Annotated in this window: 53 protein-coding genes (2 of these 53 only partly in view); 26 read left to right on the forward strand and 27 right to left on the reverse strand. The window is 62.1% G+C overall.

Going from position 1 to position 56,208, the window contains the following annotated elements; genetic code table 11:
• The 4 genes in view from pcp to GTP69_RS17350 are tightly spaced (at most 47 nt apart) and all read right to left on the reverse strand, a layout consistent with a single transcriptional unit that may run on beyond the window.
• Positions 1–466 carry the 5' portion of a pyroglutamyl-peptidase I gene (gene pcp, locus GTP69_RS17335; RefSeq protein WP_161056035.1) on the reverse strand. 185 nt of this gene lie to the left of the window's left edge, so the window shows 466 of its 651 coding nt (coding positions 1–466); its start codon is at positions 464–466; its stop codon lies beyond the left edge, outside the window.
• Between the two features lie 41 nt (positions 467–507).
• Entirely contained in the window at positions 508–1,464 is a 957-nt protein-coding gene (locus tag GTP69_RS17340) for a DUF979 domain-containing protein (protein ID WP_161056036.1), read from the reverse strand.
• The gene (locus tag GTP69_RS17345; protein ID WP_161056037.1) at positions 1,461–2,150 is read right to left on the reverse strand and encodes a DUF969 domain-containing protein; all 690 of its coding nucleotides are present in this window, start codon (positions 2,148–2,150) and stop codon (positions 1,461–1,463) included. Before GTP69_RS17345 ends, GTP69_RS17340 begins: the two co-directional genes overlap by 4 nt.
• Positions 2,151–2,197: 47 nt before the next feature.
• Positions 2,198–4,519 carry a TonB-dependent receptor gene (locus GTP69_RS17350; protein WP_161056038.1) on the reverse strand — a complete coding sequence of 774 codons (2,322 nt, stop codon included), beginning with the start codon at positions 4,517–4,519 and terminating at the stop codon, positions 2,198–2,200.
• Positions 4,520–4,992: 473 nt separating this feature from the next.
• Between GTP69_RS17350 and GTP69_RS17355 the strand changes: the two genes are divergently transcribed.
• The 4 genes from GTP69_RS17355 (at position 4,993) to GTP69_RS17370 (ending at position 9,643) form a co-directional block, all read left to right on the forward strand.
• The gene (locus GTP69_RS17355) at positions 4,993–5,988 is read left to right on the forward strand and encodes a BMP family lipoprotein (protein ID WP_161056039.1); all 996 of its coding nucleotides are present in this window, start codon (positions 4,993–4,995) and stop codon (positions 5,986–5,988) included.
• 76 nt (positions 5,989–6,064) lie between these two features.
• Positions 6,065–7,594 carry an ABC transporter ATP-binding protein gene (locus GTP69_RS17360; RefSeq protein WP_161056040.1) on the forward strand — a complete coding sequence of 510 codons (1,530 nt, stop codon included), beginning with the start codon at positions 6,065–6,067 and terminating at the stop codon, positions 7,592–7,594.
• The gene (locus tag GTP69_RS17365) at positions 7,591–8,664 is read left to right on the forward strand and encodes an ABC transporter permease (protein ID WP_202424463.1); all 1,074 of its coding nucleotides are present in this window, start codon (positions 7,591–7,593) and stop codon (positions 8,662–8,664) included. The genes GTP69_RS17360 and GTP69_RS17365 overlap by 4 nt, the downstream gene beginning before the upstream one ends.
• Positions 8,665–8,671: 7 nt before the next feature.
• Positions 8,672–9,643 (forward strand): ABC transporter permease, encoded by a 972-nt coding sequence (locus tag GTP69_RS17370; RefSeq protein ID WP_161056041.1) that lies wholly within the window; start codon positions 8,672–8,674, stop codon positions 9,641–9,643.
• Positions 9,644–9,659: 16 nt separating this feature from the next.
• Here the strand turns inward: GTP69_RS17370 and GTP69_RS17375 are convergent, their stop codons facing one another.
• Positions 9,660–10,571, reverse strand: coding sequence for a LysR family transcriptional regulator (locus GTP69_RS17375; RefSeq protein ID WP_161056131.1), 912 nt, complete (start codon positions 10,569–10,571; stop codon positions 9,660–9,662).
• Between the two features lie 94 nt (positions 10,572–10,665).
• Between GTP69_RS17375 and GTP69_RS17380 the strand changes: the two genes are divergently transcribed.
• Positions 10,666–11,622, forward strand: a complete 957-nt coding sequence (locus tag GTP69_RS17380; protein ID WP_161056042.1) for an MBL fold metallo-hydrolase — start codon at positions 10,666–10,668, stop codon at positions 11,620–11,622.
• A gap of 3 nt (positions 11,623–11,625) precedes the next feature.
• Positions 11,626–12,984 (forward strand): M20/M25/M40 family metallo-hydrolase, encoded by a 1,359-nt coding sequence (locus GTP69_RS17385; protein WP_161056043.1) that lies wholly within the window; start codon positions 11,626–11,628, stop codon positions 12,982–12,984.
• Here GTP69_RS17385 and GTP69_RS17390 read toward each other — a convergent pair.
• Entirely contained in the window at positions 12,975–13,556 is a 582-nt protein-coding gene (locus GTP69_RS17390) for an NUDIX domain-containing protein (RefSeq protein WP_161056044.1), read from the reverse strand. The genes GTP69_RS17385 and GTP69_RS17390 overlap by 10 nt on opposite strands.
• A gap of 69 nt (positions 13,557–13,625) precedes the next feature.
• Between GTP69_RS17390 and GTP69_RS17395 the strand changes: the two genes are divergently transcribed.
• Positions 13,626–14,381 (forward strand): DeoR/GlpR family DNA-binding transcription regulator, encoded by a 756-nt coding sequence (locus GTP69_RS17395; protein ID WP_161056132.1) that lies wholly within the window; start codon positions 13,626–13,628, stop codon positions 14,379–14,381.
• Here GTP69_RS17395 and GTP69_RS17400 read toward each other — a convergent pair.
• The 3 genes from GTP69_RS17400 to GTP69_RS31850 are packed head-to-tail and all read right to left on the reverse strand — an operon-like array spanning position 14,371 to position 15,296.
• Positions 14,371–14,712, reverse strand: coding sequence for a c-type cytochrome (locus tag GTP69_RS17400; protein WP_161056133.1), 342 nt, complete (start codon positions 14,710–14,712; stop codon positions 14,371–14,373). The genes GTP69_RS17395 and GTP69_RS17400 overlap by 11 nt on opposite strands.
• 33 nt (positions 14,713–14,745) lie before the next feature.
• Complete coding sequence (locus tag GTP69_RS17405) at positions 14,746–14,991, reverse strand: hypothetical protein (protein WP_161056045.1); 246 nt, start codon at positions 14,989–14,991, stop codon at positions 14,746–14,748.
• The gene (locus GTP69_RS31850; protein WP_161056046.1) at positions 14,988–15,296 is read right to left on the reverse strand and encodes a type II toxin-antitoxin system HigB family toxin; all 309 of its coding nucleotides are present in this window, start codon (positions 15,294–15,296) and stop codon (positions 14,988–14,990) included. The genes GTP69_RS17405 and GTP69_RS31850 overlap by 4 nt, the downstream gene beginning before the upstream one ends.
• A 47-nt stretch (positions 15,297–15,343) precedes the next feature.
• On the opposite strand from GTP69_RS31850, the gene GTP69_RS17415 reads away from it, so the two are divergent.
• On the forward strand, positions 15,344–16,249 hold the full coding sequence (locus tag GTP69_RS17415; RefSeq protein WP_371867991.1) for a transporter substrate-binding domain-containing protein: 906 nt from the start codon (positions 15,344–15,346) through the stop codon (positions 16,247–16,249).
• A gap of 1 nt (position 16,250) precedes the next feature.
• Here the strand turns inward: GTP69_RS17415 and GTP69_RS17420 are convergent, their stop codons facing one another.
• The 10 genes from GTP69_RS17420 to puuE all read right to left on the reverse strand — a co-directional run bounded on the left by GTP69_RS17420 (position 16,251) and on the right by puuE (position 31,855).
• A complete protein-coding gene (locus GTP69_RS17420) occupies positions 16,251–17,324 on the reverse strand; it encodes a S1/P1 nuclease (protein WP_161056047.1) in 1,074 nt (357 codons plus the stop codon).
• Positions 17,321–18,544 carry a phospholipase D-like domain-containing protein gene (locus GTP69_RS17425; RefSeq protein WP_161056135.1) on the reverse strand — a complete coding sequence of 408 codons (1,224 nt, stop codon included), beginning with the start codon at positions 18,542–18,544 and terminating at the stop codon, positions 17,321–17,323. Before GTP69_RS17425 ends, GTP69_RS17420 begins: the two co-directional genes overlap by 4 nt.
• On the reverse strand, positions 18,544–20,241 hold the full coding sequence (locus tag GTP69_RS17430) for a bifunctional metallophosphatase/5'-nucleotidase (protein ID WP_161056048.1): 1,698 nt from the start codon (positions 20,239–20,241) through the stop codon (positions 18,544–18,546). Before GTP69_RS17430 ends, GTP69_RS17425 begins: the two co-directional genes overlap by 1 nt.
• Before the next feature lie 132 nt (positions 20,242–20,373).
• Positions 20,374–22,767 (reverse strand): TonB-dependent receptor, encoded by a 2,394-nt coding sequence (locus GTP69_RS17435; protein ID WP_161056049.1) that lies wholly within the window; start codon positions 22,765–22,767, stop codon positions 20,374–20,376.
• A gap of 446 nt (positions 22,768–23,213) precedes the next feature.
• The gene (locus GTP69_RS17440) at positions 23,214–24,650 is read right to left on the reverse strand and encodes an amidohydrolase family protein (RefSeq protein ID WP_161056050.1); all 1,437 of its coding nucleotides are present in this window, start codon (positions 24,648–24,650) and stop codon (positions 23,214–23,216) included.
• Positions 24,651–24,662: 12 nt separating this feature from the next.
• A complete protein-coding gene (guaD, locus tag GTP69_RS17445) occupies positions 24,663–25,979 on the reverse strand; it encodes a guanine deaminase (RefSeq protein WP_161056051.1) in 1,317 nt (438 codons plus the stop codon).
• A 30-nt stretch (positions 25,980–26,009) separates the two neighbouring features.
• Positions 26,010–27,080 (reverse strand): xanthine dehydrogenase accessory protein XdhC, encoded by a 1,071-nt coding sequence (gene xdhC / locus GTP69_RS17450; RefSeq protein ID WP_161056052.1) that lies wholly within the window; start codon positions 27,078–27,080, stop codon positions 26,010–26,012.
• Positions 27,080–29,413 carry a xanthine dehydrogenase molybdopterin binding subunit gene (gene xdhB / locus GTP69_RS17455; protein WP_161056053.1) on the reverse strand — a complete coding sequence of 778 codons (2,334 nt, stop codon included), beginning with the start codon at positions 29,411–29,413 and terminating at the stop codon, positions 27,080–27,082. The genes xdhC and xdhB overlap by 1 nt, the downstream gene beginning before the upstream one ends.
• 11 nt (positions 29,414–29,424) lie before the next feature.
• Positions 29,425–30,894, reverse strand: a complete 1,470-nt coding sequence (xdhA, locus tag GTP69_RS17460) for a xanthine dehydrogenase small subunit (RefSeq protein WP_161056054.1) — start codon at positions 30,892–30,894, stop codon at positions 29,425–29,427.
• A gap of 7 nt (positions 30,895–30,901) precedes the next feature.
• A complete protein-coding gene (gene puuE / locus GTP69_RS17465) occupies positions 30,902–31,855 on the reverse strand; it encodes an allantoinase PuuE (RefSeq protein ID WP_161056055.1) in 954 nt (317 codons plus the stop codon).
• A gap of 110 nt (positions 31,856–31,965) precedes the next feature.
• Between puuE and uraH the strand changes: the two genes are divergently transcribed.
• Positions 31,966–32,319, forward strand: coding sequence for a hydroxyisourate hydrolase (uraH, locus tag GTP69_RS17470; RefSeq protein WP_161056056.1), 354 nt, complete (start codon positions 31,966–31,968; stop codon positions 32,317–32,319).
• On the opposite strand, the gene GTP69_RS17475 is transcribed toward uraH, so the two are convergent.
• The gene (locus tag GTP69_RS17475; protein ID WP_161056057.1) at positions 32,320–34,272 is read right to left on the reverse strand and encodes an alpha/beta hydrolase family protein; all 1,953 of its coding nucleotides are present in this window, start codon (positions 34,270–34,272) and stop codon (positions 32,320–32,322) included.
• A 105-nt stretch (positions 34,273–34,377) separates the two neighbouring features.
• Here GTP69_RS17475 and GTP69_RS17480 point away from each other — a divergent pair, with 105 nt between their 5' ends.
• The gene (locus GTP69_RS17480; RefSeq protein WP_161056058.1) at positions 34,378–35,871 is read left to right on the forward strand and encodes a tetratricopeptide repeat protein; all 1,494 of its coding nucleotides are present in this window, start codon (positions 34,378–34,380) and stop codon (positions 35,869–35,871) included.
• The gene (locus tag GTP69_RS17485) at positions 35,862–36,494 is read left to right on the forward strand and encodes a VOC family protein (RefSeq protein WP_161056059.1); all 633 of its coding nucleotides are present in this window, start codon (positions 35,862–35,864) and stop codon (positions 36,492–36,494) included. Before GTP69_RS17480 ends, GTP69_RS17485 begins: the two co-directional genes overlap by 10 nt.
• On the opposite strand, the gene GTP69_RS17490 is transcribed toward GTP69_RS17485, so the two are convergent.
• Positions 36,488–37,819 carry a chloride channel protein gene (locus GTP69_RS17490; protein ID WP_161056060.1) on the reverse strand — a complete coding sequence of 444 codons (1,332 nt, stop codon included), beginning with the start codon at positions 37,817–37,819 and terminating at the stop codon, positions 36,488–36,490. The genes GTP69_RS17485 and GTP69_RS17490 overlap by 7 nt on opposite strands.
• A gap of 95 nt (positions 37,820–37,914) precedes the next feature.
• Between GTP69_RS17490 and GTP69_RS17495 the strand changes: the two genes are divergently transcribed.
• Positions 37,915–38,394: a MarR family winged helix-turn-helix transcriptional regulator gene (locus tag GTP69_RS17495; RefSeq protein WP_161056061.1), complete on the forward strand. Its 480-nt coding sequence runs from the start codon at positions 37,915–37,917 to the stop codon at positions 38,392–38,394.
• Positions 38,395–38,396: 2 nt separating this feature from the next.
• On the opposite strand, the gene GTP69_RS17500 is transcribed toward GTP69_RS17495, so the two are convergent.
• Positions 38,397–39,038, reverse strand: a complete 642-nt coding sequence (locus tag GTP69_RS17500; RefSeq protein WP_161056062.1) for an NrsF family protein — start codon at positions 39,036–39,038, stop codon at positions 38,397–38,399.
• A complete protein-coding gene (locus tag GTP69_RS17505) occupies positions 39,035–39,619 on the reverse strand; it encodes a sigma-70 family RNA polymerase sigma factor (RefSeq protein WP_161056063.1) in 585 nt (194 codons plus the stop codon). Before GTP69_RS17505 ends, GTP69_RS17500 begins: the two co-directional genes overlap by 4 nt.
• A gap of 114 nt (positions 39,620–39,733) precedes the next feature.
• Between GTP69_RS17505 and GTP69_RS17510 the strand changes: the two genes are divergently transcribed.
• From GTP69_RS17510 to GTP69_RS17540, 7 genes are all read left to right on the forward strand, one after another.
• The gene (locus GTP69_RS17510; RefSeq protein ID WP_161056064.1) at positions 39,734–40,336 is read left to right on the forward strand and encodes a cytochrome b/b6 domain-containing protein; all 603 of its coding nucleotides are present in this window, start codon (positions 39,734–39,736) and stop codon (positions 40,334–40,336) included.
• Positions 40,337–40,409: 73 nt separating this feature from the next.
• Positions 40,410–41,141 (forward strand): molybdopterin-dependent oxidoreductase, encoded by a 732-nt coding sequence (locus tag GTP69_RS17515; protein WP_371867995.1) that lies wholly within the window; start codon positions 40,410–40,412, stop codon positions 41,139–41,141.
• Positions 41,142–41,195: 54 nt separating this feature from the next.
• Entirely contained in the window at positions 41,196–41,426 is a 231-nt protein-coding gene (locus GTP69_RS17520; RefSeq protein ID WP_161056066.1) for a pentapeptide MXKDX repeat protein, read from the forward strand.
• 44 nt (positions 41,427–41,470) lie between these two features.
• Positions 41,471–41,812, forward strand: a complete 342-nt coding sequence (locus GTP69_RS17525; protein WP_161056067.1) for a FlxA-like family protein — start codon at positions 41,471–41,473, stop codon at positions 41,810–41,812.
• A gap of 129 nt (positions 41,813–41,941) precedes the next feature.
• Positions 41,942–43,222 carry an HlyC/CorC family transporter gene (locus GTP69_RS17530; protein WP_161056068.1) on the forward strand — a complete coding sequence of 427 codons (1,281 nt, stop codon included), beginning with the start codon at positions 41,942–41,944 and terminating at the stop codon, positions 43,220–43,222.
• Between the two features lie 131 nt (positions 43,223–43,353).
• Positions 43,354–45,084 (forward strand): type IV-A pilus assembly ATPase PilB, encoded by a 1,731-nt coding sequence (gene pilB, locus GTP69_RS17535; RefSeq protein WP_161056069.1) that lies wholly within the window; start codon positions 43,354–43,356, stop codon positions 45,082–45,084.
• A gap of 12 nt (positions 45,085–45,096) precedes the next feature.
• Entirely contained in the window at positions 45,097–46,320 is a 1,224-nt protein-coding gene (locus tag GTP69_RS17540) for a type II secretion system F family protein (protein WP_161056070.1), read from the forward strand.
• Here GTP69_RS17540 and GTP69_RS17545 read toward each other — a convergent pair.
• Positions 46,303–47,082 (reverse strand): sensor histidine kinase, encoded by a 780-nt coding sequence (locus GTP69_RS17545; protein WP_161056071.1) that lies wholly within the window; start codon positions 47,080–47,082, stop codon positions 46,303–46,305. The genes GTP69_RS17540 and GTP69_RS17545 overlap by 18 nt on opposite strands.
• 155 nt (positions 47,083–47,237) lie before the next feature.
• Here GTP69_RS17545 and GTP69_RS17550 point away from each other — a divergent pair, with 155 nt between their 5' ends.
• The 4 genes from GTP69_RS17550 (at position 47,238) to GTP69_RS17565 (ending at position 49,757) form a co-directional block, all read left to right on the forward strand.
• Positions 47,238–48,110 (forward strand): prepilin peptidase, encoded by an 873-nt coding sequence (locus tag GTP69_RS17550; protein WP_161056072.1) that lies wholly within the window; start codon positions 47,238–47,240, stop codon positions 48,108–48,110.
• Positions 48,107–48,715 (forward strand): dephospho-CoA kinase, encoded by a 609-nt coding sequence (gene coaE, locus GTP69_RS17555; RefSeq protein ID WP_161056073.1) that lies wholly within the window; start codon positions 48,107–48,109, stop codon positions 48,713–48,715. Before GTP69_RS17550 ends, coaE begins: the two co-directional genes overlap by 4 nt.
• 101 nt (positions 48,716–48,816) lie before the next feature.
• A complete protein-coding gene (gene zapD / locus GTP69_RS17560) occupies positions 48,817–49,572 on the forward strand; it encodes a cell division protein ZapD (RefSeq protein ID WP_161056074.1) in 756 nt (251 codons plus the stop codon).
• An 11-nt stretch (positions 49,573–49,583) separates the two neighbouring features.
• Entirely contained in the window at positions 49,584–49,757 is a 174-nt protein-coding gene (locus tag GTP69_RS17565; protein ID WP_161056075.1) for a DNA gyrase inhibitor YacG, read from the forward strand.
• On the opposite strand, the gene GTP69_RS17570 is transcribed toward GTP69_RS17565, so the two are convergent.
• The 3 genes from GTP69_RS17570 to argJ are packed head-to-tail and all read right to left on the reverse strand — an operon-like array spanning position 49,742 to position 52,246.
• Entirely contained in the window at positions 49,742–50,140 is a 399-nt protein-coding gene (locus GTP69_RS17570) for an NUDIX domain-containing protein (protein ID WP_161056076.1), read from the reverse strand. The genes GTP69_RS17565 and GTP69_RS17570 overlap by 16 nt on opposite strands.
• The gene (locus tag GTP69_RS17575; protein WP_161056077.1) at positions 50,137–51,006 is read right to left on the reverse strand and encodes an ATP-binding protein; all 870 of its coding nucleotides are present in this window, start codon (positions 51,004–51,006) and stop codon (positions 50,137–50,139) included. Before GTP69_RS17575 ends, GTP69_RS17570 begins: the two co-directional genes overlap by 4 nt.
• A 1-nt stretch (position 51,007) precedes the next feature.
• A complete protein-coding gene (argJ, locus tag GTP69_RS17580; RefSeq protein ID WP_161056078.1) occupies positions 51,008–52,246 on the reverse strand; it encodes a bifunctional glutamate N-acetyltransferase/amino-acid acetyltransferase ArgJ in 1,239 nt (412 codons plus the stop codon).
• A 330-nt stretch (positions 52,247–52,576) separates the two neighbouring features.
• On the opposite strand from argJ, the gene GTP69_RS17585 reads away from it, so the two are divergent.
• The 3 genes from GTP69_RS17585 to GTP69_RS17595 all read left to right on the forward strand — a co-directional run.
• Positions 52,577–53,794, forward strand: a complete 1,218-nt coding sequence (locus GTP69_RS17585) for a porin (protein WP_161056079.1) — start codon at positions 52,577–52,579, stop codon at positions 53,792–53,794.
• A gap of 16 nt (positions 53,795–53,810) precedes the next feature.
• Complete coding sequence (locus tag GTP69_RS17590) at positions 53,811–54,218, forward strand: type 2 periplasmic-binding domain-containing protein (protein ID WP_161056080.1); 408 nt, start codon at positions 53,811–53,813, stop codon at positions 54,216–54,218.
• Positions 54,219–54,329: 111 nt separating this feature from the next.
• Positions 54,330–56,208: the 5' portion of an ATP-binding protein gene (locus tag GTP69_RS17595; protein WP_229261025.1), read on the forward strand. The gene runs 80 nt beyond the window's last position; the window shows 1,879 of its 1,959 coding nt (coding positions 1–1,879); its start codon is at positions 54,330–54,332; the stop codon falls past the right edge of the window.

The following is a 56,208-nucleotide window of genomic DNA, read 5'->3' on the forward strand; positions in this document are numbered from 1 at the left end:
GCGCCTGGTGCATCAGCCCATAGAACACGTGGTTGCACACAAAGGTGCCGGCCGATTGCGATACCGATGCCGGCAGGCCCGCTTCGCGCAGTTCGTGCACGATGGCCTTGATCGGCAAGGTGGAGAAGTAAGCCGCCGGACCGCCATTGACAATCGGCTGGTCGATCAGCTGCCGCTGCTGGTTGTCCGCATATGGCGCATCATCGATATTGATGGCAATGCGCTCCACCGAGATATCCACCCGCCCGCCGGCCTGCCCCACCGAGATCACGATACTCGGCTGCAGTTCTTCCACCGCCTGGTGCACCGTCTTCAGCGCGCGACCAAAGACGCATGGCAGTTGCCGCGCATGGACCACAAACTCGCCCTCGTGCCAGCCATCCAGCTGCCGCACGGCTTCCCACGACGGGTTAATGGTCTCCTTGTTAAATGGCTCGAAGCCAGTTAACAATATTATCTTTTTCATCTTGACTACTCCGGGATTCTGCTATCTAACCCGGAAGACTCTCACAGATTCATGAAAAAATAAAGCAGTGCTACATTCACTAACAATAGTGGCAACGCCGTCGGCACCTGCATTTTGACCACGGCGTTTTTATCCGGTAGCTCCAGCAGCGCAGCGGGAACGATGTTGAAGTTGGCCGCCATCGGCGTCATCAAGGTGCCGCAGTAGGCGCTGAACATGCCGATCGCCGCCATCACCGCCGGATTGGCGTGATACACGCCGACCAGCACCGGAATCCCCACGCCGCCCGCAATCACCGGAAACGCTGCAAAGCCATTGCCCATGATGATGGTGAACAGCGCCATGCCGATGCAGTACACCGCCACCGCCACCAGCCGCACGTCCATATTGATATACGACGTGACCACATGCGCCACCGCCTTGCCCATGCCGGCGTCGGTGAACAGCAGGCCAAGCACCGCCAGCATATGCGGCAGCACCACCGCCCATCCCAGGTGATCGATCAGCCGGCGCGATTCGCGCATCGCCTGCAATGGCGTGGAGCGCGTCAGCCAGCAGGCCGTGGCCACCGCGAACAGCGAGCCGCAACCGAGGCTGACCAGCGTGATGTTCTTCGGATCGAGCAGGAACAGGCCGTCCCATTTCACGTCCTTGAACAGCGTCGAGCCGATCACGGTGGTGAGGGGAATCAGCAGCGCCGGTATCAGCAGCTTGTGGCCGAGACGCTGCGCGCTGCCGCGCCGCTCGTCCGCCGTGCGTTCGCCGTAGCGGCCCAGCGTGACGCCGCCGAAACCGGCGATCAGCGCCATCGCCACCATCATCAGTCCCGCCGCCACCGGCGGCAGCTGTTCGCCGGCCAGGTAGATCACCGCGTACAAGGCCCAGAACAAGGCGCTGCTGTAACGCCGCGGATTATGCCGGTCGCGCAGCGCCATCCAGGCCACCATCAGCAGCATCGCACCCAGCACATAGTAGAAGTATTCGACCTTGAGTATCATGCCGCGCTCCGTGCCAGATACCGGTCCAGCCGGTACAGCCGCCACGAATGGATGATAAAGGCGCAGATGGCGGTCGGGATGCCCCACAGCGCCATGTGCAGCGGATCGACTTCCAGCCCTTCGCCGCGCAGGATGGTCTGCATCAGCACAATCGCACCGAAAGCGACGAAGATATCCTCGCCGAAGAACAGGCCGACGTTGTCGGTGGCGGCGGCCATGGCGCGGATGCGGTAGCGCATCTCCATCGTCACATTCGGATAACGCACCTCGGCGGCGCCTTCCGCCATCGGCGCGATCAGCGGTCGCACCATATTGGGGTGGCCGCCGATGCTGGTCAGGCCGAAGGCGGCCGCCAGTTCGCGGATCGCCAGGTACACAATCAGCAGCCGGCCGGTGGTGGCGGACTTGATGCGCGCGATCGACGCCTGCGCATGCTCCTTCAATCCGTGCCGCTCCAGCAGGCCGATGGCGGCGATCGGCAGCAGCAAAATCATCGGCAGGTTGCGCGTCTTGACGAAGGCCGTGCCCAATGTCGCCAGCAATTGCTCGACCGGCATGGCGGCGGTCAAGCCGGTGACAAAGCAGGCGGCGATCACCACCAGCACCGGATGCGCGCGCAGCACGAAGCCGGCGATGATGACGGCCACGCCCAGCAGCGGCCACAAATTAACGACAGTCTGATTCAAACCTGGCTCCCAAAGAAAAATCCCCGCACGGAGCGGGGATTCTAACCTTAGAAGTTCATCTTGAACGTGGCGCCGTAGGTTCGCGGCTCGTTCAGCATCCCGGTCAGGTTGTCGAACTCGATCGCGCTCAGCAGTACGATCTTGTTGGTGATGTTGCGGCCGAAGGCAGCCACTTCATACTTGCCATCGCCCCACTTGTAGCCCACGCGCAGGCCACCTTCGGTCAGCGGCTTGGCGGTGTACTCGGTGGCGGTGTACAGGAAGAAGTTGTACTTGCTGCGGTAGGTCCAGTCGGTCAGCGCATACAGTTCGCCATTCGCCACTTCGGTGCTGTACTTCAGCGTGAAGTTGGCCTGGTGACGCGGCGCGCGCGGCAGGTCGTTACCGTCGATCAGCGAGTAGCCAGGGAAGCCAGGCGCTGGCGCATTGGTCGGGGTGCAACCCATGCCGGCATTGTTGGCGACGTTACCGCAATACTGCACGCGCACGTTCTTGTCCTTGATCTCGGTATCGTTGAAGCTGTAACCGGCCGAGCCGCTGAAGCCGTAGCCCAGGTTGGCTTGCAGATCCAGTTCGATACCCTGACCGGTGACTTTGTCGGCGTTGATCAGGCGGTTCATGTTGACGGTGCCGCTACCGGCGGTCAGCTGCTTGTCTTTCACGCGGTACTGGAACACGGCAGCGCTCAGACGGGCGCGGCGGTCGAACAGGTCCTGCTTGATACCGGCTTCAAACGACAGCGCTTTCTCGGCGCCGGCCTGGGTCGGCACGTCGGTCAGCGCGCTCAGGCGGCCCTGCATCGACGGTGCGCGGTAGCCGGTGGCGGCGCGCGCGAACAGGTTGGTGTTCTTGTCCAGCTCATAGGTGCCGCTCAGATCCCAGCTGACGTTGTGGGTCTTGCTGCTCAGCGTGTGCGGCACGGTCACCAGGGTGTTGCTGGCGTCGAAGTCGGTACGCGAAGCGAAGAAGTCTTTCTTGTCGTCGGTGTAACGCAGGCCGCCACGCAGTTTCAGCTTGTCGGACACGGCGTAGTTCAGCGAGCCGAAGGCGGCCCACGATTTCGATTTCTGGAACTGGCGTGCGTACGCCGGGCTTTGCGGATTACCTGGCGACAGCGAGTCGAAGGCGATACTGTCGATCTGGATCGATTCGTTGAAGTAGAACAGGCCGCCGATCCATTGCAGCGGGCCTTTGTAGTTCGACTCGGCGCGCAGCTCTTGGGTGAACTGCTTGTGGTTAGGCAGCAAGTCAGCCGTCTCGACCGGGAATGGAATGCGGCCCGGACCATACGGCGGCGCGAATACGGCGCCATAGCCGCCATCAACGTCGGCGCGGCTGTTGAACTTCAGCTTTTCGTAGCCGGTGATCGAATGGTAGGTGATATCGCCCAGGTTGTATTTCAGGCGAATGCTGCCGCCCTTGGTTTCCAGTTTCTGGTAGTTGACGCCGTCGGTCGGGTAGGAACCGTAGTCGAAGCCGTCGACGATATCGTTGGTGCCCTGCTTGATGATGTTGGCGCGGAACAGCGTGGCGCTGCCGTGGTAGTTGCGCTGGTGGTAGTTGAACAGCGCATCGAAGTCCTGGTTCGGCTTGACCAGCGCTTGCAGGCGGAAGGCGTTGTCGCCGTAGCCTTCAAAGTCCTGGGTGCCCTTGCCGGCGGTCGGATTGGTGTTGTGCACGCGGTCGTCGCGGTGCTGGCTGGTGCCGGAGAAGCGCAGCGCCACGGTGTCGCTGACCGGGAAGTTGAACGCGCCTTCGGCATTCTTGGCCGAGTAGTTGCCGATGCCCAGCGTGACATAGCCTTCCTGCTTGAAGACCGGCTTGGCCGAGTCGAACTTGATCACGCCGGCCGGCGAGTTGCGGCCGAACAGCGTGCCCTGCGGGCCGCGCAGCACTTCAACCTGATCGGTATCGAAAATCGGGAAGCCCTTCAGCATGGCGTTTTCCTGGACGATATCGTCCATCACGTAGCCGACCGGCTGCGAGGCGTTCAGGTCGAAGTCGGTATTGCCCAGGCCGCGGATGTAGAAACGCGGGAAGGCGCGGCCATAGTCGGACTCGATGTTCAGCGACGGCGTGCGGCCGGACAGCACGCGGATGTCGCCGGCGCCGGCGGTCACCGCGTCCAGCTTGTCACCCTTGATGGTGGCGATTGACATCGGCACGTCCTTGATATTTTCCGCGCGGCGCTGGGCGGTCACGATCACCGTTTCCAGCTGGTTGGCGGTGGATGGCGTGGCGCCGGCGACCGGGGTGTCCTGTCCCTCAGCGGCTGCCTCTACTTCGGTGGCCAGGGCCGATTGCAGCGGAAAGGCGCTGGCGATGGCCAGGGCGATCATCGATCGCACTGCGAAACTTTGTTTGCTCATTGTGTCCTGCTCCCTGTTATATCGTTGTGGTATTTGTTAATTACAAAACATGCTAGCACGGAAAAAAATGCAAGAAACGTACCTTTTGCATGAGTTGATTCATATCTATTTTGAATAAATAACCAAGAAAAAACGAATTTGTCGTACATATTCGGGCTGATGCATAGTGGGGAATTGACTGCGGCGCTGAGGAAATAGCCACTTGCTCTATGAAACACGGGGATGGACAACGACTTGCCGAGGCCGTTTGTTTTTTCCAAACGGACAAAAAAGCAACAATATAAAAATATTTAATTTGGTGGCCGCTGTTGCTGCGGTGCGACATGAAAGCACCATGCTGCCAATATGACAAGCTTTTAGCAAGTTGCTAGCACTTACTACGTGGAATCAGGGATTTAGAGGAATAAACCGACCGTGATTTGCATCTAACGGCCAATAAAAATATACAATACCGTTCTTCCAGGAGCCTATTCATGAAACTTTCACAACTTAGTTTGACGGTTGCAGCACTATTTATCGCTGCCAGCGCGTCCGCGGCTGACCCAAAACTGGGCATCGTGTATGACGCAGGCGGCAAGTTCGACAAGTCGTTCAATCAGTCCGCTTTCGAAGGCGCCACGCGCTTCAAAAAAGAGACCAACATCAATTTCATCGAGGTGCAAGCCTCCAGCGACACCCAGGCTGAACAGGTACTGCGCAGCCTCGCCCGCAAAAACCTCGACCTGATCGCCTCCATCGGCTTCGCCCAGCAGGCCGCCGTGCAGAAGGTCGCCAAAGAATTCCCGAAAGTCCGTTTCGTGCTGATCGACGGTGTGGCGCCAGGCGCCAACGTCAATTCCATCACCTTCAAGGAAGAAGAAGGGTCGTACCTGGTGGGTGTGGCTGCGGCCATGGCGTCGAAGTCGAAAAAACTGGGCTTCATCGGCGGCGTCGACATCCCGCTGATCCGCACCTTTGCCTGCGGTTACGCGCAAGGCGCGAAAGCCGTCAATCCTAAGGTGGACGTAACCTCGAACATGGTCGGCACCTCTTCGGATTCGTGGAACAACCCGGCCAAGGGCGGCGAACTGGCACGTTCGCAGTTCGACCGCGGCGTGGACGTGGTGTTTGCCGTGGCCGGCGGTTCGGGCCTGGGCACCCTGCAAACCGCCAAGGAAAAAGGCAAGCTGGCGATCGGCGTCGATTCCAACCAGAACAGCCTGTACCCTGGCTCGATCCTGACCTCGATGGTCAAGCGCGTCGACAACGCCGTCTACGATTCCTTCATGCAGATGAAGAACGGCACCTGGAAAGCCGGCGTTACCGCCAAGGGCATCAAGGAAGGCGGCGTCGATTGGGCGCTGGACGAAAACAACCGCAAGCTGATCACGCCGGAAATCGAAAAGCGCGTGCTGGGTGCGCGCAAGGATATTATCGATGGCAAGATCAAGGTCATCGACATCCGCTCGGGCACTGCCTGCCCAGTCTAAAACCTGTTTGAACATTAAACGCGCCGCCGGGGAATTACCCCGCGCGGCGCGTTTTACTTAGATAAAAAACGATCCTATGCAGCCAGCAGTAGAATTTCGCGGCATCTCCAAGCATTTCGGAGCTGTAAAAGCGAACACGGACGTCAACTTCACCATCGCCAAGGGTTCCATCCATGGCCTGGTGGGCGAGAACGGCGCCGGCAAATCGACCCTGATGAGCATCCTGTACGGATATTACCGCGCCGACGGCGGGGAAATCCTGCTCGATGGCCAGGCGCGTCGCATCCACAACAGCCAGGAGGCGATTGCCCTCGGCATTGGCATGGTGCACCAGCACTTCATGCTGGTCGAGAACATGACCGTGCTCGATAACGTGATGCTGGGCAGCGAAGGCGGCGTGCGGCTCAAGGCCAAGCGCGCCAGCGTGGAAGCGGAACTGCGCGAGATCTGCGCCCGCTACCGCCTGGACGTCGATCCGCTGGCCACCATCCACGACCTGTCGGTGGGTGCGCAGCAGCGGGTCGAGATCCTCAAGCAGATCTACCGCAGCGCCAGCATTTTGATCCTGGACGAACCGACCGCCGTGCTGACCGCGCAGGAAACCGCGTCGCTGTTCGAGATCCTGCGCCTGTTCAAGGAACAGGGCAAGACCATCATCCTGATCACCCACAAGCTGCAAGAGATCCTCGACATCACCGACACCGTCACCGTGATGCGCGGCGGCCGCGTGATCGGCGCCGTGCCGACCGCCGGCACCACCAAGGAAGCGCTGGCCAATATGATGGTCGGCCGTCCGATCGAGAACAACTTGCCGCGCGCGCCGTACAACCCGGGCGCGCCGGTGCTGCAGGTCGAGAACCTGCAACTGCGGGACGACCAGGACGTCAAGCTGCTGGCCGATATCGGCTTCACGCTGCGCGCCGGCGAGATCGTCGCGATTGCCGGCGTCTCCGGCAACGGCCAGAGCGAGTTGATGGAAATCCTGGCCGGCATGCGCGTGCCGACTTCCGGCAAGCTGGCCTTCCTCGGCAAGGACCTGCCGTTCAACGGCCGCTCCGATCCGGACGGCCTGCCGCGCACCTTCCGCGAACTGGGCATCGCCCACGTACCGGAAGACCGCCTGCGCGATGGCGTGGTGAAGGCCTTCTCGGTCATGCACAACACCATCCTCGGTTACCAGGACAAGCTGAAAAACCGCTGGGGCCTGCTCAACTTCAAAGCCATCGCGGCCCGCTGCGACGCGCTGATGAAGAGCTTCGACGTCCGTCCCAACAACCACGACCTGCGTATCGGCCTGCTCTCCGGCGGCAACCAGCAGAAGGTGGTGATCGCGCGCGAAGTGCTGGCGCAGCCGAAGCTGATGCTGGTTGGCCAGCCGACCCGCGGCGTCGACATCGGCACCATCGAAAGCATCCATGCGCAGCTGCTCAAGCTGCGCGACGAGGGCGTGGCGATCCTGCTGGTCTCCGTGGAGCTGGAAGAAGTGCGCGCGCTGGCGGACCGCATTCTGGTCATGTGCGGCGGCCGCATCACCGGCGAACTGAAAATTGAAGAATTCGACACTACCCGCATCGGCCTGCTGATGGGGGGCGAACACAAATCATGAATAAAGACCTGCCACGCTGGGCAACCGGCTTTGTAATGCCCCTCTTGAACCTGCTGTCGGCACTGTTGGTGACGGCACTGGTCATCCACCTGCTGGGCGAGAGCCCGACCGAATCGCTGGCGATCCTGGTCAACAGCGCCGTGGTCAATCCGGAAGGCTTGAGCTACACGCTGTTCTACGCCTCGACTTTCATCTTCACCGGCCTGGCCGTGTCGATCGCCATGGAAGCGGGCCTGTTCAACATCGGCGCCGAAGGCCAGATGTACTTCGCGGGCCTGGGCCTGACGCTGGCCATGCTGACCTTCGACAGTTCGCTGTCGGCCTGGTTGCTGATCCCGATCGGCATGCTGGGCGCGGCGCTGTTTGGCGCGCTGTGGGCCTTCGTGCCCGGCTACCTGCAAGCGAAACGCGGCAGCCACGTGGTGGTCACCACCATCATGTTCAACTACATCGCCGGCGCCTTGATGAACACCATCATCGTCAAGCTGGTGCCGCCGGGCGAGCAGAATCCGGCCAGCCGCGCGTTTGCCGCCGCCGCCGAGATGCCGCGCCTGAACCAGTGGTTCCCGATCCTCGGCGAGACGCCGCTCAACATCAGCTTCTTCCTGGCCATCATCGCGCTGGTGATTTACGGCGTGGTGGTGTCGCGTTCCTCGTGGGGCTTCAAGCTGCGCGCCACGGGCCTGAACAAGCACGCCGCCCACTACGCCGGCATCCGCATCAGCAAGATGATCATCATCGTCATGCTGATCTCGGGCGCGCTGGCCGGCCTGGGTTCGGTCAACTCCATCATGGGCTCGACCCACTATCTGTCGCTGAACTTTGTCGGCGGCGCCGGCTTCATCGGCATCGCGATTGCGCTGATGGGCCGCCAGCATCCGGTCGGGATCTTCCTGTCGGCGGTGCTGTTTGGCGCGCTGACCCAGGGTGGCTTCGACCTGTCGCTGGAAAAGCAGAACATCCCGCCAGAGATGGTGATCCTGGTCCAGGGCCTGATCATCCTGTTCTGCGGCGCGATGGAAAACCTGTACGGTCCCGCGATCGCCAAAATGCTCAAACTGAAGAAGTGAGAACGATATGACTTTTGACGACCTCCATATCGGCAGTATCCTGGTATCCACTGTGCGCAATGCGCCGGTGCTGATTTTCGCCGGCATGGCCGGCCTGTTCGCCGAACGTTCGGGCGTGATCGACATCGGCCTGGAAGGCAAGATCCTGGCCTCGGCCTTCGTCTCGGCCGCCGTCGGTTTCGCCACGCAGAATCCATGGTATGGCGTGATGGCCGGCATCGTGGCATCGATGCTGCTGGCCAGTCTGCAGGCTTACATCGCCATCACCCAGAAGGGCAACCAGCTGGTGGCCGGCATCGCCATCAACATCGCCATGAGCGGCCTGACCTTCGTGGTGGCGCAGTACTTCTTCCAGCAGGGCGGCCGCACGCCGGACCTGGGCTCGGCGCGCCTGTTCGACGTGGTGCTGCCCGGCTCCGCCGCAGTGGAACACATTCCTTTCCTCGGCTGGTTCTACGCCCATCTGATCGGCGGCCACTCGGTGCTGGTGTACCTGGCGTTTGCGCTGGTGCCGCTGGTGCACTGGGTCGTGTATCACAGCCGCTTCGGCCTGCGCCTGCGCGCCTGCGGCGAGAACCCGCATGCGGCCGACGCGGCCGGCGTCAACGTCGAGCGCCAGCGCTATATGGCGATGCTGATCGCCGGCTTCCTGTGCTCGTTCTCGGGCGCCTACCTGTCGATTGTGCAGAGTGGCTTCTTCCTGCGCGACATGTCGGCCGGCGCCGGCTACCTGGCGCTGACCGCCATGGTGTTCGGTAACTGGCGTCCGCTGTACACCTTCCTCGGCTGCCTGATGTTCGGCTTCTTCGGCGCGGTGCAGATCCAGATCGAAGGCGTGGAACTGCCGGTGATCGGCCGCCTGCCGGGCGCCATGATCCAGATGGTGCCTTACGTGCTGACCGTGATCGTGCTGGCCGGCCTGATGGCCAAGTCGGTGGCGCCGAAAGCGCTGGGTTCACCGTTCGTCAAGTCACGCTAAGTCGTACCAGGCCGCGTCACAGCGGGACGAGTTTTTGCCATTCGTCCCGCAGGCGCGCAATCGCAAAATCAGCAAAATGCCGCACGCGCGGCGCCAGGTGCAGCGCGTGCGGATACACCACATGCAGCGGGTCGGTCGGCGCGCTGTACTGCTCCAGCACCCGCACCAGCGAGCCATTCGCCAGCTCACTCCCCACATCCCATAAAGACTTGAAGAAGATGCCCGCGCCGGCTACCGCCAGCGCTTGCCCGGCGTTGCCGTCGTTGCACAGGAAGGTCGCGCCGATTTCTGCGGAAATCGGCTGGCCTTCATGCTGGAACAGCCAGTGCCGCGTGGTGCGCGCGCCGTAGACGATGCACTGGTGCGCCGACAAATCCTCCGGCGTCTGCGGCACGCCATGCCGGCGCAGGTAATCCGGCGAGGCGCACAGCACGCGCTGACTCGGCGCCACGTGGCGCGCCGTCATGGTCGAATCGTTCAAGGCGCCGAAGCGCAGCGCCACATCCATGCCCGCATCCACCAGGTCGATGAAGTCGTCGCCCAGATTCAGTTCGATGCGCAGCTCCGGATGCATGGCCTGGAATTCCGCCGCCAGTACCGACAGGTAGCGGCAGCCGAACATGCGCGGCGCGGTAATGCGCAGCAGGCCGGTGACCGCATTGCGGCTGCGCTGCATGTCGGTCTCCGCCTGCTGGACTTCGGACAGGATGCGCACGCAATGCTGGTGAAAGCGGCTGCCTTCCTGCGTCAGCGACTGGCGCCGCGTGGTGCGGTTCAATAGCCGCACTCCCATGCGTTCCTCCAGCGCGGCCAGGCGCTTGCTGACCACTGCCAGCGATAGTCCCAGTTCGTTGGCCGCATCGGTCAAACTACCGGCGCCGGCGACGCGGGCAAAGATGGTCAGGTCAAGTACGTTATCGATCATTATCTAATTTTTGGAAAGAGTGAATCTTCTTTCCGCCCATTTATCAATGAAAAGGAGATAAATATAATTCATCACACCAAACATCACAAGGATTAACATGAAACGCTCCCTGCTTGCCGCCCTCCTCTCCGCCGCTCTGGCCACCGCCGCCTTCGCCGGCACCGCCGACCAATTCCAGGCCGGCTACTACCACTTCAAGCTGGGCGAAGTCGACGTCACCGCGCTGTCCGACGGCACGCTGCCGCTGCCGCCGAAGGACTTGCTGACCAACGCCAAGCCAGGCGAAATCGCCTCGCGCCTGGCCAGCGCCTACCAGGGCGACAAGGTCGACGCCTCGATCAACGCTTACCTGATCAAGACCGGCGGCCGCCTGGTGCTGATCGACGCCGGCACCGGCGAGCTGTATGGCCCGACGCTCAACAAACTGGCCGCCGCCCTGCGCGCCACCGGCCACGCGCCGGAAGAAATCAACGACATCCTGATCACCCACATCCACACCGACCACACCGGTGGCCTGATGGACGGCACGCGCATGGTCTTCCCCAACGCCACGCTGCACCTTGAACAAAAGGAGCTCGATTACTGGATGAGCGCCGACAACCGCGCCAAGGCGCCCGATGCGGCCAAGGTGTATTTCGACCAGGCGATCGCCAAGGTGAAGCCGTACGTCGATGCGGGCAAGGTCAAGACCTTCCACGGCGCGACCCAGCTGTTCCCCGGCATCCGTTCGATTCCGGCGCCTGGTCACACGCCCGGCCACACTTTCTACGCGCTGGAAAGCAAGGGCGAAAAGCTGGTGTTCTGGGGTGACCTGCTGCACGTGGCGGAAGTGCAGATGCCTGATCCGGCAGTGACCATCGCCTTCGATGTGGACAGCAAAACCGCCGCCGCAACCCGCAAGCAAGCCTTTGCCGATGCGGTCAAAGGCCGCTACTGGGTGGCGGGCGACCACATCTCCTTCCCCGGCGTGGGGCACTTGAGCGCCGATGGCGCCGGCTACCGCTGGCTGCCAATGACCTACGCGAACGACTACTACGTTCCGGCAGCGAAGTAAGCGATGCGCGCGCTTCTTCAAACAGGCGCCGCGCTGGTGCTGGCCTTCGGGCTGGCATCGCACGCCGTCGCCGGCACTGCGGACGCGTTGCGGCAGCAGGCGCTGGCCAGCAGCGAAGCCTATGCCATTCTGGAATCGCTGACCACCGAAATCGGCGCCAGGCCGGCCGGCTCGGAAGCCGATGCGCGCGCCGTGGCGTGGGCGGTCGCCAAATTCAAGGCGCTCGGCTACGACAAGGTGACCACGGAGCCGGTGCGCTTTACCGCTTGGCGGCGCGGGGCGGAAAGCGCCGAGGTCACCGGCCCGTCGCCGCAGCGCCTTGCCGTCACGGCGCTGGGCGGCAGCGTTGGCACCAATGGCGACCTGCATGCCGATGTGGTGGCATTCCCGTCGCTGCCGGCATTGCAGGCCGCCTCGCCGGAGCAGGTACGCGGCAAGATCGTAATCCTGTCGCAGCACATGGAGCGCCGGCGCGATGGCGGCGGCTATGCGGACGTGCTGCCGATGCGCAGCAACGGTGCCTCGATCGCCGCGCGCAAGGGCGCCAGTGCGCTGCTGATACGCTCACTGGCCACCACCGACGATCGCCTGCCACACACCGGCAGCGTGATCTACGACGGTGGCGCGACGATTCCCGCCGCAGCCATCTCCGGCCCGGATGCCGACCTGCTGGAGCGCCTGCTGCTGCGCGGCCAGCCGGTGCAACTGCGCCTCAATCTGCAAAGCACGACACTCACCGATCAGCTTTCGTACAATGTCATCGGTGACATCACCGGCCGTGAACTGCCGCAGGAAGTCGTCATGCTCTCGGCCCACTTGGATTCATGGGACTTAGGCACCGGCGCAGTCGATGACGGTTTCGGCGTCGCCCTAACGATGGCTGCCGGCGCGCTGATCAAACGTCAGCCGCAGGCGCCACGCCGGACCGTGCGGGTGGTCTTGTTCGCCAACGAGGAAAACGGTTTTGATGGCGCACGAACTTATGCGGCGCGGCCGCCATCCGAGCTGGCTTGCCACCGGCTGGTGCTGGAAAGCGACTGGGGCGCCGGGCGTATCTACGCGCTGCGCCACCCGCCTGCCGACACCGCGCTGACAAAGCAGATGGCACAGACACTGGCGCCGTTAGGTATCGCACTGGATGGCCAAGCCGGCACGCCGGGACCGGACGCGCGCTTCGTGGCCGAACGCAAGGTGCCATGGCTACAGCTCGCGCAAGACGCCAGCGCGCTGTTCGACCATCATCACAGCGCCAACGACACGCTGGACAAAGTCGATCCTGCCGCGCTGGCGCAAAACACTGCTGCCTACTCGGTGGTGGCGTGGCTGGCGGCCAACGCGCCCGCTATGCCATGTCAGCCCTGAAGCAGATGTAGCGCCGCGTATTGCAGCAGCATGATGGTTTTGCCGTCGGCGATCCGGCCGTCGGCAACCATCGCCATGGCTTCGGCCATCGGCAACTCCAGCACCTCGATATCCTCACCCTCCTCCTCAATGCCACCGCCGTCGCCGGTGCGTGACGCCGCATCGTATTCGCCAACGAAGAAGTACAGCCGCTCGGTCACCGAGCCGGGACTCATGAAGGCTTCGAACACCTTGCGCACTTCACTGACGCGGTAGCCGGTTTCCTCTTCCACCTCCGCCTTGATGCGCTCCTCCGGGCTGGCGTGGTCCAGCAGGCCGGCCGTCGTCTCGATCAGGAAACCGTCGTGGCCATTGCCGTAAGTGGGAAAGCGGAACTGGCGCACCAGCAGCACCGTGCGCTGCGCGCGGTTGTACAGCAGGATGGTGGCGCCGTTGCCGCGGTCATAGGTCTCGCGCGTCTGGCGCTGCCAGCTGCCGTCTCGGCGGCGGTAGTCGAAGGTGGTCTTCTTCAGCAGGAACCAGTCGTCGGACAGGGTTTCTACCTGATGGATGCGGATACGGTCTTCGGGCATGACGATCTCCTGGTTGCGTATTTTTACGATATCATGCAATATCGTGCAATATCAAGAAAATTCATGCATATGCTGACACGCCACCGCAAAGAACTGCTGCTCGCCCGCCTGCGCCAGGATGGGCAGATCGTCGCCAAATCGCTGAGCGAAGAATTGGGACTATCGGAAGACACCATCCGCCGCGACCTGCGCGACCTGGCCAGCGAAGGCCTGCTGCTACGCGTGCATGGTGGCGCACTGCCGGCGTCACCGGCGATGGCTAATTTCGCCGAACGGCAGCAGATTTCCAGTGACGCCAAGCCGGCCATCGCCCGCGCCGCTGCGGCCATGATCGCGCCGGGACAAGTGGTGTTCATCGACGGCGGCACCACCGCCGTGCAGCTGGCGCGCGCATTGCCGCCGGATCTGCAATGCACGGTGGTGACACATAGTCCGTCGGTGGCGGTGGAGTTAGCGGAACATCCGCTGATCGAAGTGATCCTGATCGGCGGCCGGCTGTTCAAGCATTCCATCGTGGCGATGGGGCCGTCGGCGCTGGAGGCGATTGCGCAGATACGCACCGATATTTATTTCATGGGCGTGTGCAGCCTGCATCCGGAGAGCGGCATCAGCACCGGCGATTTCGATGAAGCGGGCGTCAAGCGCGCCATCAGCAATATGGCGCAGCGCACCGTGGTGATGGCGTCGCCGGAAAAGCTGGACACCGCCTCGCCCTATCAGATCGCGCCGCTGTCGCAAGTCAGCGCCATTGTGGTCAACAGTGATGCGCCGGAAGCGCTGCTGGCGCGCTACCGCGCCATGGGCATCGACGTCATCAAGGCTTGAAGGTCTTCAGATACGACATCACATCGGCGAGCTGCTGTTCATCCTTGATACCCCAGAAGCGCATGCTGGTGCCAGGCACCACATCGTGCGGCGCGCGCAGATAGGCGGTCAGGGTTTTCTCGTCCCACGTCAGCCCGGACTTCTTCATCGCATCGGAATACTTATAATCCTTGGTCGACGCCGCGCGCCGGCCCACGATACCGTTCAGTTGCGGCCCATAACCACCACTGGCAAACGGCCCCACCGCATGACAAGACGCGCAACGCTGAAACAGCAACGCGCCACTCTTCGGATTACCCACCGGCGCGGCGCCGGCATGCATTGCCAGCATCAACAAGAAGAGCAACAAGCATCGTTTTATCATTTACAGCTCTTCAATTGAGTAATGCTCCTTATCGTAAATGCTGACCATCAACGCCAGGAATTCAAGTAGCCCGGCTAGAGGATGCTGTTCGTTTTCGCCCATTATATCGAGCACATGATTCATCAATGTAACCGTGCGATCATACTCAGCCTCATTGGTGATGGGCCGCAGCTCAACTAGTCGATTAAGCTCCAGCCAAGCCGCTGCCAAAGCGCCGCCATCAACATTATCCACTAAGCTATTCATTTTTTGATCTTTCCTTGCAGATAGCGCCTAGTCCACTTATCGTACTCACCATGCGTCAACATCCACCTGATGAACACTGCCCCGCTTGCATAATGTACAGTGGCGATTAGCCGAAACTTATTGCCACCGAGGTTAAAAACGGTGAACGGAGAAACATAATCAACACTTCCGAAAAAGCTGCGCAGCTCGCTAAAGTTACCCGGTGTAATGGAATCGATGCGTTGTGCCCATTGCCGAACACTGCCACTCGCGTCGGGGCGGCGGCTACAGAAATCCTTCAATACTTTTAAAGATACGAGGCGCATGCGCCACTGTATGACTCTACTACTTTTATCATTTGAGGGCACGCAAAGTGCATAGCCGAAATCTCAAGCTTTCGGTCACGGCCTTGCTATGGACGGCCTTATGGCTGGCGGCCGGCGCGTGTAGTGCGGCGACGCAGGTGGTATATCCGCTGACCAGTCTTGACGATGCGGATAGCCGTTACGAATACGATTGGGCAGTGCTGCGCGTGGCGCTGCAAAAGACTGCGCCGCGCTATGGAGCGTTTGAACTGAAGCAGTCGACCCAGGCGATGTCGCCGCAGCGCGTGGCGCAGGAGCTGCTGACGCCAGGTGGGCGCATCAACGTCTTCGCGCGCGCCACGTCGCCGGAGCTGGAGCAGCAATACATACCGGTGCGCCTGCCCATCGACAAAGGCCTGCTGGGCTACCGCATTTTCCTGGTGCGCTCTGCCGACCTGCCGCGCTTCGCAGCCGTGCACACGCTGGACGATCTGCGCAAGCTGCGCGTGGGACAAGGCAGGGATTGGGTCGATGTGCCGATCCTGCGCAACGCCGGATTCACCGTGGTCGAAGGCACCAGCTACCGGGGACTGTTCGCAATGCTGTCGGCCGGCCGCTTTGACTGGTTCTCGCGTGGCATCGACGAGGCGCAGCGTGAATATATAGAACGCCACCCGAGCTATCCGGACATGGCGATGGAGCCGGCCTTGCTGCTACAGTATCCGCTGCCGCTGTACTTTTTCACGCGGCGCGACGCCGAAGGCAAGCTGCTGGCGCAGCGCATCAGCGACGGCATGGAGATGATGATCAAGGATGGTTCGCTCAACACCCTGTTCCAGCAGTTCAAGGGCGAGAGCATCAAGGCCGGCGCGCTGACGAAACGGCGCGTGCTGCACATCAAAAATCCGCACCTGCCGCCAGAGACGCCGCTGTCGCGCGGCGAACTCTGGTTCGATCCCGTTAAAGGCAAATAGCTTAAGGCCAGATGGCTTTCAGCACGGCGGCCAAGTGGTAGCCGCCCTGGATCAGCTGCGCCTTGGCGGCGGCCGACGATGGCACCGGATAGTTGTCCGGAATCGCCAGCGGCCACACATTGTAGACGTCACCGTTCTTGCTGGTCTGCTGCGCCATCGGACCCGGCACCACGTCGGCATACGCCAGCTTGGCCACCACCAGCGTCTGATCGGCCCACTCATACGGCCACGTCACCGGATCGCCGCTGTTTGGCGACACCACCGGATTGCCGGCGATGACCATCTGCGCGAACTGCTCCGGCGTACGCGCGCCGATGCGGCGGAACGCATAGTTGACCACCGTGGTGTCCCAGTACGAGTGGAACGCGCGCGTGGTCTGTGGCGGACGTGCTGGGGTGGCTGGCGTGGCCGGTGCAGGCTTGCTGTCATCCGCCGGGGCGGCAGGAATCTGCTGCGTGCTGTTGGCCGTCAGCTTGATATCATCCAGTTGCAGATTATTGCCGCCCTGCGTGGCAAAGGCTTCCTTGTCGTCCAGCTGCTTCTGCGTCGGCAGCACGAAGCCGCCGTTCTTGCCGACATAGCCCTCGCCCACATGCAGCGGCTGCGCGATATCGCCGGTCAGGTGGGTCAGCATCAACAGCGCCTGGCGCGGCGTGAAGTTGTGCGGGTTGGTGGTGGCATTGCCCTTACCCTGCAACACCGCAATGCACTGCTTCAGCGTCTGCACGATATCGTGGTCGGTGGTGCCGACGCCGTGGTCCTGATAGTGCGACAGCTGGAACGGCACGTCGGTATAGTGGTACTCGCTGTGCTTCGGATTGGCGGTGGTGTAAGCCACCATCTCCTCCGTTTGCGGGCCGCAGTAAGTGCCCTTGACGCAGTCGGCCCACGACGCCACCTTGGCCAGACTCTCGCCCGGCAGCAGCAAGGCTTGCACCTGCTTCTCGGCGTTGCTGCCGACGATCAGTTGATCGGCAATCGCGCCAACCGCGCGGTGACCATCATTGCCCCACGCGTGGGCGTTGAGGGAGACGAAGGCGCTGCTGAGCGCCAGTATGCATGCAAGCTTTTTCATTCAGGACTGCCTTTCGCTGGCTTTGGATATTGTTTGTTGATGTCGAGCGCTTGCGCGTACGACGACGACCAGGTCTGCTCATGCAGCGCGGCCAGGCGCTGCGCCATTTTCTCATTGCGCATCACCACTTCCAGATTGCGCGACAAGTCCATATAGCCGCCGCTCCAGTTGCTGGTGCCGACCCAGGCGATCTGGTTATCGATCACCATGGCCTTGCTGTGGATGACGCGCGCGAACGGAATAAAGCCAGTCGACGCCACCGGCAGCGTCACCACGCGGATTTCCACATTCGGCAGAATCGCCAGACTTTTCAGGTAGACCTGCGCCGGATTTTCCAGGTTCCAGTTGGAGACCATCAGCTTGACCTTGACGCCGCGGTTGGCCGCCGAACGCACCGCGTTGTCGATCACCGCATAGTAAGGACGTGTACCTTTCGGGCCGTAGCTCAGCGGCGCGTAGTCCAGCAACTGGATGCGCACTTCGCTTTTCGCTTCCGCCAGCAGCGCCGGCAGGCCGGCCTCGGAATTGCCCACACCCGCAGGATTGTATTGCTGAGGGCTGGCCAGCAGGAAGGTGTCTTGATGAATGTTCGGCGCCACCGGCGTCGCATTCAACACCGGCACCGGCTTGCCTTGCGAGATCAGCGCCTGCGCATTCCAGTCCTGGTTGAAGATCGCCTGTACTTGCGCCACAACCTTCGGATCGGTGATGCGCAAACCGGTTTCGTGGATGTGCTCAAACGAGCGCCAGTCGAAATTCTGGCTGCCGATGTAAGCGGTCGCGCCATCCACCACCAGGTACTTGGCGTGGATGATGCCGTTGCCAGTCAACTTATTCACGTCCAGGATGCGGAAGTCCATATTCGGAATCGCCTTCAGGCGCTCGATGGTCGGCTTCTCCGACAGGCCCACGCCTTTTTGATCCAGCAGGAAGCGGATCTTGACGCCGCGCTTGCCCGCTGCCTCCAGATGCTCCACCACTTTTTCAAACACGCTGCCCGGCTTGATCACGGCGTAGAACTGGCCGATGACAATTTCGCTCTTGGCGTTGTCAAACAGTTCGCTCCACACTTGCGCAGGATTGCGCAAGTCATCGCTATGCAGCGGCGTTTCCACCGGCGCGGTCTGCACCAGCTCAAAGCCGGGAATCGAAAACTCCGCGCGGGCCGGCGCAGCCAGTACGCTGGCCGCAACCAGGGCGGAAAGTAAAAGTCGACGCATCATTGCTCCTTTTGTACGTAACGCTTGAGCGGCGCCGCAGCGCCGGCTGGTTTGCCATCCTGCTCACGCTTGGCCAGATACTGGGTCAGCGCATCGATGTCGCGAATGCTGGTCGGCGCGCGATTGCTGCCGTTCTTGAAGGCCGGGAAACCGTCGCCGCCTTCGGCCAGGAAGTTATTGGTCACCACGCGGTACGAGGTGTCCATCTCCAGCTTGGCGCCGTTCAGCTTCACGCTGCCCGGCACGATCTTGCTGCCTTCCGGCTTGCTGGCGTCCCATTGATAGCTAAAGCCTTCCGACAGTTGCAGCAAGCCGCGCTTGGAATCACGGTCTTCCAGCCACTGCTCTTCCAGCAGTTCGATAATTTGCGCGCCGCGCAGGTTCATCGCCACCAGCGTGTTCCCGAATGGCAGAACCGCCATTGCCTTGCCCAGCGTGACGCGGTTGCCGGCAACCGTCTCCAGATCCTGACGTATGCCGCCCGGATTTTGCAACGCGATCTGCGCGCCGTACGGACGGCCCGCCGCCAACATGGAGTCCGCCACCAGATCGCCCAGGGCGGATTCGCTGGCATGGTCCTTCTCGCGCTTGACGCTCGGCACAGCGATGGTCGCCACCGGACGCGCCAGCGCGGCGGCGCTTTGCTCGCGCGCCTTGTTCAGATACGCCGTCAGCGCTGGGTCGGCCGGCCACGTACCCGGCACCATCACCTCCTGCCTGGCGCTGACCTCGCGCACGGTGTTGGACGCGGTGTCCACTTGCAGCGTGATGCGGCCCAGTACATGGCCGCCCATGTCGGACTGCGTCACCAGCCGGCCATCCACCTTGCACAGATAGCCCTGGTGCGAATGGCCGCTGATCACCAGGCGAATCGACGGATCGAGGCGCTTGACCACATCCACGATCGGTCCTTTGAGATTGCCGCAATCCTGCTGGTCGAATTTATCGGTGGTGCGGCCGCCCTGGTGGATCAGCACCACGAACACGCCCACGCCCTGCTTGCGCAGTTCCGGCAGCTGGCGGTTGATGGCGTCCGCTTCGTCGACGAACTCCAGGCCGGCGATGCCCGAGGCCAGCGCCGATTCCGCCGTCTCGCGCAGCACGGTGCCGATGAAGGCGACCTTCACGCCATGCACGGTCTCGATTTTGTACGCCGGCAGCACCGGCTTGCGGGTGCGCATGTCGATCACGTTGGCGGCCAGGTACTGGAACTGCGCGCCTTGATACGGACCGTCGAATTTGCAGGCCTTGTCGGCGCGCGGCGAAGTGCAGCCGCCCTGCTGCTGACGCAGCAGCTCAATCCGGCCCTGGTCGAATTCGTGATTGCCGACCGACGTCACGCGCATGCCCAGCAGATTCATGGCGCCGATAGTCGGCTCGTCGGCCCACATCGACGAGATGGCCGGGCTGGCGCCGATCAGGTCACCAGCGCCGACCACCATCAGTTCCGGATCGTCCTTGCGCCACGCCTGCAGCGCCGCGCCCAGCGTGTCGATGCCGCCGGCCTGGATGGTGCGTTCGTCGCCGCCGGCCGCGCTGTCCCAGACATATTTGCTGGCTTCCAGATTGCCATGGAAATCATTCAGCGCCACCAGTTGAACTTCGGTCACGCCCGGCGGCAGCGGCTGGCGCCATGCGCAGCCGGCCAGCGCGGCCAGCAAGGCCGCCGTTATAAGGGTAGAGGTATGTGTTTTCATAAGGTGTGCAGCATAGCGTATCCCGGCTCCAGCCAGCAGGATGGAAACATTGCCGTTACAAAGAAAAACAGGCCCTTGCGGGCCTGTGTCGTACTCACGATATGGCGGGCCGGAAGCCCGCCATCGAGACGATTAGTAGTCGCCCGAGAAGGTCAGGGACAGGAAGCGTGGTGCACCAGCGTAGTACGAGATTTTGCTCGCAGTGATGCCAGGGTAAGCCAGCGCGTTGGTGGCGGTTGCCGAAGCCGGGTTCAGGTACTGCTTGTTACCCAGATTGCTCACGTTCATGGTGATCTTCGGACGTTTCAGCCAGCCCTGGTTAGGGAAGGTGTAGCCAGCGTCCAGACCCAGCAGGGTGTAGCCGCCAACGTATTCATCGTTAGCCATGGTGCTGTACTGACGCGCGGTGGTCTTCGCTTTCAGACGGCCGTAGAACGCGCCATCCTGGTACTCGGCGCTGACGCCAACTTTCCATTTCGGGGTCAGAGGGAACTCGTTACCCTTGGTTGCCAGTGGCGCGAAGCCTTTGGCCAGTGCCAGGTTGTCCTGCATTTCCGACTTGGAGTAGCCCAGCGAGCCGTAGAACGCCCAGCCGTTGATCGGGGTGTTACCCAGTTCAACTTCGAAACCGTTGTTACGCACGTTGCCGACGTTGCTGGTGGCTTTGGTGTCGGTCGATGGATCATACGCGGTTGCCAGACGGTCCTTGAAATAAATCGAGTACACGTTGAAGGTGGCGATGATGTCCTTGTCCTGGTGACGGTAGCCGACGTCCAGATTCCACGACACTTCTTCTTTCACGTCATTGACGACGGTAGGCACGCCATTGACCAGCGTAACGTTACCGTTGTTTGGCAGGTAGATGAAGTTACCTGGCGCCTTCATGTTCTTGGCCAGCGATGCGTACAGTTGGTCGTCGTTGGTGACCTTGAAGCGCGCGCCCAGTTGTGGCAGCACGTCTTTGTAGGTACGTTCAACGCTGTACTGCTTGCCCGACAGCGGCAACGAACCTTCGTTGGCGAAGTTGGTGAAATCGCGCTTGATGTGCGGGGTACGCACGCCGAAGTTCAGGGTCAGGCGGTCATCCATTGCCGTGTAGGTGTCCTGCACGAAAGCCTGGTAGGCAGTCGATACGGTTTTCACGTCACGGAACACTTGCAGCTTGGTGCCGTCTGGACGGTAGATGTTGTTGGCTTGCAGCCAAGGATCATACGAACCGTCGTTGTTGATGGCGACCATCGGCGAGGTTTGCTCGTGGTTGGCGCGCTCGATCCATGCGCCGGCCAGCAGCGTGTGGTTGCCCATGGTGTGGGTCACAGCCAGGCTGATACCAGGACGGCTGGTGCGGGTGAACGAACCTTCCGCCATCAGCACTTTATCCTTGGTGTCGCCGTCGCCGTTCAGGTCGATCGAACCGGTCTTGACGCCGGTGCCGCCGTCCTTGACGATGGCCACGTTGGCTTCGGTGATCAGCTGCTGCTGGGTGCCGCCGGTGCCGTAGCCGTACCACCAGTAAGGAACAACCTTGATGTCGGTGTCTTCGTTCAGGCGGAACTTGGCGGTCGCCGAAGCGATCACGTTACGGAACGGGTTCAGCGCCAGGCCGTAGTAAACCGGCGATGGAGCGGTATCGTTCTGTGCGCCTGCGCCTGGGGTCACGTGGCCAGGGAACTTGGCGGAGTAGTCGTAGTAGTAACCGTTCTGCGCCAGTTCAGCCTTGCTCATCGCCAGGAAGTTGTTGTTGATGGCTTCGTTGTACAGCACGGTGGCGTGAACGTAGTTGAAGCGATCCCAGTCGTAGTTGAAGCCGGTATCGATGTGGTCGCGCTTGGCGCCGCCCTGGCCTTTCCACTTGTCCGCTTCAGCGTGCGAGGCGGAGATGAAGAACTTCGAACGCTTGTCCGAGAACAGGCCGCTGTCGAAGCGGATGTAGGTTTTGGTCAGGTTCAGCTGGCCCAGGGTCTGCATCACGCGGACGCGTTGCTTGTCTTCCGGGTTGCAGGTGGTGATGCCGAAGTTACCGCCGGTCGCGCCAACTTGTGGCGAGTCCACGTCGGTCGAACCTTGGGTCACGGTTTCGGAGCAGGTGTTTTCCTGGTCAACGTATTCTTGTGGGTAGACAGCGAACGAACCCGAGTCATTGACTGGCACGCCGTTGATGGTGGCGCCGATCTGGTCGGAGTTGAAGCCGCGCAGGGTCAGGCCGCCGCCGAACAGGCCGGTTGCGTCGTAGTTGAAGCTGTTCACTGCTGGCAGCATTTCCAGAGCTTCATAAGCGTTGCCGGTTGGGCGCTGCTTTTCCAATTCTTCCGCGGTAATCGTCGAACGTGCTTTTGGCGCGTCTTCCGTTACCATCAGGCCCATACCCAGTTTTTTACCGGTGATGACCACTTCGGCCTTGCCTGGAGTAGCAGCAGCTGGCTCTGCAGCTTCCTGTGCGAAAGCAGCGCCGGCCGACAGTGCGGCCAGGTGAGCTGCTACGGCGATCACGCTCAAGCGCAAGACCGGAGATTGTTTGGATTGCATTCAAAACCCCTTAGAGTGTTATTGTAAAAACGTGAGAAAACTTCCGAATTCGATACCGAAGAGCTAATATTTTCTCTGCACAAAGGCGAGAGTGTAATGGTCGAAAATGACACTGGTGTGACAACAAAAGTTGCCAATTTGCTCTAACTATCTACCACTATTGCATGTCAAAACAGGTCGCGACAAATACGTTTTTGCTACACCATTCAGTGGAAAAACATATAAATGCGCGTGAAATGCTAATTAATTAGCAAGTTCAGAGTGATGCTGAGGTAGGGAGCGGGCGGAATTATAAGAGCATCAGGTGCCGATGAATTTTGTTCATGGCAACTATTAGAGAGAAAACTCTGATGTGTAGCAAAACTGCGACAGAAAACCGGGGCAATTTTGATAAAAAACAAAGCCGGCGGGAGACGCCGCCGGCTTTTTTGAAGATTATGGAACTTTTAACGTTTGGCTTTGGCGTCAGAGCCGGCGATCTCCGCCTCAAATTTGGCGAATTTACCGTCCAGGGCTTTTAAAAGACGTTGTTTATCCGCATCGGCCAAGAAAGAATAGCGAATACTGTCATACGACAGTTTTTTCACTTCCGCGTAATCCGGCTGGTAGCGCGCCGCGTACAGCACATATTCACCGGATAAATTGTTACGCGAGACGCCGGCGTCGTCTGTGGACAACACATACGGCACGCCATATTTGCGGTACAGCGTGACCGGGTGCGCCTGATCCTTGATGCCGAGGATGAAGTCGTTGCTGCTCAGGTTGACCTCGACCGCGATCTTCTTATCATGCATTTCTTTCATGATCGCCAGCGGATTGCTCTCGTGGGCGATGTCCATGCCGTGGCCGATGCGGCTGGCGCCGGCCACCTCGATGGCGTCCTTGATGTGGAAGGTCAGGCCTTCCTGCGGCACCATGCCGAGCGACAGCTCGCCGGCGTGCAGCGCCAGTTTCACGCTCGGATACTTCGTTTTCAGGAATTTGAACATCTGCATGTGCAGCGCGTAGTCGCGCATCGAGACGTTGACGCTTTCCTGTCCGACAATATTAACGCCGACGATCTTCGGATTCGAAGTGGCCAGCTTGAAGCTGGAAGCGATCTGCGCAAACACCTGCGACGGCGCCAGGAAACGCAGCGCAAACGGCTGGTAGCGCAGCGTGAAGTTGGCGTCGTCGATGCCGGCGCTGACGGTTTCGACGTTTTTCAGGTAGGCGCCGATCCAGCCCTGGTAGGCCTGGTCCTGATCCAGTTTGGCGCTCAGCGCGGCGAAATCGGCGTCGCTAACGCCGCCCGCCAGCGCCTTCTTGTCGAAGTCCGTATCCTGCGCGATCGGCGCGATCTCGTAGATGGTTTCGATGTAGCTCAGGTTCTCCTGGATGGCGCGCTGTTTCAGGCGCTGCACGCCGTCCACCGCATTGGTAGACGCCACCGGGTTGAAATAGGCGAAGGTGTCGAAGAACTGGCGGTCCGGCGGCGACTGGATGCCGCTATGGTTGTAGAAATCCTTGTCCGACCAGCGCTGCAGCAGGTTGGCCAGCACGGTGTTGTCGTTCATGACATCCTGGCCGGACAGGCAGCCGGCGGCCGGCTTGGTCTTCTCAATGGTGTAGCTGGTCTTGTTGACGCAGAAGCCTTCCTTGTCGACCCACTCCAGATACTGCTCGGCGTAGATCGCGCCCGAGTAATGGTGGTGCAGGTCGCCGCCCTTCGGCATCATGGTGAAGAACATCGTCAGTTCGGCCAGTTTCGGCTCCTTGCCCGGCGCAACCAGCGCGGCGAAGTGGCGCTTGGTGGCCTCCTCGTTGGCGTTGGCGGCGCGCGCCTGCGGCATGGCGCACAGCACGGCGGCGGCCAGCGCCAGGGCTTTGATGTTGTTCTTCATGTGTATCCTTAATTAAGTCGTTTCACGGACATGCACCTGGCGGCCCGCCGAATAGGTCGCGGCGATCGCGCGGTCGTCGCCCAGCAACGCCAACGCGAACAGCAGCTCTTCCAGGCTCTCCCTGCGCGCGGTACGGCGCTGCAGCAGCGGCGTGGCTTGCGGATCGACGACGATAAAGTCGGCCTCCGCGCCAACGGCGAAATTGCCGATCGTGCCTTCCAGCTGCATGCTGCGCGCCGCGCCCAGCGTGGCCAGGTAAAACATCCGCAAGGCCGGCAGGTAACTGCCCTTCAAGCGCGCTACTTTATAGGCTTCATTCATCGTTTGCAACATGGAGAAAGAAGTACCGCCGCCAACGTCGGTGGCCAGCGAGAGTAGCACGCCGGCGTCGTCGGCGCGTTCGAAGTCGAACAGGCCGCTGCCGAGGAACAGGTTGGAAGTCGGACAGATGGCGGCGGCGGACTGGGTTTCGGCCATGCGCTGGCGGTCGCGTTCATTGAGCCAGATGCAGTGGCCATACATGGCGCGCGGACGCATCATGCCGTAGCTGTCATAGACGTCGATGTAGCTGCGAGCGTTGGGGAACAGCTCGCGTACCCACGCGCATTCGGCTTCGTTTTCCGACACGTGGGTCTGGATGAAGGTGTCCGGATAAGCGGCCGCCAGTTCACCGGCCAGTTGCAGCTGGCGTTCGGTGGAGGTTGGCGCGAAGCGCGGCGTGATTGCGTACAGCGCGCGGCCGCGCTTGTGCCAGCGCTGGATCAGCGTCTCGGTGTCGCGCGCGCCGGATTCGGCGGTGTCGCGCAGGAAGTCGGGGCAGTTCCGGTCCATCATCACCTTGCCGGCCACCATGCGCAGGCCGCGCTGTTCGCTGGCGGTGAAGAAGGCGTCCACCGATTGCGGATGCACGGTGCAGTAGACCATGGCGGTGGTGGTGCCGCATCGGAGCAGTTCATCGAGGAAGAACTCGGCCACGTTGGCGGCGTGCGCGGCGTCTTCGAACTGGCGCTCGGTCGGGAAGGTGTAGGTCTCCAGCCATGGCAGCAGGCCTTCCGCCGGCGAGGCGATCATGTCGGTCTGCGGGTAGTGGACGTGTGTGTCGATAAAGCCGGGCATCAGCAGCTTGCCGCTGTAGTCGTGCACCACGGTGTTCGGTGGCAGCGTGGCGTGTAGCGTGGCGTAGTCGCCGGCGGCCTGCACTTTGCCGTCTGCGACGATCAGCAGGCCGTCTTCGTGCCAATCGTGTGATGGGTGCGACTCATCGCTGAAGGCCGGATCGGCGAGAAAGTGCAGCAAGCTGCCACGGTAGGCTTGCAGGTTGGTGGTCATGATGATCTTTCTTGAATCTGAATGCGTAGTTTAGCTTGCGACGGCCAGTCTTGCTGGCGCGCTGAGGGCGGCGATTTGCTGCTGTTCCCACACCATCAGCAGCTGTGCGCACACGGAGGCGGCGATGGCGGCGGGGAGTTTGCTGGAGATGCCCGGCAGGCCGATGGGGCAGACCATGTTGTCGATGCGGTCTTGCGGCAATCCGCGCGCGGCCATGCGGCGCTCGAACTGCACGCGCTTGGTGTTGGAGCCTATGAGGCCGAACCAGCCGACGTCGTCGCGGGCCAGGATAGTTTCGCACAGGCGCTGGTCCAGCGCATGGCTGTGGGTCATGACGAGATAGCTGGCGTTGGCCGGTGCGGCGGCGACTGCGGCTTCCGGCATATCGGTTGCTTCAACGGCGACGTTGGACGGCAGGCTGGCAGGGAACATGTCTTCACGCTCGTCGACCCAGGTGACGGTGCACGGTAACTCGCCCAACATGCGCACGATGGCCGCGCCAACGTGGCCGGCGCCGAACAGCACCAGATGCGCGCGCGGCGCCAGGCAAGGATCGGCCAACCAGCGACGACCGGCCGTGTCGCGCAGGATGTGCGTACCGCGTTCGCGATCGAGCGCTGGCGCGGCCGGGCGCCCGCTAGCTGCCACCGCCGCGAACTCGCCACCGGCGACGATTGCGCCGTCCGCGTCGAGCAGCAGCGTGGCCGCCGGACCGTCAAGGGCACTGAGGCGCCAGTTGTCGTCGCGACGGCGCCTACGCAGACCTGTCAGCACATTTGCCAGCTCGGCGCCAACCAGCTCAAATGCCAGATGCACCACGCCGCCGCAGCACTGCCCCAGCGTCGGCCCGAGCGCATACCGCTCCAGCCGTGCGCTAGCGCCCTGCCCCGCCGCATCGCCCTGGCTGGCCGCGCCTTTCAGCATTTCGCGCGCCAACTCCACCGCGCACATTTCCAGATGCCCGCCGCCGATCGTATCGTGCTGGCCGCGCGCCGTCACCAGCATCTTGGCGCCGGGCTCGCGCGGGCCGGAGCCCTCCACGATCGCCACGGTCACCAGCACTGCCGGTTCCAACACCTGCGCTGTCAGCCACTCATTCATTACGAAGCCATTTCCACTGCGGACACCGCCCGCAGAATCTCTTCACTGGTCGCCGGCGCGTTCAACGGCGGATTCACGCGATGCCCGCCCACAGCGGAAATCGCATCCCGAATCGCAAAGAACACCGAGAACGGCAGCAGCAGCGGCGGCTCGCCCACCGCCTTCGAGCGATGAATACTGTCCTCCACATTCCCGTTATCGAACAACTTCACGCGGAAATCCTCCGGACAATCGGAGATGCCCGGAATCTTGTACGTGGACGGCGCATGCGTCATCAACTTGCCCGCCGCATTCCACCACAACTGCTCCGTGGTCAGCCAGCCCATGCCCTGAATAAAAGCGCCCTCCACCTGACCGATATCGATGGCCGGATTCAGCGAACGCCCAGCATCATACAAAGCATCCGCGCGCAGCAACTTCCACTCGCCAGTCAGCGTATCCACCACTACCTCCGACACCGCAGCGCCGTAAGCATAGTAAGAGAACGGATGCCCATTCATCGTCTTCGGATTCCAATGCAGATGCGGCGTCGCATAGAAACCGTCGGACCACAGCTGCACCCGCGCCAGATACGCCTTCTGCACCAGTTCCGCAAACAGCACCTTGTGACCGTTAACGTGAACATGGTTATCGAAGAAGCGCACCTGCTGACCATCTTCGTCGCCATACAGCTTGACCGCATACGCCGCCAACCGCTCGCGGATCTGCCGCGCCGCATCCTGCGCCGCCTTGCCGTTCAGGTCCGCGCCGGTGGACGCCGCCGTCGCCGAGGTATTCGCCACCTTGCTAGTATCGGTGGCCGTGATGCGCACGTGCGAGAGGTCCAGGCCCAGCTCATGCGCCACCACCTGCATCACCTTCGTGTTGATGCCCTGCCCCATCTCCGTGCCGCCATGATTGACCAGCACCGAACCGTCCACATACACATGCACCAGCGCGCCGGCCTGATTCAAATGCGTGACGTTGAACGCAATGCCAAACTTCAGCGGCGTCAGCGCCAGCCCTTTTTTCAGCACCGGACTGGTAGCGTTGAACGCCTCAATCGCCTTGCGCCGCGCGCGATACTCGCTGGTCTGTTCCAACTCCGCCGTCAGCGCTTCGATGACGTTATCGACAATCTCCTGGCCATACGGCGTTACATTGCGCTCGGTCGTGCCATAGAAATTCTGGCGACGAATGTCCAGCGCATCGCGTCCCAGGTTGCGCGCAATCTCGTCGATGATGTACTCAATCGCAATCGCCCCCTGCGGGCCGCCGAAACCACGAAACGCCGTGTTCGATTGCGTATTGGTCTTGCCGCAACCGGCGCGGATATCCACGTCCGACAGATAGTAAGTATTATCGAAGTGGCAGACCGCCCGCGTCGCCACAGGCCCCGACAGATCGGCCGAGAAGCCGGCGCGCAACGTCATATCCACTTTGGCAGCGAGGATCTTGCCGCTATCGTCGTAGCCCACTTCGTACTCATAGAAGAAGCAATGGCGCTTGCCGGTGACCAGCATGTCATCATCGCGGTCCGCGCGCAGCTTGACCGGACGGCGCAACTTGGACGCCGCGATGCCGGCCGAAGCAGCCCACAACGCCGACTGCGACTCCTTGCCGCCGAAGCCACCACCCATGCGGCGGCACTCCACCTGCACCTTGTGCGAATGCACGCCGATGGCATGCGCCACCACGTGCTGCATCTCGCTCGGGTGCTGCGTCGAGCATTGCACCAGCAGGCCGTTGTCTTCCTTCGGAATCGCGTAGGCGATCTGGCCTTCCAGATAAAACTGCTCCTGGCCGCCGACAAACAGTTGGCCCTTCACCACGCGCGGCGCCATCTCGAAGGCGGTCTGGTAGTCGCCGCGTGTCAGCTGCATCGGCGGCAGCACATACGAGTTGGCCGCCTTGGCGTCCTGCGGCGTAAAAATCGCCGGCAGTTCATCATAGGCGATCACCGCGCGGCGGGCCGCGCGGCGCGCATTGTCGTGCGTATCCGCCACCACGACAAAGATCGGCTGGCCGACATACAGCACCTCGCCGGCCGACAGGATAGGATCGTCATGAATGATCGGACCGCAGTCGTTGGCGCCAATGATATCGGCAGCGGTGTACACCGCCACCACACCCGGCGCGCTGCGCACCGGCGCCAGATCCATCGCCGTGATGCGCGCATGCGCCTTGGACGACAAGCCCAGCGCCGCATGCAGCGTGCCTTGCAGCTCGGGGATATCGTCGGTGTAAGTGGCTTGGCCCAGCACATGCAGCTCGGCCGATTCGTGCGGACGCGATACGCCCACGGCCTTCCATGCAGATTCCGCAATCGCAGCGGGAGCAACGGGTTGATTCATGATGGCTCCTTTCAGGCGCGGCAAGCGAAAGCGTTGACGGCATCGGCCGCAAGCGGCGCATCGGCGCGCGTCTCCAGCCAGAAGCGGCGCAGCAGATTCTGCGCCGTCTGCATGCGATAGGTGCTCGACGCGCGCATGTCCGACAACGGCGCAAAGTCTTGCGCCAGTTGGTCCATCGCTACGCGCAGATTGGTTTCACTCCAGGTCAGGCCGGTCAGCGACGCCTCGGCACGCGGCGCCCGGCGCGGCGTGGCCGCCATGCCGCCGAACGCGATGCGCGCATCCACCACCTTGTCGCCATCCAGCGTGAACGCAAACGCCGCGCACACCGCAGAGATATCCTGGTCAAAGCGCTTGGCCAGCTTGTAGGTACGGAACTGCACGTCGGCGCGCGGCAGCGGCACGCGTACGGCGGCGACGAATTCGTCGGCCTGCATATCCTTTTTCTGATAATCGAGATAGAAGGCCTCCAGCGCCAGCACGCGACGGCCGGATGGGCCTTGCAACACCACTTCGCTGCCCAGCGCGATCATCCACGGCATCGAATCGCCAATCGGCGAACCATTGGCGACATTACCGCCTAACGTGCCCGCATTCCGGATCGGCAGCGAGGCAAAGCGCTGCCACAACTCGCCCAGCTGCGCCGGGTACAGCTCGCACAGCGCCTCATACGCCGCATTCAGCGACACGCCGGCGCCGATTTCCAGCATGCCGTCCTGCTGCTGCACGCTTTGCAGTGCGCTGACGTGGCCGAGATAAATGATGTCGCCCAGTTCGCGCATTTGCTTGGTCACCCACAGGCCGATGTCGGTCGATCCGGCCAGCAGCGTCGCTTTCGGATGCGCAGCGCGCAGCGTCACCAGTTCTTCCAGCGTGCGCGGCGCGTGGAACGTCTGGCCGCGTGCGGTATAGGTGGAACCAGCTTCGCGCTGCAAGGCTTGCAGCTGCTGAGTCAACGCCGCGCGGTCGAACGACACTTTCGGCAGTTCGGTCATGCGATGCGCCGCATCGATGATCGGGCGATAGCCGGTGCAGCGGCACAGATTACCGGACAGGCAATCGTCAATCTCCTTGCGCTGCGCCGGCTGGCCGTCCTTGTCCAGGTACATGCCCCACAAGGACATGACGAAGCCCGGCGTACAGAAACCGCATTGCGAGCCATGACATTCCACCATCGCCTGCTGCACCGGATGCAGCGCGCCATCCGGCTGCTGCATATCCTCCACCGTGAACAGTGCCTTGCCGTCCAGCGTAGGCGCGAACTGGATGCAGGAGTTCACCGCCTTCATCTCCAGCTGGCCGGCCACATTCAGGCTGCCGACAACCACCGTGCAAGCGCCGCAATCGCCTTCGGCGCAGCCTTCCTTGGTGCCGGTGCAATGCAGATCCTCGCGCAGATGCTGAAGCACGGTGCGGGTTGGCGCGGCGTCATGAATTTCCTGCACAGCGCCACGGAAGTAAAAGCGAATCGGTTCGGACATCACAATCTCAATCTACAAATGGGTGAACCTTGCGCCAGTGTTCGGCGATATCGATACGGCGCGTGATCCAGACCTTGTCGTGGCTTTGCACGTAGTCGAGGAAACGCGCCAGCGCAGCCGCCCGCGCCGGCCGGCCGACGATGCGGCAGTGCAGGCCGATGGACAGCATCTTCGGCTGATTCAATCCTTCCGGATCACCTTCGGCGTACAGCACATCGAAGGCGTCCTTCAGGTAATCGAAGAACTGCGTGCCGGAGTTGAAGCCCTGCGCGGCGGCGAAGCGCATGTCGTTGGTGTCCAGCGTGTACGGCACGATCAGCTGCGGCGCGCTGACTGCCACGCCGTCGCTGTTGGTGTAGCCGACCTTCTGCCAGAACGGCAGGTCGTCGCCGTAGTTGTCGGCGTCGTAGCGGAAGCCGCCGTGTTCCATCACCAGCTTGCGCGTCTGCGGCGAATCGCGGCCGGTGTACCAGCCTTGCGGCGCGCTGCCGGTCAGTTCGCGGATGATGTCCACCGCTTCCTTCATGTGCGCGCGCTCGGTGGCTTCGTCCATGTTCTGATAGGTGATCCAGCGCAGGCCGTGGCAGGCGATTTCGTGCCCCAGCTGCTGGAACGCCGCCACCGCCTCCGGATGGCGCTTCAACGCCATCGATACGCCAAACACCGTCAGCGGCAGCTTGCGTTCTTCGAACATGCGTAGCAAACGCCACAAGCCGGCGCGCGAGCCGTATTCGTACAGCGACTCCATGCTCATGTGGCGATTGCTGAACGAGGCCGCGCCGATGATCTCGGACAGGAAGGTCTCGGAGCCGGCGTCGCCGTGCAGCACATTGTTCTCGCCGCCCTCTTCGTAGTTCAGTACGAACTGCAGGGCCACGCGGGCCTGGTTCGGCCACTGCGCATGCGGCGGTTTCGGGCCGTAGCCGATCATGTCGCGCGGGTAGTTGTCGTAAGTGGTCATGGCGCAGGCAAGTCTATGGGGAATATATCCTTAATCATATATGCCAATGCGCATGGCGGTATATGATTTGTACAATAGATACTCGTCACCTACGGATATAGGACCACACTATGGGCAAACTCAGCACGCACGTTCTCGACATCACCCAAGGCAAGCCAGGCGCCGGCGTCAAGGTGGCTTTATACGCGGTGGGGCCGCAGGGGCGGCAGTTGCTGAAGAACGACGTGACCAACGCCGACGGCCGCTGCAGCACACCGCTGCTGGAAGGCGATGCACTAAAACAGGGCAAATACGAACTGGTGTTCAGTGCTGGTGCATATTTCGACGCACAAGGCGTCACGCTGCCGGAACCGAAGTTTATCGACGAGGTGACGCTGGCTTTCGGCGTTGCCGATGCCAGCCAAAACTACCACGTGCCGCTGGTCGTCTCGCCGTGGGCGTACTCGACCTATCGCGGCAGTTGATCAGCGCGGCTTGCCGAGATACTTGGCAAAGAAGCTTTCCAGGCGACGGTAGAACTCCGCCTGGTTTTCGGTGTCGTAGAAACCGTGGCCTTCGTAATCGACGTAATACCACTCGGGCGGATGGCCGGCTTTCTCCAGCGCCGCCTTCATCAGGAACGCATGCTCCTTCGGCGCGCGCTTGTCCTTGCCGCCGTGGATCAGCAGCACGCCGGCTTTGATGCTAGCCGCTTGCAGGTTCGGCGAATAGCGGTTCCACTCCGCCTTGTCCTCGCCAAATGTGCGCTTGTTCCAGGCGATTCGGCGGCTGTTGCCGGCGACGCCGTCCTCGGTTTGCATCAGCGCGATGTCGTACACGCCGGCATAGCCGACCGCGCACTTGAACAGGTCCGGCTCGCGCGCGGCCAGCATCAACGCCGAATAGCCGCCGAAGCTGGCGCCGTAGACGCACATCTTCGCGCCGTCGACGTCGCCCTGCGCGACGGCCCACTTCACGCCATCGACCAGGTCGTCCATGATCTTGCCGCCCCACTGACGGTAGCCCTGACGTTCAAAGCCCTCGCCACGGCCGCCCGAGGCGCGGAAATTCACTTGCAGCACAGCGTAGCCACGATTGGCCAGGAACTGCGCATCACTGTCGAAGTACCAGCTGTCGCGACTGCCGTAAGGGCCGCCGTGCGGGATCAGGATCAGCGGCGGCTTGTTCGCCGTCTTGAACGCCGGCAGCGTCAGGTAGCCATCGATCTCCTGGCCGTCACGCGCCTTGAACAGGACCGGCCGGCGCGCCGCCATGTGCTCCGGCTCGATCTCGTCCATCGAGGCGAACAGCATGTCGGCCTTGTTGGCCTTGCGGTTGTACAGATAATAGGCGCCGGGATCGCGGTCGCTCATCACCCAGAACAGCACCTGGTTCTGGTCGGCCGACTCGCTCACCAGACGCACCGTATGGTCCGGGAATTGGCGCGCCATGTCCTGCATCAGCGGCGTATCCGGATTGGCCGGGTCCAGGTAAGTGACCTTGGGCCGGCCGACGGCGGAATACACCGCCAGCGGGGTGCTGCCCGGTCCACCCAACTCGATCGAACCGACACTGCCCAGCGTATCTTCGGCCAGCAGTTTGCGGTTGCCGCCGGCCACGTCTTCGCTGATCACCTTGACGCGCCCTTCCGACTCCGCCTGCCACGCATAGAAGGTGCGGTTGTCGGGCGAGAAGCCGAACGGCGTCAGGCGCGTGTCGCCTTTTTGCAGCTGGAACTCCTCCCAGGCAGAAGTGGCGTCGTTCAGACGCCACACCACGTCATAGCCCTCTTCATCGGTGCCGGTGGCAAAGCGCGGCTTGCCGGCGTTGTCGACCACGAACGAGGCGCCGGGTGACTTCAGTGTGGTCACCAGTTTGCGCAGGCCATTGCGGCTGTCAAAATCGTACAAGGCGCTCTGGTCCAGGTCCCACTGGTAGGTACCGACCAGCAGATGGTCATTCACCTGCTTGTAGACGTAGGCCGGATAGGCATAGCCCTCGTCCGGGTTGTAGCGGTTACGGCCATACATCCCCACGTTCCAGCCATACAAATATTGCTGCTGCTTGCCGTCGAAATCCATGGCCAGCAACTCGCCGGTAATCTGCGGCCGCTCGCGCGAACCCACCTCAATCGCCTTTTGCACCACCACCCGCGTATTGCCCACCCAGGTATAGCTGGCCGGCACTTCGAACGCCGGCATGCGCACCGTGCCTTCCAGCTTCAGATCCGGCAAGCTGTAGAAGCTGACCATCGGCACCGTGCGCGCGCCAACCGGCACCCGTACCGTAATCGCCAGGTGCTTGCCATCGGGCGACATCACCGGATTGTAGTACTGGTCCATTTTGGCGAAGCTGGTCACGGGCACCAGCGGCGGCATTGCCTGCCCCAAGGCCATCAGTGGGAACGCGGCGGCAAGCATAAACAGAGGTAGGCGCATGACGGGCACTTGAAGTTAGCATTAGTCAAATGCTAACACGCTGGGCAGTATTGTCAAATTGAAACAATTGGAGAGAATTCACGCATCGGCTAAGATGCGGACACTATGACTGAATCCCTGCTTGCCTCCCTCCTTCAACAAGCCGTCGAACTGCACCAGCAGGGCCGGCTCGAACCGGCGCAAGCCTTGTACCGGCAAGTGCTGGAACTCGATCCGCGCCGCTTCGACGCGCTGCATCTGCTGGGTGTGATCGCCCGCCAGCAGGGTGACGCGGCCGGCGCCATCGAACTGATCTCGCAAGCCATCGCCGTCGACAGCACGCAAGCCAACGCCCATTGCAACCTGGGCGTGGCCTGGCTGGATGCCGGCGACGCCGAACAGGCGCTGGCCAGCCACGACCGCGCACTGGCGCTGAATCAGTCCTATGCGCTCGCCTGGAGCAACCGCGGCAACGCGCTGCGCAAGCTCGGCCGTCTGGAGGAAGCGCTGGACAGCTACCAGCACGCGCTGCGCATCCAGCCAGGCTATGCGGAAGCACACAGCAACCGCGCCATCGTGCTGCAAGACCTGGGCCGCTATCTCGACGCGCTGGGTGCGGCCGAAGATGCGCTCAATCTCAAGGACCGCTACGCCGATGCCTGGCTGGCGCGCGGCAAAGCCCTGCACTGCCTGCGCTACTTGCCGGAAGCGGTGGAGAGTTTCGACCGCGCCATCCACCTGCGTCCCGACTGGGCCGAGGCCTATAGCGCGCAAGGCGCATCGCTACAGCGCCTGGGCGAATTCGAAGCGGCGCTGGACAGCTTTGACCAGGCCCTGAAGCACAAGCCGGATTACGCGCTGGTGCACTACCAGCGCGGCAATGCGCTGCGTTCGATGGATCGGCGCGACGAAGCGATTGCCGCCTATCGCGCCGCACTGGCGCATGGCGACGACCCGCAAACCATCGCCTTCGCACTGGCCTCGGTCGGCGAAGGCGAAACGCCGGCCACGCTGCCGAACGACTACGTGCGCTCGCTGTTCGACCAGTACGCCAATCACTTCGACCAGCATCTGACCGAAGTACTGGGCTACCAGACCCCGGCCGTGCTGGACGCGCTACTGCGCCATGTGGCGCCGTCGTCGGAATTATCCACCGTGGACCTGGGCTGCGGCACTGGCCTGTGCGCGCCGTACCTGCGCGCCTACTCGCGCCGGCTGGATGGAGTCGACCTGTCGCAGCAGATGCTGGACAAAGCGGCCGAGCGCGGCCTGTACGATTCGCTGGCTTGCGCCGACCTCACCAGCTACCTGCACGGTCGCGACGCCAGCTGGGATCTGGCGGTGGCGGCCGACGTCTTCGTCTATATCGGCGACCTGGCGCCGGTGTTCCGCACGGTGCATGCGGCGCTGCGTCCGGGCGGCCGTTTCTGCTTCTCGGTCGAAGCCGGTGACGGCGCCGACTATGTGCTGCGTCCGTCCAACCGCTACGCCCACACGGAAGACTACCTGCGCCGCCTGGCCGCCGACACCGGGTTCACCGTGCTAGCTACGCAAGCGTTGGAAGCGCGCCAGGAAAATGGCGCACCGATTGCCGCTCACGCTTTCCTGTTATGCAAATAGACCATGTCTTCATCCGCGTTTCACCCGGCGGCGGCGAGGCCGAACTGTTGCGGGGGCTCGGCCTGAGAGAAGGCAGCGGCAACACGCATCCCGGCCAGGGCACGGCCAACCGCCGCTTCTTCTTCGCCAACGCGTTTATCGAATTGCTGTGGATTGCCGATGCGGAGGAAGTCGCCAATGCGCAGACGCGGCCGACCATGCTGCGCGAACGCCTGTCGGCCGACGATACCGGCGCGGCCTCGCCGTTCGGCATCTGCTTCCGTCCCGCCGTGCCGTTTGCCACCTGGGATTACACGCCAGCCTACCTGCCGCCGGGGATGACCATCGGCATCGCAGACGCGCCGCTGTCCGAGCCGATGTGGTTCTACACCTCGGCCGGCAAGGCGCCGGAACAATTTGCCGCCGACCGCCGCCAGCCGCTGGATCACGCCAGCGGCCTTGGTAGCATCACCAGCCTGCGCTGTACCATGCCGTCACTGGCAGCTCTCTCGCCAGCCGCGCTGGCCAGCGGCATCGAGTTGGCGCAAGGCGATGCACACCTGCTGGAAATCAGCTTTGACCACACAACCCGTGGCCTGAGCAAGGACTTCCGTCCCGCCCTACCGCTGATCTTCCACTACTGAGCAACAGCCCCGGAGGCAGTCGCATTGCTGAGCTGCTGCTGCGCCAGCACGCTATACAGCGGCGCACTGATGACGCGCGACACGGTACGCGCCACCATCGCGCACGCCATCAGACTCAGCACCATCGAATGGCCGTCGACCATCTCCATCACGATGATGAAGGAGGTCAACGGCGCCTGCGTGGCCGCAGCCAGAAAGCCAACCATGCCGAGCGCAATTAGCGCGGTCGCATTGGGCGAGTGCAGCAACAACGCAATGTCATTGCCTATCGCCGCACCGATGGCCAGCGACGGCGCGAAGATGCCCGCCGGTACGCCCGACCAGGTGGTCAGCCAGGTGGCGACAAACTTTAACAGAAGGAACAGGGCTGGCAACGTCTCCTGTCCGGCCACCATATCGCGCGTATGACTGTAGCCGCTGCCAAATGTGGCGCCGCCCGACACAAAACCGATCACGGCCACCAGCAAACCGCATACAGCCGCGAACAGCACCGGACGCGCACCGCGCAATCGGGACATGAAATCGCGCCCATTTCCGCTCAGCGAAGCTTGCAGCAGGCGCGAGAACAGGCCGCCAAGCCCGCCGCTGATCACGGCGACCAACAAGCCGGGGAGCAGCAACGACAGATCGATTCCGCTCGCATGAATAATCCCGAAATAGGTAGCATTGCCATACACCGACACCGCCATCAAACCCGCCAGCACGATGGCCGACATCAATAGTCCGCTGCTGCGCTGTTCCGGCGTGCGCGACAACTCTTCAATCGCAAACATGATGCCGGCCAGCGGTGTGTTGAATGCGGCAGCAATGCCCGCCGCGCCGCCCGCCACCAGCAAGCCATGCGCGGTGACGGAGGTGCGCTCGGGCAGCCAGCGCCGCGCCGTCAGCATGATGCCGGCGGCGACCTGTACCGACGGTCCCTCGCGCCCCAGCGATAGCCCGGCCAGCAAGCCCCAGGTCGTCAACGCCACCTTGGCCACGCTCAGCTTGAGCGAGACCAGTTTTCCCTGAACCGGCGCCGGCGCGGCCGGGTCCAGCGCGGCCATCACTTGCGGAATGCCCGATCCGGCCGCCGCAGCAAAGTAGCGGCGCGTGACCCAGACGATTGCTGCCGCACACAGCGGCGTCCATACCAGCGTAACCCAGGGGTAGAGACGCACGACGTCCATGAACAGCGCAAGCGCTTCCTCTCCCAGCCAGGTAAAGGCAACCACCGTCAGGCCGGCAACGCAAGCGGCGGCGACCACAATGGCGCGGGTAGCCCAGAGGTGCCAATCACGAAATTCACGATTGAAGGACGCGGCGATGTTGTGCTTGGTTTTCATGGGTGGCGGAAAAATACATTTGTACAAATATACTTTGCGCGAAACCGCTCTGTCAATTAAACTCGACGCCAATGTCTTTTTGTTAGTGTCCAGCCATGCATGAGAATCAACTGGACGCAGCGCCATCAACCCGCGTCCTGCGTCAATTCCGCGTTGTGTTTAACGCGGTCAAAACCCATTTCCGCAACGTTGAGAAAGCCGCCGGCATCGGCGGCTCACAGCTGTGGGCGCTCAGCGTGATCCAGCAGCAGCCCGGCATCGGCGTCAACGGACTGGCAAGCAAGATGGATATTCATCAGACCACCGCCAGCAATCTGGTCAAGACATTGCTGGGGCAAGGATTGATTGAGCAGGCAAAAAGCAGCACCGATCGCCGCATGGTGACGATGACGCTCTCTCCCGCCGGGGAGCGCAGTCTTGAGAAAGCCCCGATGCCATTTGCCGGCGTGTTGCCCGATGCGCTGGCATCCATCGATGCCGCCACGCTGGCGCGGCTGGAACACGATCTCAATATCCTGATTTCAGCGCTGGAAGCCGGCAACGCTGGCGCCGACACGCCGCTGTCCGACCTTTAACGCTACCAGGCCAGCACGCGTGGGCCGATCAAGGCGCCGAGCGCGGTCGGAATCAGCATGCCCAACAGATACCAGAAGCCGACAAATACCGGACTCATCTCAGGGCAATGGAGACAATACACCAAGGCTGCGGTGGCGCCGGCTGCAAACCCTGCGGCCGCGCCAGCCAAACGCAAACGCGTCGGCGCCAGGCCGCGCATGACGCGCAGTGCGGCAATGAATAGCGGCATGGACAGGAGTGCGATCAGCAAGGGGCAGTAACGCCAGGTCGCGCCCCAGAACAGCGGCGTGCGCGCCTCGGGACCAGCTTGCCACAGCAGGATGGCGGCGATGCACCACAACGCCACCACCGGCGCGCCAAGATACAAGGGCAACGCCGCTATGCGCGCTCCCGGCGCGGCCAGACGCTTCGCCGTCAGCCAGCCAGCCCACGCCAGCAACAGCGGGAACGACACCTTCAGCCAAAACGCTGGCAATGCCGCCGCCTGCATCAGATCGCTGCGAACGCCCAGCAACACCAGCATCAGCACCACGCAGGCCAGCAAACCAGCAGACAACGGCAACAGGCTGGCCGTAAGCGGCCGCGGCGCGGGACGCACGTCCGGCCCGCTGGACAACATCATGATCAGGTCATCGGTCTTCATGTCGCTTCTCTTAAAATAGTCGCCAGCGCTTTCAAGCCCCGGTGTACCGAGACCTTGATGACCGCATCCGACACCTGCAAGCTGTCTGCGGCCTCGCTTACCGACAGCCCTTCCAGCTTGGTGAGAATGATCGCATCGCGCTGCTTCTCCGGCAGCAGCGCAAGTAATTTGGTCAGGTCGCGCCGGGCGTCGCCGGCTGCTTCGTCGCTGCTGGAAAACAACGCATGCTCGCCCTCGTCGACGTCGTCCAGCGAGTCGTGCAGGCTGTCCTGCCGGGCATGCCGCCGCAGCCAGTCGATCAGCTTGTAGCGCGCAATCGCGTACATCCAGGATGTCAACGGCACGCCGGTATCGTAGCTGAGGCGCTGGTTGTGGATGGCCAGCAGCGCCTCCTGCACCAGATCCTCCACCTCGTCCGGCCAGCGGCTCAGGCGCCGTCGCAAAAAGGCGCGCAAATGCGTCGCCGTCGCCTGCAGGAAGCGACGGTATGCCAGGGCGTCACCGGCCGTGCCTTGCAAGAACAAGGCATGCAGGCGTAATTCAGTGCTGCGTAAAGGATCCACCTCAGGTATTCGTTGCATCGCCGCCTTAGGTTACAGCCTGTGGCAAAAAAAATTTATTCACTCCCCTGTAACCGATGCCGGCGCGGCTGCGAACTACCTGTTATCGCCAACGACAATCCCGACCGATTCCGTATGAATGCCATCGCCACACACAGCACCATCCATCCGCTCTGGCTGCGGTTGACGCATTGGCTCAACGCCACGGCGGTGCTGTTACTCGTCGCCAGTGGCTGGCGCATCTACAACGCCACGCAATTTTTCGACTTCGCCATCCCACGCGGCATCACGCTGGGCGGATGGCTGGGCGGCGCGTTGCAGTGGCACTTCGCCGCGATGTGGCTGCTGTTCGCCAACGGCATCCTGTATTTGCTGATCAACCTGTTTTCCGGTCGCCTGCGGCGTCAATTTTTCCCGATTATGCCACGCCAGGTGCTGCGCGATCTCGGCGCCGCCTTGCGCGGAAAACTTGCCCATGCCGATCCGCGCCACTACAACAGCGTGCAGCGGCTGGCCTATGTGTTCGTCATGCTCGACAGCCTGGTGCTGGTGCTGTCCGGACTGGTGCTGTGGAAGTCCGTGCAATTTCCGCTGTTGCGCGAACTGGTCGGCGGCTATGAGGCGGCGCGGCGCGTGCACTTCTTCGCCATGGCCGGACTGTGCGGCTTCATCGTGGTGCATGTGGTGATGGTGGCGCTGGTGCCGCGCACGCTGCTGGCCATGCTGCGCGGCCGCTAATCATGAAATGAGAGACATCCTGATGCAACGCTTTAAGAAACGCCAGATCGAGATTCCCGCCGAAGGCGCCGCCATGCTGGCGGACGCCATCGGCCGCATCGCCCAGCCATCCCGCCGCGCCTTCCTGCAGCGCAGCCTGACGCTCGGCGGCCTGACCCTGCTCACCGGTTGCGCGCCCGACAACCAGGAAAGCATCGATGCGGCGCTGACCGGCATCTCGCGCTTTAACGACCGCGTCCAGGGGCTGCTGTTCGATCCCAACCGTCTGTCGCCGACCTATCCCGATTCCATGATCGCCCAGCCCTTCCCCTTCAACGCCTACTACGGCGAAGAGGAAATCCGCGAGGTCGATGGCGACAGCTGGCGGCTGGAACTGAGCGGCATGATCGCCGACCGCAAGCCATGGACGCTAGCCCAGCTGCGCGCCCTGCCCCAGCAGTCGCAAGTCACGCGCCACATCTGCGTCGAAGGCTGGAGCGCGATCGGCAAGTGGGGCGGCGTGCCGTTCTCGCATTTCCTGCGCCACGTGGGCGCGGACCTGAGCGCGAAATATGTCGGCTTCAAATGCGCCGACGACTACTTCACGAGTATCGACATGGCCACCGCCCTGCATCCGCAAACGCTGATGGCGCTGAGCTATAACAACCAGACCCTGCCGCCACGCTATGGCTTTCCGATGAAGCTGCGCATGCCGACCAAGCTGGGATACAAGAATCCGAAACACATCCAGGCCATCTTCGTCACCAATACCTACCCCGGCGGGTATTGGGAAGACCAGGGCTATAACTGGTTCGGCGGCAGTTGACCGCCATGCAGTAGCAGTACCCACGTTGTCTAATTTACTCACAGAGGAAACATCATGAACAAAATCACCACCACCTTGATCGCCGCTTGCCTGATGATGTCCGGCGCCGTCTACGCCCAGGACGCGATGAAGAAAGAAGAGATGTCCAAGGACGCCATGGCCAAGGACGGCATGAAAAAAGATGCCATGAAAAAGCCGATGCACAAAGACAAAATGGCCAAGGACGAGATGAAAAAGGACGATATGAAGAAGGATGAGATGACCAAAGACACGATGAAAAAATAATGACTGCGCCCGGCCACCACGCCGGGCACGCCTGAGAATCCGTCATGTCATCATCCCTGACAGTTGCCGCTTCCGCGACCGCCTCGGCCGCCTCTACCGCTTATGGCGGAGGGGCGCCGTCCGCCACCAGTTTGCAGGCGCAGCTGGAGCGTTTTCAAAAGCAGTTGTCCGACTGCGTCAATTGCGCGTCCGCCAAAACACCGCAAGGCAAGTCGGATATTCAAGCCATCTCGGCCCGCATCAGCCAGATTGAACAGCGCATCGCTCAGGCACAGAATCGCCCCGACAACCAGGCTGCACCACAGCCGGCCTCGCAGGCAACCGCGCCGGCGGCGGCCTCATCCCCAACGACGGGCTATGGCAGCCTGATCGATGTCTTTGCCTGAAACGGACGCACCCGCCGCATAGACAAACTTGCATCCAACTCATCATTGACTTAGAATTCAAGACTGTTGCTTTCTGCTGGCGCCTGACCGGTTCGCCACCTTCCCATGCAAGATTCTTTACGGTGACCCTTGGATACCGTGCCCCTTTGGGTGCAATTACTTGCACTCTTCTTCCTGATCCTGTGTTCAGCCTTCTTCGCGATGGCGGAAACCGCTTTGATGGCGGCCAATCGCTATCGCCTGCGCCATGAAGCCAAACGCGGCAGCCGTCGCGCCATCACCACGCTGTGGCTGCTGGACCGCACCGACAAGCTGCTGTCGCTGGTACTGATCGCCAATACGCTGTTCAACGCCGCCGCCACCGCGCTGGTCACCTCGCTGGCCATCCAGACTTTCGGCCACGACGACAACGTCATCACCATTTCCACCGGCGTAGTGGCTTTCCTGCTGATCGTGTTCGCCGAGATTTCGCCGAAAGTCATCGGCGCCACCTTCCCGGAAAAAATCGCGCTGCCGACCAGCATGATCCTGAAGCCGCTGATGGCGCTGGCCAAGCCGATGATCTGGTTCGTCAACCTGTTCGTGTCGCAGCTGCTGAAAGTGTTCGGCATCAAGGCCGGCTCGCACGCGCACGACCCGCGCCTGTCGCCGGAAGAGTTGCGTTCGATCGTGCTGGAGGGGGGCAATTTCATCCCCCAAAAGCACAAGAGCATCCTGCTCAACCTGTTCGACCTGGAGACCGTCTCGGTCGAAGACATCATGACGCCGCGCGCGCAGGTCGAGGCACTGAATCTGGAATTACCGGTCGAAGAAATCAAGCGCGAGCTGACTACCTGCTACCACAACAAGCTGCCCGTCTACGAAGGCGAGATCAACCGCATCGTCGGCATCCTGCACGTGCGCAAGGCGGTGGCGCTGCTGAACCAGGAAGAAGAGCTGACCATCGAGCACTTCCGCGAACTGCTGACCACGCCCTACTTCATTCCGCAGGACACCCGTTTGTTCACCCAGCTTCAGTATTTCCAGGAGAACAAGGAACGGCTCGGCATCATCGTCGACGAATACGGCGAGGTGCAGGGCCTGGTCACGCTGGACGACATCATCGAAGAAATGATTGGCGAATTCACCACGTCCACGCCGGGCGCCGCCAAAGCCGACAGCTTCGGCTGGGACGCCAACGGCGAATGCCTGCTGGACGGCGCCACCCCGCTGCGCGACGTCAACAAGCGCCTCGGCCTGTCCTTCCCCCTCGACGGTCCCAAGACCTTGAACGGCATGCTGCTGGAACTGTTGCAAGAAATTCCAGACGCGCCGATCAGCATCAAGGTCGACCAGTGCATCATTGAAGTGGTGCAAGTGCACGACCAGGCCATCAAAGTCGTCAAATTGCGACGCCCACCCGGCCACTAGCACCGGTAAAACCACGCAAACGCGTGGGCGGGCGCAACAGAGCGGAGTAAAATCGGTTAAGCGGGCTTTACAAAAATAATGCCTGAGAGCATGATTGTGAGATTGCCTCCTCCAACCTGACCGACGCTTCTATGGCCGCAGTCCTCCCGAACGCAGTGCCAGGCGCCCCGATGCCGGGACTGGCGCGGGCATTGATGCAAGCAGGACGGCTTTCCGCCGTCCAGGCCGAAGCCTTGCAAAAAAAATCAGTCGCGGACAAGCAGGCTTTCATCGACGTGCTGCTGTCCAGTGGCGCGATTGAATCGAAGGCGCTGGCCGCCTTCTGCGCCGAAACCTTCGCCTACCCGCTCCTGGACGTCAACACGCTCAGCATCGACGCCCTGCCGGCCAAGATCATCGACAACAAGCTGATGCAGACGCAGCGCGTGATCGCCTTGTCCAAGCGCGGCAACAAGATGTCGGTGGCGATTTCCGATCCGACCAACACGCAGGCGCTGGACCAGATCAAGTTCCAGACCGAGTCCACCGTCGAACCGGTGATCGTCGCGCACGACGCGCTGCTGCAACTGCTGGCGCGCCTCAACAAGAGCAGCGAGCAAAGCATTGCCGACCTGGCCGGCGACGAAGCCGAAATCCAGTTCGCCGAGGAAGAGGAAACCTCCAGCGCCGCCGCCGACAATGCCGCCAACGAAGTCGAGGACGCGCCGGTGGTGCGCTTCCTCAACAAGATGCTGATGGACGCCGTCAACCTCGGCGCTTCCGACTTGCACTTCGAGCCGTTTGAAAAGTTTTACCGCATCCGCTTCCGCGTCGACGGCGTGCTGATGGAACATGCGCAGCCGCCGATTTCGATCAAGGAAAAACTGGTCTCGCGCATCAAGGTGCTGGCCAAGCTGGACATCTCGGAAAAGCGCGTGCCGCAGGACGGCCGCATGCGCCTGATCGTCTCGCCGACCAAGACCGTCGACCTGCGCATCTCGACGCTGCCGACGCTGTTCGGCGAAAAGACCGTGATGCGGATTCTGGACGCCACCCAGGCGCAGATGGGCATCGACTCGCTCGGCTACGATCCCGATCAGCGCGAGCTGCTGCTGGACGCCATCCAGCGTCCCTACGGCATGGTGCTGGTGACCGGGCCGACCGGCTCAGGCAAGACGGTGTCGCTGTACACCTGCCTCAACATTCTGAACAAGCCCGGCATCAACATCTCGACCGCCGAAGATCCGGCCGAGATCAACCTGCCCGGCGTGAACCAGGTCAACGTCAACGACAAGGCCGGCCTGACCTTCCCGGTGGCGCTGAAGTCCTTCCTGCGCCAGGACCCGGACATCATCATGGTCGGCGAGATCCGCGACCTGGAGACGGCCGACATCGCCATCAAGGCGGCGCAGACCGGGCACATGGTGTTTTCCACGCTGCACACCAACGACGCGCCGTCGACGCTGACGCGGCTGATGAATATGGGCGTGGCGCCGTTCAACATCGCCTCGTCGGTGATCCTGATTACCGCCCAGCGCCTGGCGCGCCGCCTGTGCAGCTGCAAACAGCCGGTCGACATCACGCCCGAACTGCTGATCAAGGCCGGCTTCAAGCCGGAAGAGCTGGACGGCAGCTGGAAACCCTACGGCCCGGTCGGCTGTGAGCGCTGCAACGGCGGCGGCTACAAAGGCCGGGTCGGCATCTATCAGATCATGCCGATCACGCCCGCGATCGAGAACTTGATCCTGGCACACGGCAACGCCATGCAGATCGCCGCGCAGTCGGAGGCGGAAGGCGTCAAGTCGCTGCGCCAGTCCGGCCTGGTCAAGGTCAAAGGTGGCCTCACCAGCCTGGAAGAAGTGCTCGGCTGCACCAACGAATAACGGGACAAGATCATGGCACTATCGCGCAGCGCGGGCAATCAGGTCAAGGAATCGGTCTTCGCCTGGGAAGGCAAGGACAAAACCGGCAAGACCGTGCGCGGCGAACTGCGCGCCGGCGGCGAAGCAGTGGTCAACGTCACGCTGCGCCGCCAGGGCATCATGGTCACCAAGGTCAAGAAGAAGGTGTACCGCTCGGGCAAGAAAGTCACCGACAAGGACATCACGCTTTTCACGCGCCAGTTGGCGACGATGATGAAAGCCGGCGTGCCGCTGCTGCAATCGTTCGACATCGTCGGCAAGGGCCACGCCAATCCATCGGTCTCCAAACTGGTGATGGACTTGCGCGCCGATATCGAAACCGGCACCAGCCTCAACCAGGCATTCCGCAAGTTCCCGCTGTATTTCGATCCGCTGTTCTGCAACCTGGTGGGCGCCGGCGAACAGGCCGGCATCCTGGAAGACCTGCTGACGCGGCTGGCGATCTACAAGGAAAAGACGATCGCCATCAAGGCCAAGATCAAGTCGGCCCTGACCTATCCGGTGTCGATCCTGGCGGTGGCCTTCCTGGTCACGGCGGTGATCATGATCTGGGTGGTGCCGGCCTTCAAGGAAGTGTTCACCAGTTTCGGCGCCAACCTGCCGGCGCCGACGCTGTTCGTGATGGCGCTGTCGGAATTCTTCGTCAAATGGTGGTACATCATCTTCGGCGGCCTGTTCGCCTCCATTTATTTCTTCTTCCGTGCCTGGCAGCGCTCGCTGCAAATGCAGCGCTTCATGGACAAACTGCTGCTGCGGCTGCCGGTGTTTGGCGAAGTCATTCGCAAAGCCACCATCGCCCGCTGGACCCGTACGCTGTCGACCATGTTCGCGGCCGGCGTGCCGCTGGTGGAGTCGCTGGACTCGGTCGGCGGCGCGGCCGGCAACGCCGTCTACCTGGACGCCACGCGCAAGATCCAGACCGAAGTCAGCACCGGCACCAGCCTGACCGTGGCGATGCAGAACGCCGACGTGTTCCCCAACATGGTTACGCAGATGGTCTCCATCGGCGAAGAGTCCGGTTCGCTGGACGCCATGCTGGGCAAGGTGGCCGATTTCTACGAAGACGAAGTGGACGAAGCCGTGGCGTCGCTGTCGGCGCTGATGGAGCCGGCCATCATGGTCATCCTGGGCGTGCTGATCGGCGGCCTGGTGGTGGCCATGTACCTGCCGATCTTCAAGCTAGGCGCGGTGGTCTGACGGATGCAGCCATGCCGCCAGCCGGTGGCGCCAGCCCAGCTGGCGCGGCGTCTGGTAGCACACGGCGCCGGGCACCTTGATCACCAGCTCGGTGCCCTGCTCCGGCAAGGTCAGCACGTCGACCGTGCCGGACAGCCGCGCGGCCCGCTCGCGCATCGCTGCCAGCCCGGCCAGCAGCGTCGCAGTAGCGGTGCCGTTGTCGCGCACATACACTGAAAAGAACTCGCAGCCGTACACCAGCTCCAGCTCGACGTTGCTGGCTTGGGTGTGCTGGAACGCGTGGTACAGTGCTTCGCGGGCGATGGCGTACAGGTCTTCGCTGCGGTCGCCGTTAAGCGGTGTCGGCCGGCCGCTGACGATCATGCTGAACGGGATGCCGAAATTGTCCTGCAGCGACTGGCCGATAGCGGCCAATGCCTGGCTCAACTTATCGCCGTAGACCACCGGCACGCGTAGCGCCAGGATCTGGTGCCGGCCCTCGGCCAACACGTCGTCGGCCTGGTCGAGGATGTTGTCGATGGTGGCGCGCTCGGGGCTGTCGACCGCCAGCCGGTGGCCGACGCCCTGGAAGCGCAAGATCATGCCTTGCATGCTTTGCAGCAGCGTGTCGTGCAGACTGGCGGCCACGCGCTCCCGTTCCGCCAGCTGGCGCAGACGGTCTTCGTAGACGCGCCGCGCGCGCCGCCAACGCAGCAGCCCGGCGACGCCCAGCGCCACACAGGTTAATAGTAGCCCGAGCAGCAAAATAATAGGTGACGACAAGATTTGCTCCGAGCGTATAAACGGAGCAACCACCTTGCCATTGAACCAATGTTTTGACTATCTCCCGGACGGGGTAGTGCAATCAAAAAAGCAGGTGCAATGTTGCAGCAATGCTTTACACTGGGCGCCTGATCATTCACGCTTGTTGACGCCCCATGCTGCAATCGACCCTGCTGTTTGCCCCTGCTGGCGACCTGGCCATCAGTCTCATCGCCGGTTTGTTCGGCCTGCTGTTCGGCAGTTTCCTCAACGTCGTGATTCACCGCCTGCCTATCATGATGCAGCGCGAATCGGACAATTATGTGGCGGAAGAAAGCAACAAGCCGCTGCCGCACACCACCCGCTACAACCTGATGGTGCCGCGCTCGGCCTGCCCGCATTGCCAGCACCAGATCACCGCCATGGAAAACATCCCGGTGATCAGCTGGCTTGCGCTGCGCGGCAAATGCAGCAACTGCAAGGCGCCGATTTCACCGCGCTATCCGCTGGTCGAACTGATGACCGGCGCGCTGTCGGCGCTGGTCATCTGGCGCTTCGGCAGCGGCTGGTCCGGCCTGGCCGGGCTGCTGTTCCTGTACCTGCTGATCGCCCTCACCTTCATCGACGCCGACACCCAGCTGCTGCCGGACGACCTGACCTATCCGCTGCTGTGGGCCGGCCTGCTGATGAACGTCAACGGCACCTACGTGCCGCTGCAGGAGGCGGTGATCGGCGCGGCGGTCGGCTACCTGGCGCTGTGGGCGGTGTACTGGCTGTTCAAGCTGGCTACCGGCAAGGAAGGCATGGGCTATGGCGACTTCAAGCTGCTGGCGGCGCTCGGCGCGTGGATGGGCTGGACCATGCTGCCGGCCATCATCCTGCTGTCGTCGGTGGTCGGCGCGGTGGTCGGCATCGGCCTGATCGTGTTTGCCAAGCGCGGCCGCAATAATCCGATTCCGTTCGGTCCCTACCTGGCGGCGGCCGGCCTGATCGCCATGCTGTACGGCGCGCCGCTGACCGCGCTCACCATGGGCATCGTCCATCCATGAGCAGCGTCCCGTTTGCCGTGGGCCTGACCGGCGGCATCGGCAGCGGCAAGAGCACCGTGGCCGACATGTTTGCGGCGCGCGGCGCCACCATCGTCGACACCGACCTCATCGCCCACAGCATGACCGCGCCGCAGGGTCCGGCCATGCCGGCCATCGTCGCCGAATTCGGCGCCGCGTTTGCCGACGCCAGCGGCGCCATGGACCGCGCCCGCATGCGCGAACTGGTATTCAGCGACGCCGGCGCCAAGGCGCGGCTGGAAGCCATCCTGCATCCGCGCATCCGCGACGCCGCGCTGGCCGCCGGCGCGGCCGCCACCGGCGCCTACGTCATCTACGCGGTGCCGCTGCTGATCGAATCGGGCACGTGGCGTGCGCGGGTCACGCGCGTGCTGGCGGTAGACTGCGAGGAGCAGGTGCAAATTGCCCGCGTGATGGCGCGTAACAATTTGCCGGAAGCCCAGGTCCGCGCCATCATGGCGGCGCAGGTGAGCCGGGCGCAAAGGTTGGCGGCGGCGGACGATGTCATTGTCAATAATGCAGGAATCGCGGAGTTGGAGGCCCAAGTCGAGCGTTTACATGCCTTATATCTGCAAATTCGCTGGTAATTTCGCAGATTAGGGCAATAATGCCTTCGCAACGTTTGTAATTTTGCTTGGCTTGCTTCAAAATCACGAGAATTCAGGTCCATCTATAGAGGGATGTTATTTTGATCGTCTACGAATATCCTTTCAACGAGCGCATCCGCACGTTGCTGCGCCTGGAGGATTTGTACGAGAAATTCAAGTTCTTTGTGCATCAAGAACATCCGATGCAGCACCACGTCGCGCTGTCCACCATCTTCGACATGCTGGAAGTCGCCGGCCGCGCCGATCTGAAATCCGACCTGCTGCAAGAACTGGAGCGCCAGCGCCAAACGCTGCTGGGCTACCGCATGAATCCCAACGTGGCGCCCGAGATGCTGGATGCGATCCTGTCCGAAGTGGACGGCGTCAGCAGCGCATTGGTGGCGGCGCAGGGCAAGACCGGCCAGAACGTGCGCGACAACGAATGGCTGATGAGCATCCGCGGCCGCACCATCATTCCCGGCGGCGCTTGCGAGTTTGATTTGCCGTCGTACTACGCCTGGCAGCAGCGTCCGGCCGAGGCCCGCTTTAACGACATCATTACCTGGTTCACCCCGCTGGCGCCGCTGTTTGACGCGCTGGCCCTGGTATTGCGCTTGCTGCGCGATTCGGGCGGTCCGGTGAAGATGATCGCAGTGGCCGGCAGCTATCAGCAGATGTTGCAGGGCAAGGTGTATCAGATGCTGCGCCTGACCCTGGATGCGTCGCAGGGCGCGATTCCGGAGATTTCGGCCAACAAGTATATGTTGTGGGTGCGCTTTACATCGCAAGGCGGCGACCTGAAACCCAAGCCGCTGGAAGATGATGTACCATTCGAGCTCACGCTTTGTAACTTCTAACGTACGCTCTCATGACCACTGTTGTTGAATGCCCGACCTGCTCCGCCAAAGTTGAGTGGAAACCGGAAAACAAGTTCCGCCCGTTCTGCTCGGAACGCTGCAAAAAGATCGACCTTGGCGCCTGGGCTGAGGAAAAGTATGCGATTCCTGCAGCCCCGCCAAAAGACCCTCACGAAGAAGAGTAACGCACCTGCTCCAGCCACTCCAGCAATGGAATTGTGGCTGGCAGCAGCGGCTCCACTCCCACCGCGCCCTGCCATGCAAACGCTTGCCCTTCCAGGCTTTGCGGTTCGCCCGACCAGTCGCGGCTGATGTAGAAATGCAGCCGCACATGCGCATGCGGATACACGTATTCCACGCCGCACCACTCCTCGGCGCTGTGAATCTGCAAGCCGAGTTCCTCGACAAACTCGCGCTTCAGCGCTTCCAGTATCGTCTCGCCCGGATCGACTTTACCGCCCGGGAATTCCCAGTAACCGTCATACGGCTTGCCGGCCGGACGCTGGCCCAGCAGCACATCGCCATTCGGCTTGACCAGAATACCTACTGCGACATCGACCGGCTTCATGCCAGCTTCCCCGCGTAATCCTTGGCGAACTGCCACGCCACGCGTCCCGAGCGCGAACCGCGCTGCAAGGCCCAGCGTAAGGCATCGCCACGCGCCGCCTCGATCTGCGCCTCGGTGCAACCCAGCGACGCCAGCCAGTGACCCACAATCGCCAGGTAATCATCCTGCCGGAACGGATAGAACGTCAGCCACAAGCCAAAACGCTCGGACAGCGAAATCTTTTCCTCCACCGTCTCGCCCGGATGCAGGTCGCCGTTCTCGTCGTGCTTGTACGTCATGTTGTCGGACATGCGCTCCGGCAGCAGGTGACGGCGGTTCGAGGTCGCGTAAATCAGCACATTGTCCGACTGCGCCGAGATGCTGCCGTCCAGCGCCACCTTCAGCGCCTTGTAGCCGCTCTCGCCCTCTTCAAACGACAGGTCGTCGCAGAAGATGATGAAACGCTCCGGCCGCGCCGCCACCAGGTCGACGATGTCCGGCAACTCGGCCAGGTCGGCCTTGTCCACCTCGATCAGGCGCAGGCCGTCCTTGGCGAACTGGTTCAGGCAAGCCTTGATCAGCGACGACTTGCCGGTGCCGCGCGCGCCGGTCAGCAGCACGTTGTTGGCCGGCTTGCCCGCCACGAACTGGCGGGTGTTCTGCTCAATCTGCTCTTTCTGCGGACCGATGTGCTGCAAGTCGTCCAGCGCAATGCTGGACACGTGCGCCACCGCCTGCAGATAGCTCGGGCCATTGGCGCGCTTGCGCCAGCGGAATGCAAAGCCACGCTCCCACTCGGGCTGCGGCGCAGCCGGCGGCAAGATGGCTTCCACGCGCGCCAGCAGCGCTTCGGCGCGCGCAAGGAATTGGTCGAGGGCGGCCGACATCTTACGAGCGGTAGTCGGCGTTGATCGACACGTAATCGTGCGACAGGTCGCAGGTGTACACGGTGGCCGTGGCGGCGCCGCGCGCCAGCTTGACGCGTACCGTGATCTCGCTCTGCTTCATGATGCGCTGGCCGTCTTCTTCCTTGTAGTCCGGATTACGGCCGCCGTTCTTGGCCACCCACACGTCGTCCAGGTACAGGTTCAGCTTGCTGACGTCGAGGTCGTCGACGCCGGCGTAGCCGATCGCGGCCAGGATGCGGCCCAGGTTAGGGTCGGAGGCGAAAAAGGCGGTTTTCACCAGCGGCGAATGGCCGATCGAGTAAGCGATCTTGCGGCACTCTTCCACGTTGGCGCCCTCTTCCACGATGATGCTCATGAACTTGGTGGCGCCTTCGCCGTCGCGCACGATGGCTTGCGCCAGGAACAGCGACAGTTCGGTCACGGCGTCGCGCAGCTGTGCGTATTCCGGCTGTTCGACCGAGGTGATTTCCAGCGCACCGGCGCCGGTGGCGATCAGCATGAAGGAATCGTTGGTCGAGGTGTCGCCGTCGATGGTGATGCAGTTGAACGAGTGATCGGCTGCATGCTTGACCAGCTGGTCCAGCACCGGCTGCGCCACCTTGGCGTCGAACGCCAGGTAGCCCAGCATGGTCGCCATGTTCGGCTTGATCATGCCGGCGCCTTTGGAGATGCCGGTCATGGTGACCGTGTGGCCGCCGATGGTAACGGTGCGCGAGCCGGCTTTCGGCTGCGTGTCGGTGGTCATGATGGCTTCGGCGGCGTTGTACCAGTTGTCGGCCTTCAGGCCGGCGATGGCTTGCGGCAGGCCGGCGATCACTTTGGCGGCCGGCAGCGGCTCCAGGATCACGCCAGTCGAGAACGGCAGGATCTGCGCCGCGTCCACGCCCAGCTGCGCTGCCAATGCGGTGCAGGTTTCGTTGGCCAGCGACAGGCCCAGTTCGCCGGTGCCGGCGTTGGCGTTGCCGGTGTTGACCAGCAGCGCGGCAATCGGCTTGCCGCTGGTTTGGGCGGCCGCCAGGTGGGCCTTGGAGATCTGCACCGGCGCGGCGCAGAAGCGGTTCAGCGTGAACACGCCGGCCACGGTGGCGGTCGGCGCCAGTTTCATCACCAGCACATCCTTGCGATTCGGCTTCTTGATGCCGGCTTCGGCATAGCCGATTTCAATGCCCGCTACGGGCTTCAGGTCGGCGGCGATGGGCAGGGGGGAATTGACGGCCATATTCGTGATCTCGTGGGTGAAAAGAGGGAGCCGCTATTGTAATACCTGATCCGCCAGCCGCGTGGGCTGTAACCACGAGTACGCCGATAACAGAACATCAAATTTATTAAAAAATCACTAGAGAGATATCGTACAACCTGCTGTTTTTACAGGGTTTTTTGCATAAAAACCACAGAAATTTAGTACGATCGTTCGGTTTATCGTTTTCCTCTTTCATGCTTTGGGGAAACTGATTTAAGGTGAGAACCGAATGCCCCATCCCCGCATTGTTCATAAATACAAAAGACGGCACAACCGTCACACCGACAATAACTCCCTAGGATTGAACTCATGAAAAAGCAACTTTTAGTAGCTGCCGTATTGGCTGCCACCGTCGCCATGCAGGCGCAAGCTGGCGCACTGGATGACGGCAACCTGAGCATCAGCGGCTTCGGCACCGTCGGCGTCGCCAAGAGCAATACCGATGACGCGAAATTCGCGCGCTACAACCAGGCCGACGGCGTCGGCGATAGCACCCGCATCGGCCTCGACACCAACCTCGGCCTGCAAGCAACCTACAAGATCAACGACTGGCTGTCCGGCACCGCGCAGGTGCTGACCCGCAAGGCCACCGAACACAGTTTCACCACCGACCTGACCTGGGCCTTCCTGAAAGCCCGCATCAACGATGAAGTGTCGGTCCGCGTCGGCCGCGTGGTGGTGCCGACCTTCCTGATTTCCGATTACCAGAACGTCGGCTACGCCAACACCATGATGCGTCCGCCGATCGAGATGTACAGCCAGAATCCGATTGAAAACTCGGACGGCGCCGACATCAACTACCAGCACGCGTTTGGCGAGCTGAACTTCACGGCCCAGGCCTTCGCCGGCGTCAGCCGCGGCAAGCTGTTCGTCTCCTCCGGCGCCGGCTCGACCGCCACCTACCGCGCCCCGGCCGCTGGCCTGAGCGTGTCGGGCGAATACGGTCCGTTCCTGCTGCGCTTCGCCCACGCGCGCGCCGACATGCACATCAACGACCTGCAACCGATCAACGGCCTGACCACCACGCTGAACACCGTCGGCTTCACCCAGCTGGCGTCGGACCTGACCTTCACCAGCGGCAAGAAGATCGCCTTCACCTCGATCGGCGGCACCATGGACTGGAATAACATCGTTGCCCAGGCCGAGTACGCGCAGCGCCGCGCCAAAGAAGCCGTCTACCTGCCGGACACCAATTCCTGGTACACCATGGTCGGCTACCGCGTCGGCAAAGTGCTGCCGTACTACGCGCACGCTTCGGCCAAAGGCGCAGGCAGCTCGGTCACCACGCCGGCCGCACTGGCCCGCGTGCCAGCCCTGAACACCGCCGTTACCGGCCTGCTGACGTCGGCCGAGCAAACCTCGGACATCGTCGGCGTGCGTTGGGACTTCGCCAAATCGGTCGCACTGAAAGTGCAGGTGGACCGCGTCAAGCCTAAAGCCAAATCGGGCCTGCTGATCAACGTGCCAGCCGCCGGCTACAACAAAGACGTTACCGTGGTCGCCGCCGGCCTGGACTTCGTATTCTGATCGGGAGACACCAATAATGAAAAAATTACTCAGCGTTCTGCTGCTGTCCGCCTTGGGCGCAGCTGCCCTCCCGGCTTCGGCCGAAATCGTCGTCATCGTCAGCAAGCAGAATCCGGCCACGCGCATGTTCTCGGAACAGGCGTCGCAATTCTTCCTCGGCAAATCCAACCTGTTCACGCCGGTTGACCAGGCCGACGGTTCGGCCATCCGCAACGAGTTCTACAAAAAAGTAGCGGACAAGGATGCGGCGCAAGTCAAGGCGCTGTGGTCCAAGCTGGTGTTCACCGGCAAGGCCACGCCACCGAAGGAATATCCGAACAGTGCCGACGTCAAGAAAGCAGTTGCTGCCGATCCGAAAGCAATCGGGTATATTGACAAGTCGGCAGTTGACGATACTGTCAAAGTGATTTTGACCCTGCCTTAATCCAGGTCGCCCTGCCAGCCTGCTGCGCCATCCGCGCGGCAGGCGCGTGCGCTCCTGGCCTCGCCAAAAGGAGTGACCGTTTTGAGTTTATCGCTACGCGCGAAGTTTCTGATGCTCAGTGCCGTAGTGCAGGCGCTGGTGGTGGGCCTGCTGATCTGGAACGGCCTGCGGCTGATGAACCACGCGGTCAACAGCAATGCCGAACGCGTCGCCCAGGAATACGCCGTCACGCTCAACCTCTCCTTCAGCCCCTACGCCACGCGCGGACGGCTGCCCGAACTGAATAACTACCTCACCGAAATGTTGTCCGATCCGGACGACAGCTTCCTGCGCTACCTCACCATCCTCGACGAACACGACAGCCCGATCATCGCGGTCGGCAAGCGCGACCAACCGCTGCCGCCGCAACTGCGCCAGGCCGGCGACAGCTTCAAAGGCGCGCGCACGCTGATCGATGGCGCCACCCTGCACGCACGCGCCCCGCTGCTGCTGGCCGATAACCGCATCGGCAGCATCAACTTCGGCCTCAGCACCAAAGACCTGCGCCAGGCGCGCGACGAGGTGCTGATGCAGAGCTGCGTGATTGCGCTGTTCGGCTTTGCGCTGGGGGTGCTGATGTTCTACATCTTCACTTACGGCATCGGCCGCCGGCTGCAGGCGCTGACTGGCGAATCGCAACAGATGGCGTTGGGCGATTACAGCAAGGCACTGCCGGTACATGGCGACGATGAGATCGCTATCTTTGCGCGCACGCTGAACACCATGAGCGCGGCGCTGCGCGAACGCATCGCGCAGCTGGAGCAATCGCAGCGGCGGCTGTCGGAATCGGAGGCACGGTTTAAAACGTTATTTGACATGGCGCCGCTGCCGCTGACCGTGTCGGACCGCGAAGGCCGCATCGTCGCCGCCAACCGCGCGGTACGCTACACCTTTGGCAGCGCGGCCGACAACATCATCGGCAAGCGCAGCAACGAAGTGCCGTTCTGGGCCAGCGCGGTCGAGCGCGAACGCATCTGGCAAATCTACCGCGCGGAAGGCGCGGTGCAAGGCGCGATCGCCGGCGTGCTGCTGCCCGACGGCAGCGTTGGCAGCGTGGCGATCTGGTCGTCGTCGCTGACCCAGGATGGCAGCGACGTCATCATCTGGGCGCTGCTGGACCTGACCGAGGAACTGAACGCCAAGCGCGAACTGAAGGATCTCAACGTCTCGCTGGAAAGCCGGGTACGCGAACGCTCGGCCGCGTTGGAGCGCGCCAACGGCGAGCTGAACGCCACGCTGCAAACGCTGCGCCATACGCAGCATGAGCTGCTGTCGTCGGAAAAGATGGCGTCGCTGGGCTCGCTGGTGGCCGGCATCGCGCATGAACTGAATACGCCGATCGGCAACAGCCTGCTGGCCTCCACCGCGCTGCACGACCGCGTGCTGGACTTCGAGCAGCAGGTCAGCGCCGGCAACTTGCGCCGTTCGCAACTGACCGCGCACCTGGACGAGGTGTGCACCGCCAGCACTTTGATTTCCGGTTCGCTGCACAAGGCGGCCGAGCTGATCGCGTCGTTCAAGCAGATCGCGGTCGACCAGACCAATGACCAGCGGCGCGCGTTCGACCTGCTGGCGGCGGTGCAGGACACCATCGCCACCTACATGCCGCGCCTGCGCCGGGTGCCGTGCGAAGTGACGCTGCAGATTCCGGCCGGGCTGGTGCTGGATTCGTATCCGGGCGGGCTGTACCAGATCCTCAACAACCTGATCAACAACTCCCTGACGCATGCGTTTGAACGGCGTCAGGGCGCCGCCATTACCGTCAGCGCCGAGCGGCTGGAAGGCGATATCATCGCACTGGCGTTCAGCGACAACGGCAGCGGCATGGGCGACGATGTGCTCAAGCGCGTGTTCGATCCCTTCTTCACCACCAAGATGGGCCAGGGCGGCACCGGGCTGGGCATGAACATCGTCTATAACATCGTTACCGGCGTGCTGGGCGGCCGTATCA

The organism is Duganella levis (assembly GCF_009857605.1).
GTDB lineage: Bacteria > Pseudomonadota > Gammaproteobacteria > Burkholderiales > Burkholderiaceae_D > Rugamonas > Rugamonas levis.

Excerpts from the sequence above, each read along its gene's own strand:
- GTP69_RS17340 (WP_161056036.1), bottom strand. The coding sequence starts at position 1,464 with ATGATACTCAAGGTCGAATACTTCTACTATGTGCTGGGTGCGATGCTG.
- GTP69_RS17350 (WP_161056038.1), bottom strand. The coding sequence starts at position 4,519 with ATGAGCAAACAAAGTTTCGCAGTGCGATCGATGATCGCCCTGGCCATC.
- GTP69_RS17355 (WP_161056039.1), top strand. The coding sequence starts at position 4,993 with ATGAAACTTTCACAACTTAGTTTGACGGTTGCAGCACTATTTATCGCT.
- GTP69_RS17360 (WP_161056040.1), top strand. The coding sequence starts at position 6,065 with ATGCAGCCAGCAGTAGAATTTCGCGGCATCTCCAAGCATTTCGGAGCT.
- GTP69_RS17365 (WP_202424463.1), top strand. The coding sequence starts at position 7,591 with ATGAATAAAGACCTGCCACGCTGGGCAACCGGCTTTGTAATGCCCCTC.
- GTP69_RS17370 (WP_161056041.1), top strand. The coding sequence starts at position 8,672 with ATGACTTTTGACGACCTCCATATCGGCAGTATCCTGGTATCCACTGTG.
- GTP69_RS17380 (WP_161056042.1), top strand. The coding sequence starts at position 10,666 with ATGAAACGCTCCCTGCTTGCCGCCCTCCTCTCCGCCGCTCTGGCCACC.
- GTP69_RS17385 (WP_161056043.1), top strand. The coding sequence starts at position 11,626 with ATGCGCGCGCTTCTTCAAACAGGCGCCGCGCTGGTGCTGGCCTTCGGG.
- GTP69_RS17390 (WP_161056044.1), bottom strand. The coding sequence starts at position 13,556 with ATGCCCGAAGACCGTATCCGCATCCATCAGGTAGAAACCCTGTCCGAC.
- GTP69_RS17395 (WP_161056132.1), top strand. The coding sequence starts at position 13,626 with ATGCTGACACGCCACCGCAAAGAACTGCTGCTCGCCCGCCTGCGCCAG.
- GTP69_RS17400 (WP_161056133.1), bottom strand. The coding sequence starts at position 14,712 with ATGCTGGCAATGCATGCCGGCGCCGCGCCGGTGGGTAATCCGAAGAGT.
- GTP69_RS17405 (WP_161056045.1), bottom strand. The coding sequence starts at position 14,991 with ATGAATAGCTTAGTGGATAATGTTGATGGCGGCGCTTTGGCAGCGGCT.
- GTP69_RS31850 (WP_161056046.1), bottom strand. The coding sequence starts at position 15,296 with ATGCGCCTCGTATCTTTAAAAGTATTGAAGGATTTCTGTAGCCGCCGC.
- GTP69_RS17420 (WP_161056047.1), bottom strand. The coding sequence starts at position 17,324 with ATGAAAAAGCTTGCATGCATACTGGCGCTCAGCAGCGCCTTCGTCTCC.
- GTP69_RS17425 (WP_161056135.1), bottom strand. The coding sequence starts at position 18,544 with ATGCGTCGACTTTTACTTTCCGCCCTGGTTGCGGCCAGCGTACTGGCT.
- GTP69_RS17430 (WP_161056048.1), bottom strand. The coding sequence starts at position 20,241 with ATGAAAACACATACCTCTACCCTTATAACGGCGGCCTTGCTGGCCGCG.
- GTP69_RS17435 (WP_161056049.1), bottom strand. The coding sequence starts at position 22,767 with ATGCAATCCAAACAATCTCCGGTCTTGCGCTTGAGCGTGATCGCCGTA.
- GTP69_RS17440 (WP_161056050.1), bottom strand. The coding sequence starts at position 24,650 with ATGAAGAACAACATCAAAGCCCTGGCGCTGGCCGCCGCCGTGCTGTGC.
- guaD (WP_161056051.1), bottom strand. The coding sequence starts at position 25,979 with ATGACCACCAACCTGCAAGCCTACCGTGGCAGCTTGCTGCACTTTCTC.
- xdhC (WP_161056052.1), bottom strand. The coding sequence starts at position 27,080 with ATGAATGAGTGGCTGACAGCGCAGGTGTTGGAACCGGCAGTGCTGGTG.
- xdhB (WP_161056053.1), bottom strand. The coding sequence starts at position 29,413 with ATGAATCAACCCGTTGCTCCCGCTGCGATTGCGGAATCTGCATGGAAG.
- xdhA (WP_161056054.1), bottom strand. The coding sequence starts at position 30,894 with ATGTCCGAACCGATTCGCTTTTACTTCCGTGGCGCTGTGCAGGAAATT.
- puuE (WP_161056055.1), bottom strand. The coding sequence starts at position 31,855 with ATGACCACTTACGACAACTACCCGCGCGACATGATCGGCTACGGCCCG.
- uraH (WP_161056056.1), top strand. The coding sequence starts at position 31,966 with ATGGGCAAACTCAGCACGCACGTTCTCGACATCACCCAAGGCAAGCCA.
- GTP69_RS17475 (WP_161056057.1), bottom strand. The coding sequence starts at position 34,272 with ATGCGCCTACCTCTGTTTATGCTTGCCGCCGCGTTCCCACTGATGGCC.
- GTP69_RS17480 (WP_161056058.1), top strand. The coding sequence starts at position 34,378 with ATGACTGAATCCCTGCTTGCCTCCCTCCTTCAACAAGCCGTCGAACTG.
- GTP69_RS17485 (WP_161056059.1), top strand. The coding sequence starts at position 35,862 with ATGCAAATAGACCATGTCTTCATCCGCGTTTCACCCGGCGGCGGCGAG.
- GTP69_RS17490 (WP_161056060.1), bottom strand. The coding sequence starts at position 37,819 with ATGAAAACCAAGCACAACATCGCCGCGTCCTTCAATCGTGAATTTCGT.
- GTP69_RS17495 (WP_161056061.1), top strand. The coding sequence starts at position 37,915 with ATGCATGAGAATCAACTGGACGCAGCGCCATCAACCCGCGTCCTGCGT.
- GTP69_RS17500 (WP_161056062.1), bottom strand. The coding sequence starts at position 39,038 with ATGAAGACCGATGACCTGATCATGATGTTGTCCAGCGGGCCGGACGTG.
- GTP69_RS17505 (WP_161056063.1), bottom strand. The coding sequence starts at position 39,619 with ATGCAACGAATACCTGAGGTGGATCCTTTACGCAGCACTGAATTACGC.
- GTP69_RS17510 (WP_161056064.1), top strand. The coding sequence starts at position 39,734 with ATGAATGCCATCGCCACACACAGCACCATCCATCCGCTCTGGCTGCGG.
- GTP69_RS17515 (WP_371867995.1), top strand. The coding sequence starts at position 40,410 with ATGCTGGCGGACGCCATCGGCCGCATCGCCCAGCCATCCCGCCGCGCC.
- GTP69_RS17520 (WP_161056066.1), top strand. The coding sequence starts at position 41,196 with ATGAACAAAATCACCACCACCTTGATCGCCGCTTGCCTGATGATGTCC.
- GTP69_RS17525 (WP_161056067.1), top strand. The coding sequence starts at position 41,471 with ATGTCATCATCCCTGACAGTTGCCGCTTCCGCGACCGCCTCGGCCGCC.
- pilB (WP_161056069.1), top strand. The coding sequence starts at position 43,354 with ATGGCCGCAGTCCTCCCGAACGCAGTGCCAGGCGCCCCGATGCCGGGA.
- GTP69_RS17540 (WP_161056070.1), top strand. The coding sequence starts at position 45,097 with ATGGCACTATCGCGCAGCGCGGGCAATCAGGTCAAGGAATCGGTCTTC.
- GTP69_RS17550 (WP_161056072.1), top strand. The coding sequence starts at position 47,238 with ATGCTGCAATCGACCCTGCTGTTTGCCCCTGCTGGCGACCTGGCCATC.
- coaE (WP_161056073.1), top strand. The coding sequence starts at position 48,107 with ATGAGCAGCGTCCCGTTTGCCGTGGGCCTGACCGGCGGCATCGGCAGC.
- GTP69_RS17565 (WP_161056075.1), top strand. The coding sequence starts at position 49,584 with ATGACCACTGTTGTTGAATGCCCGACCTGCTCCGCCAAAGTTGAGTGG.
- GTP69_RS17570 (WP_161056076.1), bottom strand. The coding sequence starts at position 50,140 with ATGAAGCCGGTCGATGTCGCAGTAGGTATTCTGGTCAAGCCGAATGGC.
- GTP69_RS17575 (WP_161056077.1), bottom strand. The coding sequence starts at position 51,006 with ATGTCGGCCGCCCTCGACCAATTCCTTGCGCGCGCCGAAGCGCTGCTG.
- argJ (WP_161056078.1), bottom strand. The coding sequence starts at position 52,246 with ATGGCCGTCAATTCCCCCCTGCCCATCGCCGCCGACCTGAAGCCCGTA.
- GTP69_RS17585 (WP_161056079.1), top strand. The coding sequence starts at position 52,577 with ATGAAAAAGCAACTTTTAGTAGCTGCCGTATTGGCTGCCACCGTCGCC.
- GTP69_RS17590 (WP_161056080.1), top strand. The coding sequence starts at position 53,811 with ATGAAAAAATTACTCAGCGTTCTGCTGCTGTCCGCCTTGGGCGCAGCT.